This window comes from Chryseobacterium viscerum (assembly GCF_002899945.2).
GTDB lineage: Bacteria > Bacteroidota > Bacteroidia > Flavobacteriales > Weeksellaceae > Chryseobacterium > Chryseobacterium viscerum.
Window position 1 is genome coordinate 346,028 of the sequence record NZ_PPEG02000006.1, and the last position, 57,671, is coordinate 403,698.

Here is a 57,671-nt window from a genome sequence, read left to right on the forward strand (position 1 = left end):
ATTAAAGATAACTTAGCCATTGTTTTAGGGATTGACCACATGAAATATGTGATGGATCAAAATCAAACGGTTAACTTTAATGGACATATTTCAGATCCTGAATATGCAGGAATGGTACAAAACGGACAGGTAAACCTGGCAGATGAGAAGTTCCTTACTTTTGAACATACAGACGGATTAAATTATGAAAATTTAGGTCTTGAGAAATACAAAAATCTTATTCATAAGAAAAATATAGATTTAGTATGGTCTTACGGAGCCGGGATCGGGTTTATGTTTCCGAAAAGTAATGTAAAACTTTTTGGAAATGAAAGAAGTGACCGTTTTCATGTTGCAGGGATGGGAACCGATATCAGATCCAGTCTTAACTTAGTTTTCTGGAAAAACTGGATGCTTAGAGTAGAAGGAAAAGCTGGTTATATTAATATGTGGGATATTAAAACTACATTAAATAACAAACCTGATAAAGCCCGCCAGGATTTTGTTTTCGGACAAGTTCTAGCAGGAATTGGATATACATTTAATACTAAGAAATATAAATAACAAAGCCTATTGCTTAACGCATAAAGCTTAAAGCATACGATATGAGCGAAGAAGTTAAAAAATTCAAAATAACGATAGACGGACAGACTACTGAAGTTTTGCCTGGTACTTCTATTTTGGAAGCTGCAAGACAAATCGGTGGTAAATCTGTACCTCCTGCTATGTGCTACTACAGCAAATTGGAGACCAGTGGAGGAAGATGTAGAACTTGTCTTGTAGAAGTTTCTAAAGGATCTGAAGCTGATCCGCGTCCTATGCCAAAATTAGTTGCCAGCTGCAGAACTAATGTAATGGACGGTATGGAGGTAAAAAACCTTAGTTCTGAGAAAGCTCAGGAAGGAAGAAAAGCCGTTACCGAGTTCTTATTGGTAAATCACCCGCTGGACTGCCCTGTTTGTGATCAGGCTGGAGAATGTCATCTTCAGGATCTGGGTTATGAGCACGGAAATCTTCAGACAAGAACTGAATTTGAAAGAAATACTTACGAAGCTGATGATCTTGGACCGAACATCAAATTGAATATGAACCGTTGTATTCTTTGTGCAAGATGTGTATTGACAGCTAATCAACTTACAGAAACAAGAGAACACGGTATTCTTTTCAGAGGAGACCACGCGGAAATTTCTACTTATTTAAATAAAGCTTTAGATAATGACTTCATCGGAAACGTTATTGACGTGTGTCCTGTAGGAGCATTAACAGACAGAACAGCACGTTTTACAAGCAGAGTTTGGTTCACAAAACCGATGAATGCTACTTGTAAATGTGATAAGTGTTCTGGAAAAGCTGTAGTATGGATGAAAGGAGATGAAGTGGTAAGAGTAACTGCTAGAAAAGACCAGTGGGGTGAAGTAGAAGAATTCATCTGTGATACATGCCGTTTCGAAAGAAAAGAATTATCAGACTGGAACATCGAAGGTCCTAGACATATCGACAGACACTCTGTAATTTCATTGAACCACTATGAAAAGCCTAAAGATGAGCTAAGAGTTTTAGACAATCCGATGGCTAAAGAAATCAGTGAAAAAGACGAAAAATAATTTTAATAAGATTTCAGATTTTAGATATTAGATGACAGACTTTCTTCATTCTAATATCTAACTTCTAATATCTAACATCTATAAAAATAAAAATGGATTTACTTACATTTAAACTTATACTTGTACTAGCACTTTTCCTGCTATCGTTAACGATTGCAGCCTACTCTACTTGGGCAGAAAGAAAAGTTGCCTCTATCATGCAGGATAGAATTGGTCCTAACAGAGCTGGACCTTTCGGATTGCTGCAGCCTCTTGCTGATGGTGGAAAGTTTTTCTTCAAAGAAGACTTTACGCCGGCCAATGCAGAAAGATTCCTATTCGTATTAGGACCTGCTTTGGTAATGTTTATTTCATTGATTACAGGAGCTGTTATTCCTTGGGGTAAAAGTTTAAATATCGCAGGTACTTCTTTTGATCTTCAGGTTGCTAACATTGACGTTGGTGTACTTTTCATCATCGGAATGGCTTCCATCGGGGTTTACGGAATTATGATTGGAGGTTGGGCTTCGAACAACAAATATTCATTACTAGGTGCTATCCGTGCTTCTTCTCAGATGATTTCTTATGAATTGGCAATGGGATTAGCACTTCTTTCTATCATTATGATGTCTGGAAGTTTAGATTTAAAAGAAATCACCGAAAGTCAGACGACTGGAAAATTATGGGGAGTGATTCCTTGGGTTTCCGGGATGAACTGGAATATTTTCTACCAGCCGATCGCTTTCCTTGTTTTCTTTGTAGCTGCTTTAGCAGAAACCAACAGACACCCTTTCGATTTACCTGAGTGTGAATCTGAATTGGTAACAGGATACTCTACAGAATACTCTTCCATGAAATTAGGTTTATATATGTTCGGGGAATACGTGAACATGTTTATCTCTAATGCTTTCATGGTCGTTCTTTTCTTTGGAGGGTATAACTATCCTGGTATTGAATGGGTAACTCAGAACTGGGGCGAAAACGCTGCAGGGATCTTGAGTGTTGTAGCATTCTTAACGAAGACTGTAATCGGAATTTTGATCTTCATGTGGATCAGATGGACGCTTCCAAGATTCAGATACGATCAGTTAATGCATTTGGGATGGAAAACATTAATTCCAATGGCATTGGTAAACCTATTAATTACAGGAGCTGTAATTTTAGCATTTGCAAACTAAGAAAATTTGAAAATGAGCTGATTTGAAAATTTGATAATGAAATCAAAGCTTTATCTTTAGCCTATCATATTCAATCATCAATATTAAATAATTAAGATAACAGACAAGATTAGTCTAAAATCTGGTGTCTAACATCTAATATCTATAATTAAATGAAACTTACAAACAGATCAAAAGTTGTTTCCAATAAAGAAATGACCCTTGCTGAAAAAATCTACCTGCCTGCGATCTTTACAGGGATGGGGATTACATTTAAGCATGCTGTAAGAACCGTGATAAAGGGTGCTCCCGCAGTATATTCGTATCCGGAAGTACAGAAACAGAGAACGACCATCTGGAGAGGCCAGCACGTTTTGAAAAGAGACGAAGAAGGCAGAGAAAGATGTACAGCTTGTGGACTTTGTGCGGTAGCTTGTCCTGCAGAAGCCATTACGATGACTGCTGCTGAAAGAACTAAAGAGGAAAAAGGTCTTTACAGAGAAGAAAAATACGCTTCAGTATATGAAATCAATATGCTAAGATGTATTTTCTGCGGAATGTGTGAAGAAGCTTGTCCTAAATCTGCGATCTATCTTACTGATAGATTGGTAGATGTAGAAACCAACAGAGGTTCTTTCATTTACGGAAAAGATAAATTAGTTGAAAAAATAAATGAAAGGATTGATATCACGACAAGACAATCCGAGAAACAAAAAAATGCGGTAAAATAATGGATCAGATTTTATTTTTCTTGGTGGCGTTTTTAGCAGTGGCAAGTGCGGTTTACTTCGTATTTGCAAGAAATCCTTTATATGCTATTCTGTCATTAATTGTTACGATGTTTTCAATTGCAGGAATGTACATTCTTTTGAATGCACAGTTCTTGGCAATTATCCAGATTATAGTGTACGCAGGTGCCATCATGGTACTTTTCCTTTACATCTTAATGATGCTTAACCTTAATAAAGGAGACGAAAGTAAGAAGAACAATACTTTAAAATTTGTTGGAGTTTTTACTGCAGGTATTCTTTTAGTAGGAGTATTAGGTGTTTTCAGAGGAGTACAAGACAACCATATTGTAGTTGAAAATGTAGACAGAGGTGTTGGTCTTACGAAAAATCTGGGTAGACTTTTGTTTAATGAATATGTTTTACCGTTTGAGCTTGCTTCCATCCTAATTCTGGCAGGTATTGTAGGCGCGGTATTAATCGGTAAAAAAGATTTATAAAATTATGGGAGAAGTAAATACTTTTATACAAAGCGTCCCTTTGGAATACTTCATCATTCTTTCATCAGTATTGTTCTGTCTGGGAGTAATGGGAGTATTGCTTAGAAAAAATGCTATTGTGATTCTGGGCTGTGTAGAGCTTATGCTGAATTCTGTAAACCTTTTATTGGCAGCTTTTTCAGCGTACAAAGGCAACGGCGACGGACAACTTTTAGTTTTCTTCATTATGGTGGTAGCAGCTGCTGAAGTAGCGGTAGGTCTGGCAATTATTGCGATGCTATATAGAAACACCCGTTCTGTAGATGTGAGTATATTTAATAAATTAAGAGGATAGGAATGGAGAATCTAGTATATGCAATAGTACTCTTACCACTTTTAGGGTTTCTTATTAACGGTTTATTCGGGAAAAATCTTCCAAAAATATTGGTGGGATCTTTGGCTACAGCAATGGTTTTCGGATCTTTCTGTATCGCTGTAAGTCTTTTTATGAATTTCAATTCTGAAAGCCAGCCTGTAATCGTAAAAGCTTTTGAATGGTTTAGAGTAAATGGTATTCAAATCAATTTTGGATTCCAGATCGATCAGCTTTCTTTAATGATGGTGATGATCATTACGGGTATCGGTTCACTGATCCACTTATACTCTATCGGATATATGAGTCATGATAAAGGGTTCTATAAGTTCTTTACTTATCTGAATCTTTTCATCTTCTCTATGTTACTTTTAGTGATGGGAAGCAACTACCTAATCTTATTCATTGGATGGGAAGGGGTAGGTCTTTGTTCTTACCTGTTGATCGGATTCTGGTATACTAACGAAGAATACGGTAAAGCAGCAAGAAAAGCTTTCATCATGAACAGAATTGGTGACCTTGCTTTGTTGATCGGTATCTTTATGATTGCCTCTCAGACAAACGCTGTAGATTATCTTTCTGTAGCAGAAAATGCTTCAAAATTTGAATTAGACGGAACAGTGATCATCTTTATCACAGCGAGTTTATTCATCGGTGCTACCGGTAAATCTGCTCAGGTTCCTTTATATACATGGTTACCGGATGCGATGGCCGGGCCTACTCCTGTATCAGCGTTGATCCACGCGGCAACGATGGTTACTGCAGGGATCTATTTGGTAGTAAGATCAAACTTCTTATTTACTTTAGCACCTACAGTACAGGGAGGAATTTTACTGATAGGATTCCTGACTGCTGCTTTAGCAGGATTCTATGCACTTCGTCAGAACGACATCAAAAAAGTATTGGCATACTCTACAGTTTCACAACTTGGATTTATGTTCATTGCCTTAGGTCTTGGAGCATATACAACAGCCATGTTCCACGTAATGACACATGCATTCTTCAAGGCTTTATTATTCTTGGGTGCAGGTTCAGTAATCCATGCAATGAGCAACGAACAGGATATGCGTTTCATGGGAGGTCTTAAGAAATATATTCCTCTTACCCACGCTACATTCCTGATCGGAACATTAGCCATCTCAGGGTTCCCTTTATTATCAGGGATGATCTCTAAAGACGAAATTTTAGTAGCAGCTTTCGCTAAAAATCCAATCTATTGGGTAATCTTGTTTGTATTAGCGGCAATGACTGCAACCTATATGTTCAGACTATACTATCTGACATTCCATGGAGAATTCAGAGGTACTGAAGAACAAAAACACCACTTACACGAAAGTCCATCAAATATGACATTACCATTGATCGTATTGGCTATTCTTTCTGTAATCGGAGGTTTTATCAACCTGCCACACTTCATCGGGCACGGGCACTATGCCAAACTGATGGAATGGTTAAAGCCTGTTCTTACGGAACAAAGCTACAGCCAGATGGAAGCTACTCTTTCCGGAGTACCTTTCAATACTGAAATGATCTTATTAGCAGCTACAGTGCTTATGTTCTTTACCGTATGGTTCATCGTTAGAAATACTTATGTAAGTAAGAAAAAGATGGCTATCGCAGAAGAGAACTACACCGGATGGGAAAAGCTTTCTGCTAAGAAATTATATATTGACGAACTTTACAACGCATTGATTGTAAAAACTGTTGAAGGATTAGGACGCGGAGGAAAAATGTTTGATAAGGGTATCTTAGACCGTTTTGTAAACTTTGTAGGTGATGGTGCTGAAGACAGCGGTAAAGCTATGAAGCGTGTACAGAACGGAAATGTAGAGACATATATCCTTATCATGTCTTTAGCGGTGGGAATTATATTAATTGTTAACTTTTTATTACAATAATAATGTCTTGTTTATTATTAACATTATTACTATTACCCCTAGTAGGTTCGGGATTAGTTTTTGCATGGAAGAGTAATTCCAGCAAATATTTGGCGCTTGGAATTGCATTGATACAAATGCTTGTAACATTCTATATACTTTCGGATTTCGATTTTACTCCGACAGTAGACAGTGTATTGCAGCATGAGATCAATTATCCATGGTCACAATTTATGAAGAGCTCTCTTCACTTCGGTATCGATGGAATGAGCATGCTTCTTTTATTATTGACCAATATTCTGGCTCCAATCATTATTTTATCTTCTTTCAATGAAAGTGTAAACTACAGAAATACATTCTACGGATTGATTCTGTTGATGCAGTTTGGTCTTATAGGAGTGTTCACTTCTTTAGACGGATTGTTGTTCTACATTTTCTGGGAAGTAACATTGATTCCAATTTGGTTTATCGCCGGACTTTGGGGACAAGAAAATAAAAGGTTTGAATTCACTACGAAATTCTTCGTATATACATTCGTTGGATCTTTATTTATGTTAATCGGATTGATCTATGTGTACAACCACTCTGCATCATTCGCTTTAACGGATCTATACAATGCACAACTGAACGAAACACAGCAGACTGTGGTATTCTGGTTTATCTTCTTTGCATTTGCAGTGAAATTACCTGTATTCCCTTTCCATACCTGGCAGCCTGATACCTATACCTACTCTCCTACTCAAGGATCGATGTTGTTATCCGGGATCATGCTTAAGATGGCAATCTATGGTGTAATGCGTTATTTACTACCCATCACTCCTATTCCGATTGCGGGAATTTCAGGACAGATCGTGATCATCCTTGCTATCGTAGGAATTGTTCACGGAGCTTTGATTGCTATTATCCAGACGGATATGAAGAGAATCATTGCTTATTCATCTTTCTCTCACGTAGGACTGATGGTAGCTGGGATCTTCGCTTCTGCAGTAGTTACTCTTAGAGGAACTTTCAATGTAGAAGGAGCAGAAGGAGCTTTGGTACAAACTTTCGCTCACGGGATCAACGTTGTAGGATTATTCTACTGTTGTGATATTTTATACAAGAGATTTAAATCAAGAGACATCAGACAAATGGGTGGTTTAGCTAAAGTAGCTCCTAAATTTGCTGTATTGTTCTTGATCATTATATTAGGTTCAATGGGAGTTCCATTAACTAATGGATTCATCGGGGAATTTATTCTATTAAAGTCTGTATATGATTTTAACGGAACAGCAGCAGTAATTGCTGGTCTTACGATAATTCTTTGTGCGGTGTATTTATTGAGATTCTACGGAAAAGCAATGTTCGGAGAAGGAGATGCAGCCGTTTTAAGCACAGCAAAAGATTTATCCGGTGTAGAATTTTCTGTATTGGCAAGTTTAGCGGTTTTTGTGATTTTACTTGGTATTTTCCCACAACCGATAATCGACATGGTGGGTAGTTCGGTGAAGTTTATCTACACAGCAATGGCTAATTAAGAATTTAAAGATTTAAAAATTAAAAAATTAAGAGATTTAGAAGCGTAAAAGAAGAGGGACAGGAGACTATTGATTCTGGAACTTGAAACCTTAAACGTTGAACTTTAAACTTCTGATCTCACATCTCAAATCTATATTATGAGTGTTTTAATTATTGTTTTCCTAACGGCAGTTATTGCGTTATTTTCAGGAGTTTTCGAACAAGGAAAATTCGCAAGATACATTGGGATTTTAGGATTAATCATCGCATTGTACGTAAGTTTTATGCCTGAATGTGCGTTCTTCGACCATTACAAGCATATGTATGAGTACAGTGACAATACGGCGTTATTCACTAAAATTTCCATCGTAACAACATTATTATTATTCTTCCTGGGAGGTTTTGCATTCAGCAACCACAGAAGCCACCAGTCAGAATTATATGCATTGATGCTATTTGCATTATGTGGAGGGATTATCCTTTTCGGATACCAGAATCTGGTAACGATGTTCCTGGGTATTGAAATCCTTTCTATTCCATTATATGTAATGGCTGGAGCTAACAAAACTGATCTGAGATCAAATGAAGCTTCTATCAAATATTTCCTAATGGGTGCATTTGCAACAGGTTTCTTACTGTTTGGGATTGCGTTCATCTACGGAAGTGCTGGAAGTTTTGATCTTTATAAGATCCATGATTTCGGAGTAGCCAACTCAGGGAATGTAATGTTCATCTTAGGAGTATTACTGATTCTTTGTGCATTGGCATTCAAAGTAGCTTTAGCACCTTTCCACATGTGGAGTCCTGATGTATATGCAGGTTCTCCATCATTGATTACCGCTTTCATGGCAAGTGTGGTAAAGATCTCTGGATTCTTTGCGCTCTTCAGATTGATGACTCTTGGTTTCGCCGGAGTTACTCATGAATGGATCAATGTTTTAGGCGTATTCTTAATCATTACCTTATTATTGGCAAACGTTATGGGTCTTGCTCAGACGAATGCAAAAAGAATGTTAGCTTACTCTTCAGTTTCTCACGCAGGATATATCGGATTGGTATTCTTTGGAATGACAAGCCTTTCTACCTATAACCTTGCCTTTTACTTATTTGCCTATTCTTTATCTACAGTAGGAGTTTTTATGTGTCTGATCTGGGTAGAGAAATTAAAAAGAGAAACATCTTTTGGAGCATTCAAAGGATTGGCAAAAACTGAACCTTTATTAGCAACAGCATCAGCGATCTCTATGCTTTCAATGGCGGGAGTTCCTTTAACAGCTGGGTTTATGGGGAAATTTGCTTTATTCTCCCAAGCGATGAACGGTGCTGCTTTCTTAGTACTGGTAGCCGTATTAGGTTCTGCCCTATCTATCGCTTACTATTTAAGACTGATCATTTCAATGTTCTTCTTTAAAGAATCTACATTCAAGTCATCAGAAAAAGTAACGCTTACTTACAACATTGTTGCGGTAGTTATCATTGCAGCAATTATCATTCTGGGAATCTTCCCTGACCTTTTTGCAAGAATGTTCGGATTGTAAGATCTGAACTTTAAGATAATAAAAAGCACAACTTTCCAGTTGTGCTTTTTTATTGTAAACAGGGGGTCATATATGGATAAAAACAAAAGCTTATATTTGAAAAAACAAAACCACGAAACTCCGCATATATTTAACTTTTGTCTCTGTTAAATTTGTACACCACCCTCTTTTAATTGAATATGAAAAACATTTTCTACCTCATATTTTTTACGCTGCTATCCATCTCTTGCCACTCTCAAAATAGTAAAGATTATAATTTCGGGTTTGAATCAAAAACAGGAAATAATCTATTACCTGATGGCTGGTTCAGCTGGGGAAACAACAAGGTAAAAATAGAATCAACCCAATCTCATTCAGGGAAAAAATCGGTAAGTCTTCAATCTGATACGGCAGACCGTACAGGAGGCATTGCCTATATTCTTATCAACAGTTACCGGGGAAAAGAAATAACAATGGAAGGTTATATAAAAACAGAAAATGTGGAAAATTCCGCAGGCTTGTTTATAACTTTTGAAGATCAACAGGAAATTCAAATTGAATCAAAAGATATCAAAACCGAAAACCTCAACGGAACTACAGATTGGAAAAAATACACGATTACCGTTAATATACCTGAAGCCTCCAATAAAATTATGATGGGTGGATTTTTGAAAGGAAAAGAAAAAGTCTTGTTTGATCAATTTAAACTTTATATAGACGGAAAAAATATTGAAGAACTTTCACCTCAAGACTTATCCCAATCTCCCGATGAATTCTTTCTCGATTCTCAATTCAGGATGAACGGACTCAATAAAAAACAAATCGATAACCTATATCAGCTGGGAAAAACGTGGGGATATCTGAAGTATCACAGCCCGGAAAATTCAAAAGGAAATCTCAATTGGGATTATGAGCTATTCCGTTTTTTACCCAATATAAATTCTAAAAACTTTGATTACTTATTATACAGCTGGTGCAAATCTTTCAGTACTGCCCTAAAAACAGATATCAAAGAAAATTATTATATTGATTGGGTTCCCAATGAAGGAAATCCGATATTTAAAAATGAAGAATCCTATCTACGGATGAAATGGGACGATGACGGGATGAAACTTCTTGCATTATTCCGTTACTGGAATAGCATCAATTATTTTTTCCCTTATAAAGACCTCATAGGAAAAAACTGGGATCTCGTTTTGAAAGATTACATTCCGAAAATAGTTCATACCGATGATGAACTCAGTTACAAACTGGTATTACTGGAACTTACTAAAGAGATCAATGATACCCATGCCGGCATTTACGATTTCGGAAGTATTATTGATGAATTTTACGGCATCAATGAAGCCCCTTTGAAAACCCGATTTATCGGTGATCAGCTGGTCATCACAGACATCAGTAAACAAAATACAGCGTCGGGATTTGCCGTCGGAGATATTATAACAGAGATCAATCATAAAAAAGTAAATGATCTTCTGGCTGAAAAAGCAAAATATATACCTGCTTCCAACAAAGCAGCGCTTCTCAGAGATATCAGCAGTATCATTCTCAAAACAAATGAAAATGATATCGTCATAACCCTACAACACAATAATGGAAAATTGTCGGATATCAGTTTACAAACAATTCCCGGTCAGGATCTAATCCTGGAAAAAAGTATTCCGACACACAAAGAATTGGATCATAATATCGGGTATATCTATCCTGCTGTCATCACAAAAGAGGAAATTCATACGGTGATGAAAAAATTCATGAATAAAAAAGGAATTATCATTGATCTCCGATGTTATCCTAAAGAGTTTTCAACCTCCATCCTTTCTGATTATTTTTTTCCTACCTCCAAAGAATTTGCTCAATTTAAAACAACATCATTACAACATCCCGGAAAATTTGAGGTGAGTGGAAATGCAAAAATTGGGAAAACAAACCGTAATTATTACAAAGGTAAAGTAGCCATTCTAGTGGATGAAACGACGCAAAGCGCTTCAGAATTCATTGTGATGGCCTTACGCACAGTTCCCCAATCTGTCGTGATAGGTTCTCAAACAGCAGGTGCAGACGGAGATGTTTCCAAAATACTTCTTCCTGGCGGAGTAAGCACTTCAATAAGTGGACTAGGAGTATATTACCCCAATGGAAAAGGAACCCAAAGAACAGGTATTTCTATTGATATTCAGGTCAAACAGAACTTACAATCCATACGAAATGGTGAGGATCCTCTAATTGAAAAAGCAATAGAATTTATTAATCAATAACCCAGTAATCTGTCTTTCCAAAAAACAGCAAAGAATTACAAAATACATTGCAATCTTTTTGAAAGTATCTGTAAATTATGTACAATAAAATAAAATTTCCATCCTACCCATATTCTGCTTTTTTCATAACTTTACTCTAAATTTCAGCTCTTGGCTAATCTCTACAAAAAAGACTCTCCTTTTCAGGTTTATATATCATTCAAAAAATATTTGGATGTTCTGGAGCATATCCGATATAACGATAGATTGGAATATAGAGTCAATTATGCAGAATCCCTGATCGAGAGTACCAAAAATTTTAAAGAGCTTCGGGAAGGATTCGAGGATACGGCTCTTCTCGAAAAATATGAAGACCTCATCCGATTGCTGCTTGCCGATCTTTTCCCAACCGGTCTTACCAAAAATGAGATCAAAGCGGCAAGTATTCCTCTTTCTAACATCACATTCAATTATACCGAAAGGTTTAAGGATATTCTTAAAGATGCCGGAAAAGACTTCGAAATAGAACTCAGAAATATTTCAGATAATGAATTTTATGTGTTCTGCTGTTGTCTGATTCTTCAGAGCTATTTCAAAAAAGATATTAAAAGCACGATTCCGTTTTATTATGATATCCCCAACAAACAGGGAATCATGAAACATTATAAGATTACCGTCAACTCAGACTTTACGGAAATCACTCCCACAGAAGATGCCAAGATCCCATCTGATGATATTTTGGAGATGCTTCTGGAAAACCTGGATGATTTTAAATTGTGGAAAAAATATTTCCCTTCTCAATCATGGATATTGAAAGGATTCACCATCATTTCACTGGTAGACTGCACCTCTGAAGTTGCACTTTCTGACCTGAAATCAAGCATGATCGAGATTGATCCTGAAGATTTGAATCCTAATGAAAACCTGACTGAAATTTTCAAATCCTATTTTGATGTCCCGGAACTCAGCTTTGGGCTTATGACCTTCAACAAAAAAGAACAGAAGCTTGATAAACTTCCTATTTACGACAGTCTTCTTACCAATCATATTCTTGATTTCTGGATCAACACTTTTGATGAAGAGACCCGTAAGAATACGTTTAATAATTTAAATCATAATTCAAAACCAGTAGTTGTTTCCAATGTAAACAAACTCGATGAAAATGTAAAACAGCTTCCTTCCTTTAGTATTTTAAAGGACAATAACGTCAACAGCTTCATGGTAATTCCTATCATGAAAGATGGAGAGCTCCTTGCAATCATGGAGTTTACCTCTCCTATTGCCGGAAGTTTCAATGGGTTAAAACTTAAAAAACTGGAATTTTTCACGGATATGGTTCTTTTCTCTCTGAACAGATTCTACTTTGAGAAAAACTACCAGATAGAAGCCATTATCCAACGTGAATATACTACGATCCATGACAGTGTAGTCTGGAAGTTCAGAAATGAAGCTGAAAAATACTTCACGGCATCACTTGGAAAAAAAATATACACCTTAAAACAGATTTCATTTAAAACCCTTACTCCGCTATTTGGTGTTTCGGATATTCGTTCTTCTTCGGAAAAGCGATATAACCTGATGCTGCAGGACCTCAATCAGCAGATTGAATGGCTTAACGAGATTTTTCTACTCACCAATTCCGATTCGGAAAAATTCCTGCTGGCACTGGATATTTTCGAAAATGAACTGAATAATGAGATCAAAGCTGATACAGAACAACGCTTCCAGAGATTATTAAGGGAAGAAATTCATCCTTTTCTACAGGGAAAACTTGAAGTAAGGACTTCCAGAGAAATAAAGGCAAAGATCAAAGATTATTTTTCACATATCTTTGCTCCAACAGACCTGTTTTACAACCATCGAAAAAAGCTGGATGACTCTATTACTCTGGTCAATAGAAAGCTTGCTGATATGCTGGATGAAAGCCAGGTAAAAGCGCAGGAAATTTTCCCCCATTACTATGAAAGATTTAAGTCTGATGGTGTGGAACATAACCTGTATATTGGTCCAACGATTGCTCCCGAGCTTCACTATAACTCAAAAATTGTTCACAAACTGAGATATTGGCAGCTGAAGACCATCTGTAAAATGGAGCTCGACTTCCAGTCTTTCAAAAAAGATCTTCCTATACAGCTGGATATTGCCTCGCTGATTTTTGTGTATAATGAAAAAATAGACATCCGTTTCAGAATGGATGAAAAACGCTTCGATGTAGACGGAGCCTACAATTCTTATTACGAGATCATCAAAAAGCGGCTGGATAAAGCCCATGTCAAAGATTCTTCGGAACGTATCACCGCTCCCGGAAAAATTACCATCGTCTATTTCGGAATGGAAAACCAAAAGGAATACCTGGACTACATCTCTAAGCTCCAGAAAAAAGACGTCTTACAGCATGATGTGGAGTTTCTGAAGGTAGAAGATCTTCAGGGAATTACGGGATTGCTGGCGCTGAGGGTGTCATTGGTATAAAAATTAAATCGCAGTATGTTCTGCGATTTCTATCTTATTACTTAATAATATTCAATTTTTCGAATCCACTTATACAAATCCTTCCCATCTACATTTTTGACCACTTCTGTCCAGTTTTTTTGCTTATCAAACTTATATTTAAAGTTTACTACTGTTGGTACTATTTCTTTATTCCCTTTTCCTGTTTTATCTAAATAAAACAATTTGGTTATGTAGTTTCCTCTAAATTCAAATCTTATGTCATTCCAGATATTATCATTGTAATATATTGTTTCTCTTTGTAACTTTTGATCTTTAGTGTAAGTATAAACAGTCGAGATGATTCTTCCACCATCAATATCTTCTTTTTTTACTTTTTTCCCATTCTCAAATATAATGAATGAAGATATTTTTCCGTTTTTGAAACTCGTTTGTTTTATTAAATTTCCTAGCTCATCATATTCGTACTTAAGATGCGCACCCAAAGATGTTTTCTTGTTGGGATAGTCACTTTTATAATCAAAAAATTTTTCTTCAATTACTTTATATTGATTATTATAAATCTTTACATTGCTTAATTTTTTATGGAAAATAGAATCTTGATCTCGGATATAAGCACTATCATTCATCTTTTTCCAAATATCATTTGTAATTACAAAAAGACTATCTGTTCTTGTTAAAATATCAAATTTTGAAACAAATAAAGGTTTGGAAAGTTCAAAATTACCTCCATATTTTTCTGCAGTATTTTCACGGTTGTAATAATACTCTCCAAATTTTGGAGTTTTACTATCTTTTTCATAAAAATAATTATGAGAGGTTTCGGAATACTTATTTTTAGATTTTTTAATAACTAATCTGTTTAAATGATCATACGCATACGTATAATCATCAACAATTTCTCCTGATTTATAATACCATGTTTCTTTTACGATGTTCCGATTTCTATCATAATATGTTTCGTTGTTTATATATCTGCAAAAATATGTTTCAAACCATGTATCTCTCATACTTTTCCTTAAATTATTGGGAGTCATTTTTGTTGCATGGCCATACTCATTATCACCATTCATAAAAGTATATGGACCTGCATTATTTAGAAAAATAACTGATTCTTTCACAAACTTGGGTTTTCCCAAAATTGAATCTTTGATAATTTGAGAAGGAGAAAAAGCAGCAAAAAATAGTAAAAGAAAAAATAAATATTTCATAATAGGTTTTTGGAAACAAAACCATCAAGATTGGAGGTTTTGTTTATTGTTTTGTTAATACAATTTCTTTCGGTAATGGCTGAGGAATTTCAGTATTATAATAAGGACAATCTACGGTTACAACCTCATTACGATAGAAATATTTCCAATCCAGTTTTGTTTTACTAGAATCCATAAAATTGATATTAATTGTACCAGAAGTATGACATAAATCCGGGTCACTATAAATGAGAGAATACTTATCATCTATTTTTTTAAAACCTCCTCCATATATTTTAGCTTTATCATCAGCCAAATTTGTATTGTCAAATAAAATATTTCCGTTATTATCTATTACTTTAAATTTTACGATTAAATAATCTCTATAATATTTAAATACATTATCATATTGATTAGTAATCTTTTTAAAAGTTAGAAAAATGGTTTTATTATTCCAAGTCCCTTTCCAAATTCCCACATAATCTTTAAACTCATTATTGGTGTCTTTTTCATAAGCATTTTCAGGAATATCTGTAAATGTTCTCAATGGATAAATCTGTGCCATGCAAGAAACAGAGATATTAAGTAGTATAATTAAGAATATATTTTTCATATAATAATTTAATTGTTTTATGGGCAAGGTATTAATTTTACAGGATTGTCTTTTCCATCATACTCTAATCTACTCGTATTACCGGTAGTTTTGTCAGACTTGTATATTTCTAATCCGATAATATTTACTTGTTCTTTCAAAAATTGTGCAAATACTTTTTCTACATTTTCCTGAGTTAATTCATCAGCAGTATATAACTTTGAATACTGTTTATCATACCATGTTTGCCAACTTTCTAATTGGCCATAAGTAATGGCAAAATTACCATCTCCTGAATATTTTAGAATATAGTTTCCCTGTGAGGTTATTACCATTGCATACGTATCCAACATATTTCCTGTTAATTTAGCATTTGTAACACAACTGGTTAAAAAAGTGGTAATATCATATGGGGAAAATATTTTTACTACTCCATCCAAATTTAAATGAACATGCATAAATCCAAAATACTTATTTCCGTCCGGTAATTTTACATTTCCATTAGGAGTATTAAGCATCTGCTCATAGGAAACTGTTCCATACGCTGCAGCAAAACCTGTCTCTTGTTCTTTGTCGAACATTTCTTTTTTATCCAATTCAGTAACTTTAGCTTTGAAATCTGCATTTTGATTTTGAGTTTTCAACCTTCCACAGGGTGTATTTCTCGGATGTATAAAGTTAGGTATTGTAGGCGTACCATTATTATTTCCACCTGGTCCTCCAAAAGGTCCACCACCGCCACCAGTTCCATCATCTCCCAATGCTGTAGAAGCTGGGAGCACTTTACATCTATGAATAACTACAGTCACCATTTTTGAAGGCTGGTCTGCTTTACAAGGACCTCCTTGTGATTGGGAAGCTTCTCCATTGAAGTGTTGACCTTCACTACAGGAAGTAAAATAAGATTCTTCTATCCATTGACACGAAATATCAGATTTGTTTACTAATCCTCCCCCATTGTAGGTCCCTGGGTTTAACTCTTCTACATTGAGTTTCCCTTTTGTATCAACAGAACCATCATTCATCAGGATTTGTTTTTCCTGTGATGTAAAATCATAAGTAATTAAGAGCTCTTTGTAAGTACCATCCGGAAGAATACTCAGAACAAGGTTTTCCAAAGGTGCATTTTCAGGTTCATTGTCCCTTGTTATATGAAAAGTATAACTGTGAACATTAGGGCCTCGTTCTATATAGATCACATCATCTGTATTCACAGAAACTCCGTTGCTGTATTTCACAGCTTTTCCTGAAGCATAAGCTTCGCGGGTTTTCAGTTTCTCATTGACTTTTTTTAGCTCAGGAATAAGGTTGATTTTGTGCTTGCTTTCTTCTAAAGAAATCCTTTTGTAAGTATATCGGAAAGCATTGTAGTCATTTTCCTGCTGATCGGGGAGATAATCATTCCTGCAGGACCATAAAGTGGCAAATAAGGCTATCAATAAAGACAACCTGAGACTCATTTTTTTTCTCATGTGTTTTTAATTTTTGTGTGCCTAAATATATAAATTTTTCACAAACGTAGAAATTAAAAGCAGGCAAATTTGCTCACTCTTAATTAATTACAAAATCCGAACTTTAATCTGTGAAAGATTTGGATTTCATAAGATTGTATAAAATTGGAAAAAGAGTCCAAGGATTGCGTCTGTAAAAATAGCTTGTCTTTATGGTAGATGTAGAAAGTTCACAGATGACAAGGATATAAAGAGGGGGTTCAATACATCTGTTCTCAGCCTTATGAGAATTAGTGATGTTCTTGAAATTTCAATAAGCGATTTTTTGAAAGATATAGAAAGGCTCTAGTCTATAAAATAAGTATCCGGTTTCTTCAATTCTCCCTGAGGAATTGCTGCCTGTTCAAAAATAGAAAATTCTATGGTACGGCAAATGCTGTTCAGGGCAAGATCATTTTCTTCCTCACCAAAAGGTTCACCAATCTCCTGGATAATGGCATCGAGGGCAATAAAGGTATAGCTTATCAACAGAACGATCAAAGGCATCATCCATCCTAAAGAATCTACCAATCCAAAGGGAAGCCAGAAACAATACAGATATACGGTGCGATGCAGCAAAACACTGTAAGCAAACGGCAACGGAGTATTGTAAATTCTCTCACATCCCCCGGAAATATTAGAAAACTGATTCAACTGATGATCCATAGAGGTCATCACGATGGTATCTATATTTCCTTTTTTATTCTGCTCGTTGAGCCAGTCGGCAATAAACCCCAGAATAATACTTGGAATAAACTTTTTATCCTTTACTTGCGCCAGTTGTTCCGGAGAAAGCAGTCTCTCAAGATGCTCTGTACCGGTTTTATCTCTCAATTGAAAGTTCAGCGACCAGGAAAATGCCGAGATCAGCTTAATGATTTTCTGTTTTTCTTCTTTGGATTCGGGAGAAGAGTCGTTTACTAATGATAAAATCTGCCTTGTCAAAGACCTGGTTTCAATCACAAGTGACCCCCAAAGTTTTCTGCCTTCCCAGAAACGGTCATAGCTCGCAGAATTACAGAATCCCATAAAAATGGCAAGTGCCAATCCTATCAGCGTAAAAATGGTAGGATTAAGATGCACTTTATAATCAAAGATTCTCCCTTTAAAAAAATAGATAGCCAAAGAAAATAGCGTAATCATAGTGAGCTGAACTACAATTTTCTTCAACACAGATCCTCTCCATATAAATAGCATTTTCAGCCAATTCGTTCGCTGTCTGACTATCATTTGTGTATATTTATTTTAAATTAAAGACTAAGGAATGCGATCCCAAAAGACAGAACGGAAATAATAATCCCGGCCATAAAGATCTTATAGGTAATGGATAAAAGCTTGTATTTCCTGTCAAGAACTTTTCCCAGATAGTATAAATCTTTTACCATAGAATCATAAATATAATCTCTGTCTTTGATCAGGTCTTTCATCGCATTGTGATAATCATCAAACAACATCTGCTGAAAGTTTCCGAAGAACAGCAGGTTTACTTTTCTATTCGCAATATCCTGATTGGTAAACGTAGTTTTTGTCACATTCGGCTTGGTAGACAAGATCGCAAATATAATCGTCAGTACGCTTGACAAGAGCAATATGAAACTTGGAAGAATCAAATGTGAATTTTTAGGAGCATCCAGCTTCGGAACCAGTACAGAAAGACAAACCGAAATAATAATCGCATTTACTGATAAAAGAATATTGGCTTTACTATCTGCAATATCGCTCAGTCTCGTATGATTGTTAAGGGTTACTCTGAATAAAGTATCTACACTTCTGTCTGATTTTTCTTTTTCCTTTTTTCCCTCTGAAACCTCCTTCTTACTCTCTTTTTTATCTTCTTCTTTTTCCAGCTTCTTTTCGATCTTTTTAATGTTCTTCTTTTTCAGGGGTTCCCAGTTTTCTTTGGCATAATCTGTATAAAAAGTATGCTTATTCTTTAGCATATCAAGATTACCGGCATTCCATTCTTCATTGGAAAAACATCTTACATTGGTCAATTCCCATTCTTTTCTCAAAGCATCGGAAATATCACTGTAATCATGACCTGCAAAATGACTGAAATCGGCATCTTTTACAATTTTTTCCAGTAAATTCTGAGGTTCATACTGTATTTTCGTAGCCAGAATCAGTTTTTCAACATCTGCAATATAGCTTTCCGGATAATTTTCCTGATGTAAAAAGGCTTTCATAACCTCTACGCTCCTTTCCTCGTGGTTCAGAGCACATTCTATATACCCGGTATCATGAAACCATAATGCGACGAGTACCTTCTCCTGATCCTCTTCAGAGACAGGAGTATTTTTCATGATTTCCTCTGCCTTATTGACTGTATAGGCAGTATGGATAAAATTATGATAAAAATATACTGAAGATAACTTATCTTTGAATAAGATTTCAACATAATTTTTAGCTTTGTGTAGAATGCTCATTCCTGAATTTTTGTTAATGTAAATTTATGAATTTATCCTTTAAAACTCATCTAAAAAATACTTCTATTGTTCTTCGAACAGTAATGTCCGCAGGAGCCCTTTATTCCTGTGCTACCTATAACGTGCAAAAGGGCAAAAACTTATTTGAAGTAAAAGATTCTGAAATAAAATCTGAAAATGATTTTAAAGTTTTTCTGATTGGAGATGCTGGAAATGCAGATGAACCTCAGGCACAAAAGACTCTGAATTTACTAAAAAGTAAGCTGGACTCTGCCGACAGCAACTCTATGCTGATCTTTCTGGGAGATAATATCTATCCTAACGGGATGCCCAAAGAAACCGATAAAGAGTATGCTTCAGCTAAAGAAAAACTGGAAAATCAGCTTGCCATCACTAAAAACTTCAAAGGGAAAACATTAGTAATTCCCGGAAATCACGACTGGTACAACGGGCTGGAAGGATTGAATACCCAGGAAGGGCTGGTAAAAAAATATCTGGACGATAAAAAGGCATTCCTCCCTAAAAACGGATGCCCAATTGACGATATCAACCTATCCAAAGACATCAAGCTTATCGCTATTGATTCGGAATGGGTGATTGCCAACTGGGACAATTATCCGGGGATCAACAAAAACTGTAATATCAAAACCCGCGAGGATTTCTTTACCGAATTTAAAGATCTTATCATTAAAAATCAGGGTAAAAAAATCATTGTAGCTTTACACCATCCTATTATCAGCAGTGGAACGCATGCAGGCTTTAATTCTGCGAAATCTCATCTTTTCCCTTTAAAAAGTAAGGTTCCAGTTCCTGTAGTTGCAAGTGTCATCAATATAGTAAGGAGTTCCTCCGGAGCGAGTCCTGAAGATATTAATAACCAACATTATGCAGATCTGGCGAACAGACTGAAAAGTATCGTCCAGGATAAAGAAAACATTATTTTCGTTTCCGGACATGATCATAATCTTCAATATCACGAAGATGGAAACTTCAGACAGATCATCAGTGGTGCAGGCTCTAAAACAGATCCTTCTACCATTGTCGAAAAAACGGACTTCTCTTATGGGGGAAGCGGTTTTGCGGTTTTAAATTTCAGAAAAAATGAAAGTACGGATGTTGAGTATTTTTCAACAAAAGACGCACAGCTTAAAAAACTGACTCATATTTCAGTCATTTCCAAACCGGATGCATTTGTTAATAATTTTCCAAATTCTTTTCCGGCGACCTTCTCTTCAACCATTTATCCGGTACAGCTTACCGAAAAAAGGAAGTTTTATCGCTGGCTTTGGGGAGACCATTACAGAAGATATTATGGAATTCCGATTGAAGCTCCAACGGCCAACCTTTCAGAATTGAACGGAGGATATATTCCTTTCAGAGAAGGAGGAGGAAACCAATCCAACAGTTTACGATTAAAATCAACAGACGGACAGGAGTTTGTGATGCGCGGTGTGAAAAAAAGTGCCATTCGTTTCCTTAATAATATGGCTTTCCAAAAAAGTACATTAGGAGAAGAGCTTGCAGATACTTTCCCTGAAAAATTCCTGCTTGATTTTTATACGACCAACCATCCTTTTACTCCATTTACCATTGGGAATATGTCAGAAAAACTGAATATTCTGCACAGTAATCCCAAATTGTATTATATCCCAAAACAACATGCTTTGGGAAGATATAACGAGAACTATGGAGATGAAATGTACATGATTGAAGAACGTTTTTCTTCTGATCCTAAAACATTGGCCTATCTTGACAATGCAAAAGATATCGTTTCTACAGATGATGTATTGAAAAACCTCAACAAAAGCAATAAATATTCTGTTGACAGAGAATCTTACATCAGAGCAAGATTATTTGATATGCTTATCGGTGACTGGGACAGACACTCGGATCAGTGGAAATGGGCAGAATATGAAGTGGGCGACAAAGTTGTCTATAAACCTATTCCTAAAGACAGGGATCAGGCCTTCAGTAGATATGACGGGGCTGCATTTAAAGTGATTATGAATGTTCCGGCCATCCGCCATATGAAAACCTTTACAGAAGACATCAGCAGTGTAAAATGGCTGGCTATGGAACCCTATCCTATGGATTTGGTTTTCTTAAAAGGTGCTGACCAGCAAGAGTGGGAAACGCAGGCAAAATATATCCAGGAGCATCTTACCGATGCGGATATTGATGATGCTTTCCATAATCTTCCGAAAGAAGTACAGGATGATACCATCGCTGAAATCCAGCGAAAACTGAAAATAAGAAAGACAAAACTCCAGAGCTATGCGACTCAGTATTATGATGTATTGCAGAAAAAAGTGCCTCTGGCAGGTACTGTAAGTCCTGATAAATTTGTCATCACCAAAAACGGACATTCCGTTCTTGTACAGCAATACAAACTGGGTAAGAATAAGGATAAGAATGAGCTTGTTTTTGAAAAGACCTATCACGATTCAAAAACAAAAGAACTGTGGATCTACGGATTGGAAGATGATGATATCTATGAAGTAAACGGAACCGGAAGTCCTAAAATGACGATCAGACTGATCGGTGGATATAATCATGATACGTATACTATTGGTGATGGAAGAAAAGTAAAGATTTATGATTTTAAATCTCAGAAGAATACTTATAATGCCAGCAATGCAACCAAAAATATTACTGACGACTACGACATCAACAGTTATAATTATAAGCATCCGAAATACAATTCATTTGCCGGTTATCCAAATTTAGACTACAACCCCGATGATGGTGTTATTGTAGGAGTTTTGGCTAATTATACCGTTAATAATTTTATCCGCGATCCTTTTACTCAAAGACACAGCTTAAAAGCTAATTTTTATACAGCTACAGCAGGATTCAGTCTTACGTATAAAGGAGTGTTCAAAAAAGCAATCTCAGGATGGGATATCAATCTGGATGCATTTTATACGACACCAAGGTTTTCTCAAAACTTCTTTGGGCTTTCCAATGAAAGTGAGTACGACAAAGAAGATACGGAAAGAGAATACAACAGAGCCAGAATTTCTAAGTTCAACTTTGCTCCTTCCATCTCTCAGAAGAGCTGGATGAATCTCAGTCATCAGTTTCAGCTGACTTTTGAGGATAATAAAGTACAGAAAAAAGCAGATCGATTCATCAACCAGTCACCAGACGTAAGACCGGGGGTATTTAACAGCCAGCAGTTTGTAGGAGCTAATTATACTTTTGGCTATAAAAATGCTGATAATGTAGCCTTCCCTACTCTTGGGCTGGAATTCATGGTTAATGCCGACTGGAAAGCAACTCTTTCCGATTTTAATAAAAATTTCGTGACTGTAAAAGGAAAGCTTGCTGTTGATCATAGAATTGATAAAAAAGGAAAATTTGTATTTGCAAACTCCAGCAACGTCATGTGGATCAATAATAATAATTTTGAATTTTATCAGGCCGCAACCATTGGTGGTAATAACGGTATGAGGGCTTTCAGAAACGAAAGATTCTCCGGAAGATCATACTTTATCAATAACTCTGAAATTCGATGGGATTTCGGAAGGGTAAGAAATAATATTGCTCCGGCAAACATGGGAATCCTTATTGGATATGATATCGGTCGTGTATGGAATGACGGTGAAAATTCCAGAAAATGGCATCAATCGGCTGGGGCTGGGGTTTGGCTGAGTATCGTAGAAATGGTGTCTGCAAGGCTGAATTATTTCTATGGTTCAGATGGCGGAAGGGTTTCTGCAGGGGTAGGAATGAAATTTTAAATCCTATCGTGAAATAAGAAAATAAGTCTAATTTCTTCAGATCAAAATACCATTTAAAAACAATCACAAAATACTGATAAACAAAAAATTAAATCAACAAAAATTGTATATCTAAAAAAATATCAATTTAAATTAAATTTAATAATTCTAATTTTCAGCTCACATTTTTCATCAATAAAACAAATATGGCCTTTATCTAAAGGCCATATTTTCAGCTATATAGTCAAAACCTATAAATAGCACAATATGTTTATTAATTCTTTAAAAAACAGACATTTTAAAAACATTTTATATTTGTCCCAACTAAACAAAAAAACCAACAATTGAATGAAAAACAAGCTATTATATATGGTGTTACTAGTCATGTCCATAGGTCTGAATGCACAGATAGGGATAAAGACTTCTACACCACAAAATACTTTACATGTCAACGGTTCCCTTCAGGTAGTAAAAGACCTGAATGTGGGTGGCGATGATAGGACAAGGGGAAATTCAGGAAACAAAGGAGAGTTTTTAATGTCAAACGGGACAGGAAATACTCCAGTTTGGAAAACTATTGAATCTGAAAACTTCTTAAAGGTAGTGTATGTTGGAAATAAAACGGATATCAATCCAGCAAGTGGAAGTTACACAGGCACTCACTCTACTCCTGTCAACACTCATGAAAGTTATTCACAAACCTATATCTTTAATGTAAGCAATAAGATTGACACTGCTTATTTGACTTATAACTCTACAACAGGTCTTTTCACGGTCGTAAAACCTGGGTTTTATAATATTGTTCCCTATGCTACCTATGACCTTAATCTGAATCCTTCAGGACAGACTGCAGGAACAGCTAATTCTTACATTCAGAAAGTTTCTCCAACCGTCACAACGCTTGCCGGTATCTCTACAGGACATGGAGAACGCACTACGGGATTGAATCATAATCTTTCATCCATCAATTTCTTCAATACCGGGGAGACGTTCAGAATACGCTGCCGTTATACCCAGAATTTCCGATTATCCAGCGGCAATATTCACATATCATATCTTACGCCGTAATAAACATTTCAATCACTTCAATTACATTCATATATTTAAAAAATCCACAGAGTAAATCTGTGGATTTTGTATTTAGTATATTTATGGGTAGGGAAAGTATAATAATACCTGTCCGTTTGTATCATATTTGTAACTCCATTGACTACTTGAATGCCCTGGCGGGTACGTCATATTGCCATTAGCAGGGTTCGGTAGATATTGACTAATCGTTTCTTTTGCTCTGAAATTATTGGTAGATAAACTTTTTTCGTAAAAATCATCATTGATCAAATACAGTTTTTTGAATGGATTTGCAGCATTATCAAAATCAGAATAGGTAGTCGTCGTTATTTTATTATCTACACCTCCCGTTTTTTCTAACACTTCACTCTTAATAAGATTTTTTTTGCTATCAAAATAATAGGATGTATAAAGTTCCCAACCTCCGTTTTTTTGATAGGTTACTATTTTATCTTGATCATATGTATAGCTTTTTGATGTCTCCAAGTAGGAAGGATAGCCGGCGGTATTGTTCACATACTTTTCAGCTTTTATGGGTCTGTTATTTTCCATTAAATAGATGACCGTTCCATAAGTGACAAATCCCTCTGGTCCGAAATGATCCACTTGCACTTTATTACTAGTATATGTCAGCTGGGTAAGTACATTAGAATTGAAAAAACCACCAATACCTGTAGAATAATAATATTTTCCAAGCATACTTTTTAAGCGATTATTTTCATAGGTAAACTGGTAATACTTTTCAGGACTAGGCATCGTAGAAAAACGATAATCCATCTCAAAAATATACCCTTTATCAGGTTCTAACTCCGCTTGCGTACGCTCTATTGCATCATCATTGGTACTGCACGAAAATAAACTTAGTGCCAATAAAATATAGAATAAATTCTTCATATCCATCTAATCAGCCGCAAAAATAGGGATAAGCTATTTAAAAAGAAAATGTATACACATTTCCACCCTCTTCTTTCCCTTTCTCATCAGCGATCATTACTGTTTTATCATCAAGAAAAACAATGGCTTCCTTCTGAGAATTATGGTGTAAAGGAATTTTCTGAATTTTTGCAGCACTGAAATTATCGGCAGTAAATCCGGTAAGAACATGTACATTTTTATGCGTCAGTAAAACAATTTTATCTTTCGTACTATTGATAGTTGCTGATGTAATCGCTGCATCATTATAGCCGCCTTCAAGTTTTAAGGTTCCTATTAACTTTGCTTCAAAATTTCCTTCTTTATTAGGCACCTGGAATACCAGAAAAGTACCATCAAAACCTTTGCTTCTGTTTTTGGTGAATAAGTAAAAGTTTCCATTCATTTCTACAAAAGCTTCACAGTCATACAACAGGTTTGATTTTTTAGGTGGAAACTCCGTCTGTCCCTGATAATGGAATTTTGTAGTCTGAACAACTTTTGTAACTGTTTGTTTACTATCTTTCAAATCTGTTTTTAAAATGGCAAGGTCCTGTCTGTCATTATCATTATTCCCGAAATCTCCGATATAAACATTTCCTTCAGAATCAGATATAATATCTTCCCAATCTGTATTTTCAGCATTTTCTACCGGTATTTTTGCCAGCATCTCTCCTTTATCGTTCAGTCCGTATATTGCATTTTTATTCCCCCTATCTTCTATCATCCAAATAGTCTTCTTATCTTTTGACAAAGTAATTCCGGAAACTTCCTTCAACTTTTTGGGTAAGGAAAACTGTATTTTTAGTTCGTCCCCATTAGTAGGGGAATTCTGAGCTTTTGGATTGCAGCTCAATAAAAACAAAGCAGGTAGAATAAGCAAGCGTAACATATTTTTTTATTTTTTTTAACTGAACATAAGAAGCATTAATTGTTCCAATCAGGACTTACGAAAGTTTTTTTGCCTTTTCCCAAAGGACATCCATTTCTTCCAAAGACATATCTGCAAGCTTTAAATCCTCTTCCTCAGCAAGTCCTTCCATCTTTTGAAATCTTGAAATAAACTTTAGATTGGTTCTCTCCAAAGCAGAATCCGGATTGATTCCTGAAATTCTTGCATAATTGATCAGCGAGAAAAACACATCACCCAATTCCAGCTCTTTCTTATCAAGATCGGTCTCCGCATGAAACTCCTGAATTTCTTCATCTACTTTTTTCCAGGCATCTTCCGCATCGTGAAATTCAAAGCCTATTCCTTTCACTTTATCCTGAATTCTGTAAGCTTTTACAAGACTCGGCAAACTTTTGGGAACTCCTCCTAAGATCGATTTATTACCTTCTTTTAGTTTTAATTTCTCCCAGTTCTGTTTCACCTCTTCCTCATCTTTCACGACAGTATCTCCGTAGATGTGAGGGTGGCGGAAGATCAGCTTTTCATTAAGAGAATTGATAACATCTGCAATGTCAAAACTTTCTTTTTCTGAACCGATTTTAGCATAAAAAACCAAGTGAAGAAGGACATCACCCAGCTCTTTCTTTATTTCATGTAAATCGTCCTGCAAAATAGCATCTGAAAGCTCATAGGTTTCTTCAAGGGTAAGATGGCGCAGTGACTGCAGGGTCTGTTTCTGGTCCCACGGGCATTTTTCACGCAGATCATCCATAATGTCCAGTAATCTGCTAAAGGCCTCTAGTTTCTCTTGTTTCGTATTCATAAGTAATGGGAAATTCAATCTTATACAAATGTAAGGGATATTTTGGGTCTGTGGTAGAGGTTGAGAGTGAAAGTTGGGAGTTTCAGAGTGTGGGATGCAAGATACGGGATACGGGTTTGATGAGATACGAGGTGCGGGGGTTGATGTTTAAAGATACAGACGAAATTTGAACTTAGCAGAAAATTCCCCAATCCCTGCACCCTAATATTTGCCACCTAATCCCTGCTCCCTTCTACCTAATAGAAAAACAAAAAGCCTTGTCCGGAACTTCCAGACAAGGCTTTATATTTTTAATTCAAATTGAATGAATTATCCTTGTTTTCTGTGTGTACTTTTAGGAGCTGATTTTGCAGCTGAAGTAGCTTTCACTTTCGGAGCAGCTGGTTTGTCTGCTTTAGGAGCAGCTTTCTTAGCTTCTTTTTCAATGCTTACTTCTTCAGCAGGCTCTCCGTCCAACGTTTCAGGCTCTGCTTTTACAAAGCTATCAGGAGTGATATATCCAGCTTTATGAAGGATATTGTACCATTGAGCCAGTTTCTTAATATCAGAAGAATATACTCTTTCTGTATCATAGTTTGGAAGAGATACCAACATAAAGTCTTTCAACTCTGCATCAGAAGATTTGTGAGAGATCGTTTCCTTATAGTCGTTGTTTTTAGCAATATTTTCAAATACTTCAAACAAAGGAACTTCTTTCTCAAATGTAAACATGGCAATATTGTCCAATAAACTTACCTGGCTTGAGTTTCCAATGCTTACTTTTTTCTTGTTGGTAACATCTTCAATGATGAATCCGTTTCTTAATTGAGAAACTAATTTGAAAAGTCCTGGTTTTCCAGAAATTGAAATTATTTTTTCTAACAGCATAATTTTATTTTTTGTAAATTCTGCAATCAGCACTAGCTTTTTGCTTTATATTATTTTTTAATCCTTGTTTAAATTATTTTGGAAATCTCATTTTGTAACCGATGCTTACTTCGCCTTGAGAGATTTTTGTCAGCTTACCTTTTACCAGTTTTTTCTTCAAAGCACTCAGGTGGTCGGTAAACAGAACGCCTTCAATATGGTCATATTCATGTTGAATTACGCGGGCTCTAATATCGGAAAAAGTTTCTGTATGTTTCACAAAATTTTCGTCATAATATTCGATAACGATTGTCCCTTTTCTTTTCACATCTTCTCTTACATCCGGAATAGAAAGACAACCTTCATTGAACTTCCATTCTTCCCCTGATTCTTCAAGAATCTGTGCATTGATGAACACTTTTCTGAAGTCTGCCAACTCATCTTTAATATCTTCATAATCCTCATCATCTGCAAGAGGCGTTACATCTATTACAAACAGACGGAGATCCAAACCGATCTGAGGCGCTGCAAGACCTATGCCATTTGCGCTGTACATCGTTTCGAACATGTTATCTATCAATTCCTGTAATTCGGGATAGTCTTTGTCTATATCTTTTCCCACTTTTCTCAAAACAGGATCCCCAAAAGCTCTTATCGGTAAAATCATCTTAATCTTTGTTCTAAAAAATTCTGCAATATGATCGTTGCACTTACTTTATCTATTAATCCTTTTTCCTGCCTCTTTTTTTTGCTTTTTCCACTTTGGGAAATAAAAAACGAAGCCATTTTGGATGTAAATCTTTCATCAAAACGGTGAACCGCAATATCCGAAAATTCTTTTTTAAATTCTTCTATGAATTTTAAAATATCAGTTTCTACTTCTGAAACGTTTCCTTTCAAATCTATGGGAAGCCCAACTACTACTTCATCTACCTTGTTTTCATTGAAATATTTTTTCAAAAATTCCATTAAAGAACGGTTCTCTACAGTCTCCAGCCCACTGGCTATAATCTGCATATCATCTGTTGCAGCGATGCCACAACGAGCCTTTCCGTAATCTATTGCAAGGATTTGTCCCATAAGTCTGCAAATTTAGTAAAATTTACTGATTTTATTCATAACGCAGTTTTTTTATATAAATCATGTTTTATTCCATTATTTTTTTTATAATTTTAATCTTCCAAAAAACAATTATATGAAGAAACTCATCCTCGTAAGACATGCAAAAAGCGACTGGCCGGAGGAAACAGAGGACTTTGACAGACCTTTAGCAGACAAAGGTTTGGAGGATGCTATGCACATGTCCAGATTCCTGAAAAGCAATAATATTTCCATTGATCATTTTGTGTCCAGCCCCGCGGTACGTGCACTGAATACCTGTAAAATTTTTAATCAAGCCTATCAGCTGAACTGTTCTACTGATGAAAAATTGTATAATCCTTCGGAAAGAAGCTTTGAATCTGTAATTTATGATCTGGATGACAACCTGAATTCGGTTGCTTTCTTCTCTCACAACAATGGAATTTCCAATTTTGCCAATTCCATCTCTGAAGATATTTTCCATTTTCCCACCTGTGGAGTGGCCGGTTTTGAAGTAGACTGTGAATCCTGGTCCGAATTTGATGGCGCCAAAAAGAAACTGCTATTCTTTTATGAGCCTGGGAAAATATAACTTTACTTCCTTATTTTTTTATGTCACAATCATTATCCTTCTTTTCTCGTGTCAGAAACAGAAGAAGACTTATTATGAATCAAAAGATTCTTTGAAAATTAATACAAAGCTTACTTTAATAAACCAGGATCTTAATCTTTTACAGTAAACCATCATTTCTTTTACATGCTTCATATTCCCCTCCTCTGGAGGGGTGGCAAAAAATTTATTTTTTGACGGGGTGGTTAAGTTTCGGCTAAAGCCATTATCCCTGTAAACATGAAAAAAAACGGGCTAAAGCACGTTCCTATTGAATTCTATCAGTTCTAATTTTCAATCATTATTAAAATGAGTGGTATTTGTGAATAAATTAACTGCATTTGTGGTTAACAAACAAAAAAGAACGGACTAAAGCCCGTTCCCATTGAATATTATTCTACGATTTTATCTTTTATTTTCTCTTCAAATCCAGATCATCAAAATCAAAACTGAAATCTGTCACATCAGAAATTGCTTTCAGCTTTGCAGACTCTGCTTTTCCGTTTTCATCATAGCTGAAAATAATGTAAGCATCTGCATCATAGCTTCTGTCATCCCATTTGATAATGAAAGAATTGTTAGAATATGGCAGCAATTCTCCTTTTAATCTAGGAGAGTTTTTACATGAAATTCTATACGTATTTCCCTGTTGTGCAATTTCTACATCCCCAAACCAAACATCATTGTATATTCCTGTAAACTGTTCTGCTTTTGGCTGAAGAGATTTTTCTTTTTTAAATGCTTCAGATTTTGCAAAAGCATCTTTCTTTTGTTTGTCGAATTCAGTCTCCATTTTAGACATTCTGTCACCATATGTTTTCAGCCAGTTTCTGTCTGCTACTCCAAGGTAAGAATCTTTCACGGTATTGGTAATAGTATTGAAAGCCGCCCCAGACTGTTGATTCGTCAATACAACAATTCCCAGTTTCATATCCGGAATTAAAGTAAACTGTGTAACCGTTCCGATCAGTCCTCCCGTATGCTGTACCTGCTTGTGCCCTTTAACATCGCTTAGGAACCATCCTAAACCATATCCATAAAAACTTGTATCATATGGATTCTTCGCCGCTACCCTATCTGGAATCTGCAGGCTCCAAAGCTGTTGAACATTTTTATCTGAAACCAGTTTTTTGCCATCTTTTGTAGTAAAATTATTTAAAAGACATTCTGCCCAGATCGTCATATCTTTAATGTTACTCATAATTCCACCTGCAGCATTGGCTGTTTCGTTCCAGTCGTGGGGAACAGCAATTGCTTTTCCATCTACAGGAGCATGCGCATCAATTTTGTTGACTGTTGCTTTTGCTCTGTTGTAGCTTCCAAAGCTTGAAGTCATTCCTACTGGTTTCATAATTCTCTGTTCAATAAATTCTGCCCAGCTTAATCCTGAAACTCTGTGAATCACTTCTCCGGCAACAATAAACATAACATTGTTATAATCTAATTTTGTTCTGAACGGGTTTTCCGGTTTTAGGTATCGTACATTACGAACAATATCATTAACCGTTAAGTTTCCTCCTTCCGGAAAAAACATAAGATCTCCCTGCCCAAGACCCAATCCGGCTCTGTGTGTGATAAGATCTTTTATCGTTACATTTTGGGAAACATACGGATCATACATTTGAAACTCAGGAATATATTTTGAAACTTTATCATCCCAGTTCAGTTTTCCTTCATCTGCTAAGATTGCTAATGCCGTACATGTAAAACCTTTAGAATTGGAAGCAATCCCCACCAGTGTATTGTCATCCATAGGCTGTTTGGAGGTAAGAGAACGTACTCCAAAACCTTTGGAATAGATCATTTTACCATCTTTTACAATTCCTACGGACATTCCTGGTACATCAAAGGTTTTCAGGGTGTTTTGGATCAGTTCATCCATCTTTTTTTCTTCAACCTGCGCATTGGCTAATCCTACGGTCAAGAGAAAAATGAAAAAAGAAAATTTCTGTTTCATTGTTTATTTTAATTTTCTCAAATTTACTAAATATTAAGCGACGCTCATTTTAGCAGTGCTAAAACTTTACTTATTTTACCGATAAATCAGTTGTATTCATGAAAAAGCCTATTTGTATCTGTATTTTCTCTCTTTTCGCAGTCAGTGGTATCAAAGCCCAGGACAGAACTTCCAATCCTTTGCTTCTACAAACCTGGAATCTCAGTAAAATGGACACTTATATCTATACGTATGAAAAGCAGGATGGCTTTGAAGCAAGAAGAGAAGGGATCAGGTTTCAGAAAAATGGAAAAATCACGGGAAATCTGATTAAATCTACCTTAAGATATGATACTTTGGAGGAGCCTGTTAACAAAAAAAGTGAAAAGCCAGACCGTTACATCGGAAGCTGGAGAAAAGCTTCAGATTCTACTGTGACTTTAGTATTTCCTTCCAATACCAATATGACCGGTACTTTTGTGATTTCAAAGCTTACAGAAAATCAACTGAAATTAAAAAAGGTTTTTAGTGAAGCTATAGAAAAGAAACTGGACTCTATCAGGAAAACAAAAAATATTACTGACTAAGATCCCGACTCAGTTTATGAAAGCTTGTTTATATTTGCAGTCTTAAAAAAATAGTAAAAATGGCAGTAAACAGATTATTGGCTTTCTTCTTATTGATGATAAGTTGTAATTTATATTTTTCTCAGGACGTCACCATCAAAGATGATAAAGTTTTGCTGGATGGAAAACAGATCCTGAAAGCTGAAAAGATCAATGTAGCCCAATATTCATTTTTTTCCATGAAAGATGACGAGGAAGTTCTTCTTTACCGATATATGGACAATGAAACGCCAAGATATGTAAGTGATGATTATTTTATTCTGAACTTTCTAACCGAAAAAACAAAAGTAGAATCTACTGATATAGCCAAAATTGCCAATTTTATGAATTCCAAAAAAGGAATGGAAAAGCTGATAAAATGGTTATTGAAAGAAAGAGTGATCAATCATGATGGAGAAATTAATCCTGACCGTGTAGCGGTATTCAAAGATAAGTACCACGAAAATATTACTGAAAGAACCCTTAGATAATGACAAAAATCCTTCTCCTTTCCGATTCCCACTCTTATATTGATGACCGGATCTTAGAATATGCTTCTCAGGCTGATGAAGTCTGGCACTGTGGAGATTTCGGAAGTCTAGAGGTGATTGAACAACTGGAAAAGATAAAACCTCTAAGAGGAGTTTATGGAAACATAGATAACGCTCAAATCCAGGCTGAATTTCCGGAAGTGAACCGTTTTTTTTGTGAAAATCTGGAAGTGTTGATGATTCATATCGGAGGTTATCCCGGAAAATACACTCCACTCACCAAGAAAGAAATAGCCGAGAAAGCTCCGAAATTATTTATTTCAGGGCATTCACACATTTTGAAAGCGATGTATGATCAGAAGAACAGCCTGCTGCACCTTAACCCCGGAGCTTGTGGAAAACAGGGATGGCATAAGGTAAGAACAATGATGCGCTTTGTGGTGGACGGTGAAGAGATCAAAGATCTTGAAATTATAGAACTTGGACCGAGAGTGTGATGAGTGAGAGCGTACGAGGGTTTGAGGATAAAGGAGTTTGTTTTCAATACATTTTACTTTTTACCTTTGCACAATAATAGATTCAGACAAGTCATAAAAAATTATGAAGATTGGCGATAAGGTTTCGGTGGTAGATGAAAATCTAAGCGGAGTTGTAACTTCCGTGAAGGGAAATATTGTAGTTTTTAAAGACGAATATGGCTTCACCCACCAGTATGCAAAAGAAAAATTAGTGCCGAAAGATGCTGATCTTTATGAAAATATCAGAGTGGTGAAAAAACCTGAGCCCAAAAAGGTTATTTCTAAAAAACATCAGAAAAATCATTTGGTTTTAGACCTGCATTTTCATAATTTGGTAAAGAATCCAAATGACTATGACAGCTTTGAAAGATTGTTTATTCAAAAGGAAAAACTGATTGAAGTAATTCAGTTTTGCAGGAAAAATAACCTGAAAAGACTGGAAATTATTCATGGCATAGGTGACGGGACTTTGCAGAGGATGGTTCGCGATGTATTGGAAAGCCAGGTCAATATTGATTTTTATAATAAGGAAATACTTCACCATCAATCGGGTGCGGTAATGGTAGAATTTCACTAAATTTGCAGGAATTGAAATATGAACGTACTTAATTTACTTTTTACCAAAGACGGATTGATCTACCAGATTGCTAAAAACAAAAACATTCTGGAGGAAAAGTCTTATTTCGTTACTGAAGAGACACCAGCCAATCTTATTGAGCAAAAGCTGGACGAAGTTCTTATTAAGCAGCGCTATGACGAAATCCATATCATTTCGGCATTTAATCATTTTACGTTGATGCCGGAAGGTTTTTCCGAGCATGATGCAGGATTTGATCTGATTGCCTTCAATGCTCCTACTGACAGAGAGAAAGAAGAACTGATGCTTTCTATCAACAAAAAATTCAACATTCAGTTTTATTATACTTTCCCGAAAAACTATTATAAGAAAATAAAGGAGTTGGCAATACCTGTCCATTTCAATTTCTCCGGAGAAAAGTTTCTAAGTTCGATCAATAATAAAACCAATAAGGAAATCCACATTAACCTTTATCATAACCAATGTGAGTTTTTTGCCATTGACAATAAAAAGATCATTCTTTATAATAATCTGGATGTGAACTCAGAAGTAGATTTTCTTTACTTCATCATGTTTACATTAAGCAAAATAGGCTTCGGGATCAATGAAACCAGCTTTTATGCTTATGGAGAAACTACGGAAAATGAAACATTTATTTCCGAACTTCAGAAATTTGTTAAGAACCTTAAAATCGTTTTTGACAATATTCCAAACAAGAATTTTATACTTAATTAGGTTGCAGACAGCAGGTAACAATGATTAGAACATAATCACCTGCCACCTATGATCTATTACCTAAAACCTAAACAACAATATGTTCAGAATAATATCAGGAAAATGGAAAGCTAAAAAAATTGCAGCTCCTAAAAACTTTGACGTTAGGCCTACAACTGATTTTGCTAAAGAAGCTTTATTCAGTATCCTGGAAAATAAATATGACATGCAGTCTATTGCTGTCCTTGATCTTTTTGCAGGAATTGGCTCTATTACCTTCGAATTCGGTTCCAGAGGCTGCCAGAGTGTAACTTCCGTAGAAATGAATCCGAAACACACCTCTTTTATCAATTCTACCGCTTCTGAACTTGGTATGTCACTTCAGATCAACGTACAAAGAGATGATGTGTTTGACTGGCTTAAAAAATTCAGAAATAAAAAATCATTTGAGATTGTCTTCTCCGATGCTCCTTTTGAAATGGAAGAGAAAAAGTACTATGAACTGATTTCTCTTGTTTTAAACAATAAATATTTAAAAGAAAACGGAGTTCTTATTGTAGAGCATCAAAGCCGTATGAAAATGGAACATCCCAATTTAGTAGATACCCGAAAATACGGAAACGTGAGTTTCAGTTTTTTTGAACCTAATAAAGAAAATAATCAGGAACTTTAATTCCTGATTATTTTTTTTGAGATAGCAGGAGCTTCTATCCCCCATTTCGTAATCGCTTCCAAAACAGGAAGTAGTGTTTTTCCAAAATCTGTCAATTCATATTCAACAACCAAAGGAGGTTTTTCTGTAAAAACTTTCCTGTCTACAATTCCATCTTCTTCTAATTGTTTTAGTTGTAAGCTTAACGTTCTTTCCGTAATGGTAGGAATAGACTTCCTTATTTCATTGTATCTTTTTGCCCCATCAATTAAGTGGTGTAAAATTACCGCTTTCCACTTACCGCCTATGAACCTCATGGTGACACTGGTACAGCAAGGGTAGGATTTATTATCTACTGTATACATTTATACTATCATTTTTTACCGTTATTGCAAAGTTAGTAAACTTAAATTACTTTTGTAACTATAAAAATGATAGTATAAAATTATGAATTTTTTAGACAAAATGAAAAACAGGTATACTGTAAAAAAGTATAACCCACAGGGAAAAGTCAGTGAGGAACAAATTACAGCTTTAAAAGAGATTTTAAACCTCAGTCCTTCATCTATTAACAGCCAGCCATGGAATTTTATTTTTGTGAATGATCCGGAACTAAAGAAGCAGCTGGCAGACAAATCTTATTTTAATAAAGAAAAAATTCTGGACAGCAGTCATTTAATTGTTTTCCAGGCCCTTAAAAATCCGGAAGATTTTGAAAAACAGATTGAAGGAGTACTTCCTGAAGGATCTGTGGCCTATTACAATAATTTTGTAAAGCCAAAAGGAGAAACCGAAATAAAATCCTGGCTAAAACATCAGGTATACTTATCGTTGGGTGTCTTACTTTCTGCCTGTGCTGATATGGAAATAGATTCTACTCCAATGGAAGGAATTCAACCTGAAGAATATGATGCTATTCTGAATAATGAAAAATATGAAACTCTTTTTGCTGTAACTATTGGTGAAAGAGATGAAGCAGATTCCAATCAGCCGAAGTTCAATCCAAAGACAAGATTGAAAGCTGAAAAGGTAATTTTGGAAGCATAATTATTAATCTGCGAGAAACTATAGTTAAAAACAATAAAAAAGCTGTTTCATCTGAAACAGCTTTTTTATTTATAATACTTTTAATTCTAAATCGATTGTTTTTCCGAAGAACTTCTTGGAGATCTTTTCAAAGTTTTTGGTAAGATCTGAAAGGTAGAAATGATAATTCGGTTTGGGATTATTATCATTTAAAAGATGATATTTATCCAGGATAATATTCAGATGATTGGCTACAATATTCGGGGAATCAATCACACGGACTCTATTTCCGTAATACTGTTTGATCTCATCAATCAAAAGAGGATAATGGGTACATCCCAGAATGAGCGTTTCAATATTTTTTAATTTGCTATTACTTAAATAATTATAAATAATAGCATGGGTAATCGGATGGTTTTTAAATCCTTCTTCAATAGCAGGAACAAGCAATGGTGTTGCCAGTTCATCCACTTTGATCCATTTATTATGCTTTCGGATACTCTTTTTATACAGTCCGGAATTCACCGTAGCTTTGGTCGCAATAACCCCTACATTATTGTGGATTTCGTAAGATACCTTTTCAGCAACAGGATTGATAACGTCTATCACTGGAACTTTTCCTGCAACGGATTGCATTACTTCATTCAAAGCATTAGCAGTCGCCGTATTACAGGCAATTACAATCGCTTTACAGTTCTGCGCCAGCAGAAAATTGGTAATTTTTGTAGAATATTCAATAATAGCTTCCTTGGATTTTTCTCCGTAAGGAAGGTGTTTTGTATCTCCAAAATAGATCAGGTCTTCGTTAGGAAGAAGCCTTTTGATTTCTTTGGCAACGGTAAGACCTCCCACCCCACTATCGAAAATACCGATAGGCTGGCTTGGTGAAAGATGTGAATAATCTTGTTTTTTAGTTTTCAAATGACCCGAAATTTTATACAAAAATAGTGAATTTTATGGCATATTGTACACCTGTAAGCATTATACAATAAACAAATCAGAAGCAATTCCGTCAGCCATAAACCAATGCTTTTCAGGAATTTTTAAATGGTCATTTTCAATGATTAAAATACCTTCTTCTATTTTAGATTTGATTTCTCTCTGAAAGTGCTCCAGCATCCTCTCTGAAAACTTGTCTTTTAAACTGATAAGATCGACTCCCCAAATGGTACGCAGACCAATCATAATCATTTCGTTGAACTGATCTTCCTGGGAAAGAAGTTCTTCTTCTTTGGCCAGCAGTTTATCATTAAGCTTTTTGATATATTGTTGGTTATTGGCTACATTCCAGCTTCTGACATCAAACCCGTTATAAGAGTGTGCCGAAGGTCCTATCCCCAAATATTCCTGATATTTCCAATAAGAAGAATTGTGACGGGAATAAAATCCGGGTTTTGCAAAATTTGACACTTCATAATGTTCAAAACCATTATCTTTTAAAAAGTCTGATAAGTAGTAAAACTCTCTGTTTTGCTCTTCTTCTTTGGGACTTTTTACTTTTCCTTTTGAAATCCAGTTTTCCAAAGCTGTTTTGGGTTCTACCGTCAAAGCATATGAAGAAATATGCGGAACTTCCAGCGCTATTGTTTTATGTAAATTTTCTTTCCAGATCTCCAGGTTGGAAGTAGGAGAACCGTAGATCAGATCAATACTCAGATTTTCAAATCCAAAGTCCTGAGCACGTTTGATAGAACTCTCCGCCTCTGATGCATTGTGAGCTCTATTCATTAATTTCAAATCCTCTTCAAAAAAACTTTGAGTACCAATAGACAGTCTGTTCACAGGAGTTCCGGCTAATTGTTTTAAAAAACTTTTATCCAGATCATCGGGATTGGCTTCCAGCGTGATTTCTATATCTTTTTCAAAACTGAAATGTCGTAAAACTTCATCTATTAAAGAACTGATCTCATCCACTGAAAGAATAGACGGAGTTCCCCCTCCAAAATATAAGGATTTCAGGTTTCTGTTCTGTAACTCATCTTTTCTCAGTAATATTTCAGTTTTCATCGCACGAAGCATCTCATCCTTGAAATTCAGGGATGTTGAAAAATGAAAATTACAATAACTGCATTTTTGTTTACAGAACGGAATGTGAATATATATCATAAAAAAAGCTCTGAAATTTTTCAGAGCTCAAATTTATTTAAATTAAATTGATTAGTATCTAAATCCTCTAACATTAATAAAGTTGTCAAAGTTATAACCCAGACCAATCATGAAGCTGTTTCCACCATAGCTCTGGATATCAGATAATCCAAGGTTATAAGTAGCTCCGATCATGAATTTGTTGAATCTTACTTTTACAATGGGAGAGATACTCAGGTTCTGATTATCAAATCTGTTCTGAACCGTTCTGTAGCTTACCCCGAAAGAGAATGCGTTGATCTCGTTAGAGAACGTCGCCATAAGGTTCCAGTCGATCATTCTCGTTGAGTTTGTATTAAGGTTGATCAATGCTGATGGTGCTAGTGTAATGTTATCAGCAATGTTCCAGTTATATCCTAAGTTTAAGAAGAATTTAATTGGAGAAGGCTCGTAGTTGTTTACGATAGAAGCATCATTACTCAATGCAATATCATTTACGGAAACACCCCCGAATAGACCTCTATAGGTAGCAGCCAAACCAAAGTTGGCATACACCATAAAGATATTACTTTCTTCACCTCTCAATAATGGGTCACCTCCTTCTTCAGTATTGATTTTTGAATAATCAAAATTCATGTTATAGAAGTTAACACTTGTACCGAAAGAGAACTGGTCTTTTCTGTCTCCCTCGCTGCTCAGCGGAATAAAATATGAAGCACCAGCCGTGATACCACCAGCAGAAATAGGCCCGTTACTGTCTCTAAACACGGAAATACCAGCACCTACTCTATCAAAGATATTCGCATTAATCCCAATAGACTGAACATTCGGAGAATTACTAAATTTTGAAAATTGTTGTTGATAATTGGCGTTGAGCTGTACGTAATCTGTTTTTCCGTATTGAGCTGGGTTGAACAGGAACTCACCATCCAGAAGATATTGCTGATAGTATGGTAGTGATTCTTGTGCTTTGTATGCATTTGACAAAAGAGCTAAACATACGATAGCATATAGTTTTCTCATAACAAATCTTGATTTCAATTCAACAAATATAAAAAAATTCTCAATATATTTTTAGTTTTCCAAATAATTTCTCCATTTTTTTACAGCATCCGCCATATCTTTGGGCATTGGGCTCTCAAAATATAATTCCTTTTTAGTCGTTGGGTGTATAAATCCGAGGGTATGGGCATGAAGGGCATGTCTTGGCAAAATCTCAAAAACATTTTTAATAAATTGCTTGTATTTGGGAAGATTGACTCCTCTCAAAGGGGTATGCCCCTCATATCTTTCATCATTAAACAAAGTATGGCCTACATGTCTGAAATGCGCCCTGATCTGATGGGTTCTTCCCGTCTCAAGTTTACATTCCACCCAAGTCATGTATTTGAACCTTTCAAGGACCTTATAGTGGGTCACTGCGTGTTTTCCATGGCTGCCATCTTCATAGACAGACATCTGCATCCTGTTTTTAGGATGTCTTCCGATATGTCCCTTGATAGTGCCTTCCTCATCCTGAAGATTGCCCCAGACAAAAGCCCAATACAATCTTTTCGTAGTCCTGTTAAAGAATTGTTTCGCCAGAAAGCTCAATGCATACTCATTCTTGGCAATTACCAGCAGTCCTGAGGTATCCTTATCAATTCTGTGAACAAGTCCTACTCTGTCCAGATCAGACTTCTGACCATTCTTTTCAAAGTGATATGCCAGCGCATTCACCAGCGTTCCGTCCCAGTTTCCGAATCCCGGGTGTACCACCATTCCAGGCTCCTTATCCACTACAACAAGGTCGTCATCTTCATAGATGATATTCACTGGGATATCCTGCGGAGTAATGACATTCTCCCTTGGAGGGTGGGTAAGCAATACTGAGATCTGATCTCCTGGCTTCACGCGGTAATTCTGTTTTACCGGAGCTCCGTTTACAATAACATTTCCGGCTCTGCAGGTTTGTGAAATTTTATTCCTTGAAGAATTCTGTCTGTGTATTAAAAGGAACTTATCAATTCTTAATGGCTCCTGTTTGTTGTCAACAGTGATATTAAGATGTTCATACAATCCTTTATTTTCCTCGTCAATATCGATGTTTTCAATACTGTTGGAATCTAATAATTCTTCATCTAAAAAATCTTCGTTATCTTCTGACATTCTTTTATATTTTTTACAGAAAAGGCCTCAACATTTTATAGTTGAAGCCTGTATTTTTGATATTAATCTGATCTTATTCTACGACTACCTTCTTAGCTTTCGGCTTTTGAGCAGGTTGTTGTGTAGTTGTGGAAGCAGCTGGTTTGGCTGTACTTCCTGTGGTATGATTACCGTTTCCCACAGCCGTTTTAGGTTTTTCCGTTGCGGAAACAACAGGTTTAGAAGTTGTCGTCTGAGTCTTAGGAGTCTCAGTTTTCGGAACCTCCGGTTTTGGAATTTCTTTTTTAGGTGCCGGAGCAGGTACTATGGGAGCTTCATAGCTTGGTTCGTTATGAACTTCTTCATATCGTACCGGAGGCAGTGATGTATCTACTTTCATACGATAGATAGAATTCAGCTGCTCTACTTTTGCTCTTAGCTCTGCCGGAGTTTTCTTACTTGCCCAAAGGTCAATCTGCATTCCCTGGTCACGAACATCTCCTGAACCAGGATCCTGATAATAAATAATATCAGATTCGTCTTTGCTACCATCTTCATGTTCTACCAATCCAACTTCAAACATACTTTTTGCAATAACTACTCTTGCTTCTTTTACAGAAAGTCCTACCACATTAGGAATAGAAATATTTCTCATAGGACCAGAACCTACCACTACATCGATTACAGAGAATCTTGGTAAACGTGCACCTGGATTTACAGCATTTCCTTTATATAAAATACGTAAAAGTGCATCTTTCTGGATACTTGGTTCATAAATGGTATCTCCAATCTTAAGACCTACCTGATCTAATCTCTGGAATGCCAGCCCTGAATATTTATTGATAACATCTGGAACAGCAATCTGAGCCCAAGTTCTAGGATTCACTCTAAGACGTACCGTTCTTCCATCCTTTACACGGGAACCCGGTGCAGGATAGATCTGAAGAACCTGGAATGGTCTGTATTTAGGATCATACTTAGCACTATCTACGTCATACTCCAATCCTGTATCGTCCAATATTTTAACAGCATCATGAATAGATTTATTAACAACATTGGGAACAGGTATTTCCTGACCGTGATTTGTATGGTATTCCAACCAGCGAAATGTGAGCCATATCAACCCTACAAAAATGCCGATGGCTATTACTAAATTCAGTAAAACTTTCCAATTGAAAAGTGATTTAAGCATACTTAAAAATACTTTAATTATAACCGCAAATATAGCTAATAATTTTAGAATGGACTTTTTATTTAACACAATTCATTTTTGATGGTAAAATTTGCCAATTTCCCATATTGCATTACAGAAAATGATTAAATTTGCCTTAATTGATACTATATGGTTATGAACAAAAAAAGTGTTGCCGTAGTAATGGGAGGCTATTCTGATGAATATGTCGTTTCTTTAAAAAGCGGACAATTGATTTATGATTCTTTAGACAGAAATCTCTATGACGTATATAAAGTAGTAGTCCTTAAAGATGAATGGTATTTTTTAGGAGAAAATGATAAAAAATACGAGATCAACAGAGGTGATTTTTCTGTAACTTTAGATAATGGAGAAACCTTAAAATTTGATGCCTGCTTCAATATCATCCATGGAACTCCTGGTGAGAACGGGATTCTTCAGGCATACTGGGATGCGATTGGTCAAAAATATACAGGTTGTGATTTTTACCAGAGCGCTCTTACTTTCAATAAAAAAGATACACTTGCCGTATTATCAAAGTACGGAATACCTTCCGCGAAAAGCATTTATTTAAGAAAGGGTGAAGACATCAATGTGGATGAGATCGTATCAGAATTAAATCTTCCTGTATTTGTAAAACCCAACCAATCCGGATCTTCTCTGGGAATTTCTAAAGTAAAAGAAAAATCTGAACTGATTGCCGCTACTGAAATTGCATTCAAGGAAGATGATGAAATCCTGATTGAAAGTTTCCTGGATGGTATGGAAGTTTCCGTAGGAGTTATCGATTTTAAAGGAGAAACTATCGTTCTGGGAATTACAGAAATTGTTCCTACCAATGAGTTTTTCGATTATGAAGCAAAATATGAAGGGGCTTCTGAAGAAATTACCCCAGCAAGAATCGACGAAGAAACCACAAAAAGAGTAGAAGAAATTTCTAAAAGAGCCTACAACTCACTAGGAATGAGCGGTTTTTCAAGAAGTGAATTCATTCTGATGGACGGAATTCCTTATATGCTTGAAATGAATACCAATCCGGGATTCTCTCCTGCAAGTATTCTTCCACAACAGGCAAGACATTATGGAATTTCCATTATGGATCTTTGTGGAAATGAAGTTGAAAAAGCTTTAAATAAAAGAAAATAGATAACTGAAGTAAGAAATTATAACTCGTACAACATGAAAATTGCTGTTTTCCCTGGGTCATTTGACCCTATTACACTAGGACATTACGACATTATAGAAAGAGCGGCACCGCTATTTGATAAATTAATTATCGCCATTGGACAGAATTCTCAGAAGAAATATATGTTTCCTCTTGAAAAAAGAATGGAATTTATCCAGAATTCCGTAGCAGAATTCCCCAATGTGGAAGTAGATTCATTCGAAGGCTTAACGGTAGATTACTGTTTTGAAAAAAATGCTCAATACATTATCAGAGGATTGAGAAACCCTGCCGATTTTGAATTTGAAAAAGCGATTGCTCATACCAACAGAACTTTAGCCCACAAAAAACTGGAAACGGTATTCTTACTGACCTCTTCAGGAAAATCTTTTATCAGCAGCAGTATCGTAAGGGAAATCATCACCCACGGCGGCGAATATGAACTGATGGTTCCGGATTCGGTAAGAGTGGAGAAATAAACAAAACAATAATTGATAAGCGATAAATGATAATTGATATAATGGCCAAGAATTTGCTTAAGCAAAAAATCATTCATCAATTATCATTTACCATTTATAATAGATATGCACGAACAGTTCAATTTTGCTATAGAAGTCCTGGGGACCATTGCCTTTTCCATGTCGGGAAGTTTTGCAGCCATGCAAAAACGGCTTGATCCGTTTGGGGTACTTATTATTGCATTTGTAACTTCTGTGGGAGGAGGAACTGTAAGAGATCTATTGCTTGATATCCCGGTATTCTGGATGCATGATCTTCTGATGTGTGCCCTGATCCTGGTGACCAGCATTTTTTCCATGGTATTCAAATCTCTTGAAAAGAATTTTAAAGTCACCTTATTTATCTTCGACAGCTTTGGTCTTGGATTATTTACGATTATTGGGGTTCAGAAAGGACTGAATGCAGGAATCCATCCTATGATTTGTATTGCATTAGGAACTATAACAGGTTGTTTCGGAGGTATTATCCGGGATATATTACTCAACAGAATTCCATTGATTTTTAGAAAGGAAATTTATGCTACAGCATGTATATTAGGAGGTTCAGCATTTTTATTGATGACCAGATATACTACACTTTCCTATACTTTTATACAAATATTCACTATTATACTGATTGTGGCGATTCGAACATTTGCTGTAAAATACCATTGGCAGATGCCTAAATTTTATGGTTATGATCAGAATTCGGAAATGTAGCTTCGTGAAAAAAACACTTTTTATTATTTTATCATTTTCTTTATTCTCCTGCAAGCATGAGAGTAAATTTGATTTGAATAAAGACCTTTATCATTTTTCAGAAAAGATGGAAAACGGAGATACGGTCAAAATAATAACTGATCTTTCAGCCTGTATGTTCTTTGCATTTGAAACATATACTTTTACCAAACAGAATGACACTCTATTTCTTGAGAAATATTCTGAAGCAGCATCTTATGATAAAAAAACTCAAACATTACCTAAAAGAATCTACAAAGTAAAAGCAAGCGATCCTCTGTCTTTTGAAAATTATCTTAAATTCCTGAATAAAAAAGATAAACCGCATGAGAAAGGAGATTTCCCTTTGGTTACTGTAACCTATAAAAAGCAAAGTCGTAAATTTTATGATGATGGACTCCGAGATAAATTTATGAAGCATGATAGTTTGTTTCTCGTAAAGGAAAACATTTACCCAAAAGATACTTTTTTTAAACAGGAAGCACCGCCATCACCTCCAACAATAAAAAACAAAAAGTCCTGAAAAATTCAGGACTTTTACTTTTATATAGATATCGGAGATTCTTAGAATCTTCCTCTCTGTCTCATATTAGGATTATGCATGTGCTTCTGCATAGTTGGCATTTTCAACTGATCTTTCATCATTTTGATTTGATCGGTCATCATTCCTGCACTGTCTAATCTTTTTGCTTCTTCCAGTAACTTCTGCCCTTCCTGTTTTCTTCCTTTAGAAATAGCTGCCGCTGCAAGATTTAAAGTAGCCATTGCTCTGTCATGCTTCATATTCAAACCATATTCCAATGCTTTTTTCATAAAAGGTTCTACTTTTGCAGGGTGATCCTGAGCTTGAGTAAGTCCTAATAAATAGTGGAAATATCCGTATTGAGTCTTGTGAAGTTGTCCTTTATAATCTGTTATTTTGGTTAGCCATTCACCAGCTTTCTCCATATTTTGTTTTCTCAATTGCCAGAATGCCAAAAGAATATATTCATTTTTAAAGAATAATAAGATCGGAAATGCAGCCAAAAGAAAAACAACAATACCCCATCCGATATTTCTTGTGAAAATCATCAAACAAAGTCCCGCAAGGATAAGAAGTGCTGCTATTACAATTTTTATGTATTTATTCATTATTAAATTTTAGAAGTGCAAAGATAAAAAATTTACAGGTTAGAAGCTAGAGGTTAGAGGTGAGAATTCTGTAATTACTCACTCTTGATTTTTTCAAAGGTCTGGAAACAGAAATCATAAGTATTTTTCTCATCCTTCTCATGGCAGATTTCGGCAGTTTTTTTCCAGATCTTTTCATTTATTTTCGGGAAAAATGTGTCTGCTTTAAGGTCTGCTTTCACTAAAGTAACCTCAAGTCTGTCTACCAAATCCATTGTCTGCTCATAAATGTTTCCACCACCAATAACGAAGACTTCTTCATCAATTTTTTTAGCAAATTTCAATGCTTCTTTGATGCTTCCCACGATAAGGATTCCTTCTTCAAACCAGTTCTTCTTTCTTGACACAACAATATTGGTACGGTTCGGAAGGGGCTTTCCAATACTTTCGTATGTTTTTCTTCCCATAATGATGGGATGTCCTGAAGTTATATCTTTAAAATGTTTTAGATCTTTAGGAAGATGCCAAAGTAATTGATTTTCAAAACCAATTTCATTTTTCTCTCCCATTGCCACCACTATTGTTGTCATTCAAATAATTTTTTACAAAATTAGCACATAATTTGTATATTTGGTTAGCACAAAAAATTTAAAAAAAATAAACTATGAAAAATAAAGGATGTTTGGGTGCCGGAACGATTGGTATTGCCCTCCTTATTATTGTTGCTGTTCTATTCTTCTGGGGAAAAAGCGGATATAACAGCTTTGTCGACAAAGAACAGAGTGTCAACGCAAAATGGTCTAATGTAGAGACTGTATATCAAAAAAGGGCAAACCTTATTCCTAACCTGGAAAGAACGGTAAAATCCTATTCAAAATTTGAGCAGGAAACTTTAACTCAAGTTGTGGAGGCACGTTCCAAAGCTACTTCTATCAACATTGATCCTAGTAATATGACTGAAGCTGACCTTGCTAAATTCCAGGCTGCTCAGGGAGAATTATCAGGAGCTTTGAGCCGATTGATGGCTGTAGTGGAGGCTTATCCTAACTTAAAAGCAGACCAGCAGTATATCAACTTCCAAAGAGAATACACTGCTATTGAAAACAGTATCAGAACTGAAACTGTTTATTATAATGATGCTGCAAAGGATTACAACACTTCCATCAAGACTTTCCCGAATAATATTTTGGCGAATTTCACCAACTTTAAAGAAAAACCTTATTTCAAAGCTGAAGCAGGTGCTCAAAAAGCCCCTGAAGTATTCAAATAATAATGGGTAATTTCCTAACAAATCAACAGATCGCTTCCCTTGTGGAAGCGATTCAGTCTGCGGAAGATCATTCTACGGGAGAGATCAGGGTGCATATTGATTCCAATACAGAAAATCGTGATGCCAAGACGGCATTTGACGTTTTCAAAAAACTCGATATGGATAAAACTGCTGACAGGAATGCTGTTCTTTTTCATGTCAATTTTGAAAAAAAATACCTGACCATCATCGGAGATATCGGAATCCATGAAAAGGTAAGACAGTCTTACTGGGATCATCTGCACGACTATATCACTGCGGAATTTGCCAAAGGAAATTATCATAAGGCGCTGAAAAGTGCCATCCTGGAAACAGGACTTGAACTCAAAAAATATTTTCCTGTAGAAGGAGAAAATCCAAACCAACTGTCAAATGAAATTACGTTCTCTTAAAATAGTATTTTCATTTGTATTGCTATGCTTTTACACTTTTGTATCAGCACAATACACCATTCCCGAAAAACCCGCAGTTCTTTACCCTGTCTTTGATGAAGCCGGTTTGCTTTCTCAACAGGAAAAAGATGCTCTTAATAATAAGCTGATCAAATTTGCAGATTCTACCTCAACAGAAATTGAAGTAGTGATCATCCGCTCCACCAAAGGAGAAGATGTCAACTTTCTGGCAACCATGTTCGGTGAGAAATGGAAGATCGGAAAAAAAGGCGTGGATAACGGAGTGGTTTTCCTTGTTGCCACAGAAGACAGAACGATGTCTATCCAGCAGGGACGTGCCGTAGAACAATATCTTACCGCTTCAGTAGCAGGACAGATCTTAGATTATATTGTTACCCCAAACTTCAAGAAAGGACTTTGGTATGACGGCATCAATGGCGGAACCTCAGCCATTATGGAGGCTGTTGAAGGGAAATTCAAACCTGTTGCAACGACAGCTCCTTCCGGCAACGGAAGCGCTTTTAAAGTCCTGATTATTGCTTTTGTTATTTTCATCATTATTGCCATACTTTTTGGTAACAGAGGCGGTGGCCGTGGTGGAAATAATGACGACGATGATGACGTCATTATCACCAGAAAAGGACGCAGAAACTATCCTGGCGGATTCTTCCCATTCCCTGGCAGTTTTGGCGGCGGTGGCGGTGGCTTTGGCGGCGGAAGCTCCGGCGGCGGAGGTGGCGGATTTGGAGGTTTCGGCGGCGGCGGAAGCTTTGGAGGCGGTGGTGCTTCCGGAGGTTGGTAAATCAGTAAATCACTTTTAGAATATATAAACAGATCAGGTCATCACGGCCTGATTTTTTTATTTAAAAACCTAAAATAGCATGTTTTTTTTAGCTTTTCTTAATGATAAATTGATCTTTACGTATTGAAAAATTAATAAAACCTCACAAAAGCCACCTTTTATTCAATATTTTTTTATTATATTTACTGAAAACAGGATTATGAAGAAGACGCTGGTAGTATTTGCACACCCTTATCTGGAGCACTCCAATTCGAATGTAGAGCTCATCAATTTCTACGTTCGCCACCAGCATTATACCTTAAGAGATCTTTACGAAGAATATCCTGATTTTCATATTGCCGCTTTCAGAGAAAGAAAACGTCTTAAAAACTATGACCGCTTTGTTTTTCAGTTTCCCTTGATATGGTTTGGAATGCCTCCTCTTCTCAGATTATGGATCGATGAAGTTTTCGACAGAGACTGGCTAAAAGAGGGTGAGCACAATCCCCTGGAAGGAAAAGAGGTTTATATCCTCGTCACCACCGGCGGAAAAGAAAGATCTTTCACAAAAACCGGCACCTATCAATATACGATTGATGAACTGATCAGCGGACTAATTGTTTCTCTAAAAGTTTTCAAAGCAGACATCAAGCGCATCAAAATCGTATACGAAGCCAATAAACTGTCTAAAAAAGAAATTATTCTACATAAAAAGGAATTTACAGAACTACTCAATCAATAGCCTATGGAATCCAGCTTAGCGATGAACACATTAATTTTTCTGGGGGTAGCCATTATCATGGTTCCATTAGCCAGAAAATTAGGGTTGAGTTCTGTGATCGGTTATATTTTAGGAGGAATCATCATAGGACCTTATGTACTTCGGCTTACAGGAAATAATGTAAATGATATTATGCATGCCAGTGAGTTTGGGGTCATTATGCTTTTATTTCTGGTAGGCCTGGAACTGGAACCCCGGAAATTCTGGGAAATGCGAAAGAAGATAATGGGTCTGGGACTGTCCCAGATGGCACTCACTATTTTGTTACTTTTCTTAGTCTTCACAAGTGTAGGCTGGAGAGTAGATAAGGCAATTACGATTGCGATGTGTTTTGCTTTATCTTCTACAGCAATTGTTCTGCAAACCTTACAGGAAAAGAATAATCTTAAAACAACAGCCGGGGAAGCTTCATTTTCTACACTATTGTTTCAGGATATCTCGGTGATTCCTATTTTGGCAATACTCCCTATTGTAGCAAACTATAAAGCCAAGCATCACGATAATGAAATTCAGATTCTGATCCAAAAACTTCCGGAATGGCTTCAGGCCGGAACAGTAATTTTAGGAGTAGTCCTGCTTATTTTATTAGGTAGATATGTCTTTGTTCCTTTCTTGCGATATGTTTCAAAATCGGGAATGACAGAGCTATTGACGGCTTCTTCCCTATTTCTGGTTATTGGTGTTTCTGAGCTGATGATTGTTATTGGCCTTTCTCCGGCATTAGGAGCTTTCCTTGCAGGAGTAATGCTGGCCAACAGTGAATTTCGTCATGAATTGGAAGCTCAAATTGATCCTTTCAAAGGGCTTTTATTAGCTGTGTTTTTCGTTAGTGTAGGATCAACAATCAATTTTAATATTATTCAGAAAGATCCACTCTTTATTTTCAGTACTGTTTTTGCGGTGCTGGCAGTAAAGTTTATGGTTTTATATACCATCGGAAAGTTTTTCAGGATAGAAACTTCTCAAAGTCTTTTTTATGCATTTGCTCTTTCTCAGGTGGGAGAATTTGCATTCGTACTGCTTAACTATGCATCGGATCTTTATCTGCTGGGACCTGAGATGAATGCACAGATGATGGCGGTTACAGCAATTACCATGTGTATCACTCCCATTCTTCTTATTATCAATGATAAGTTTATCACGCCGAAATTCATCAAAGAAATTCCTGAAGAAGAGAATGATTTTAATATTCTTGACAACGATATTATTCAAAAGAAGATCATCATTGTAGGTTTCGGGCACTTTGGAAGTACGGTGGGACGTCTTTTAAAAGCCAGTAAAATATCGGCTACTGTCTTGGACCGCGACTCTGATCGTGTAAAACTGCTCAGAAGCTATGGTTTTAAAGTATATTATGGCGATGCCACAAGAATTCCTATTTTAAGGGCTGCAGGAATTGAAGATGCTGAGATCTTGGTTTTATGTCTGGATGATCCGGATGATAATAAATTCATCGCAGAACTGGTTCGTGAACATTATCCTGAAGTGAAAATTTTTGTACGGGCTAAAAATAGGATTGATGCCTATGAATATCTTAACAGTGGAGTCAATCATATTTACCGTGAAACTTTAGGAACAGCTGTTGATATGGCTGTTGACGTGCTTCATGAAACAGGGATGAGAAAATATGCAGCAAGACGTCTCGGACAAAGATTTATGGCTATTGATAAGGCATCGATCAGGAAGCTGGCAAAAATGAAGGAAAATGATGATGATATTACCTTATTCACCACAAAAGAAATCCTCCAGCGAGAGGAGGACTTATTAGCGTACGATAATCTTAATTTTGATAATAAAAATTGGGAAGGCTCCTCATCCACCGATGGAGAAGATGAGGACGAATCCCAGGATTGATTTATTGGATGTTTACACTTCCACCACTGCTTTCTTCTTTGCTCACATTCTTAAGTTCTCCTTTTTTAGAAATATCCACACTTCCGCCAGATGAAGCACCAGCCTTCACACTGGAAACAGCACTTATCTGAACACTTGCCCCACTGGAAGCGTCTGCTTCTACATCATCAGCAATAACACCTTTCGCTGAAACACTACTGCCTGAAGAAGCACTGATGTCCACCTTTTTTGCTTTTCCGGAAATATCAAGAGTAGATCCTGATGAAGATTCAATATCAAGGTTTACAGCCCAAATTTTACCGTTGAAACTGCTGCTGCTGCTTATGTTGATATCCATATCATTCGCTTCCAGATCTCCGGAAATACTTCCTGCACTTGATACTTCAAGATCTGTTTTCTCCTGAGTAAATTTATCTTTTATGATAATTCTCGCTGCTGAATCGGCAAGAAGTTTATTAAAATCTTTTGTGTAAATTCTGGCCGTTACTTTACTAATATTCATCACTCTGATTCCAGGTTTATAATGAATATGAAGTCTTCCGCCCTCATTGTCTACAAGAATTTCATTGATGATACTTTGAGGGGCAGAAATCACCACTTTTTCTGTTTCCGATTTTATGATTTCTGCTTCTATGGCTTGAGAAATCTGAATTTCATCAAAATCTCCGTTAAATTCTTTATGCTGTATCGGGCCGCTTTCTTTGCTTACTACTTTCTCTACCCAATTACTCGTGTCTCCATTTCTATCTCTGTTTCTGTTCTCATGCTTGTCATTACATGAGGCCAATGCCGCTAAGGCTGAAAAAATAAATAAAGTCCTTGTTTTCATGCTTATTTCTTTTGTTAATTATTTTTGTTGATTTCTTTACTTAAATAACAACTAATTTATAAAAAATATTACATTACAATTAAAAATACTATAATAGTATGCTATACAGGTTTTCAAAATGGCAGTATCCGTCCCCCAGCATTCTCTTATTCATCTAAAAACACCTACTGAACGGGTTTAATAAATACATTTTCCAAAATAGATTCTATGATACAAGTTTTTAATATCTTTATGCTTTAATAACAACTATATTTATGAAGAATATTTCATCGGTATTATTAATTTCTGCCTTGGCGTTCAATCAATCTTGTACTACAATGAAACAGACCGATATTCAACAGGAGCTTCCTGCACCTGATTCCTCTTTATCTTCAAATCCTTTTATGAAGAAAAGCAAGCTTCAGTACGAAGCTCCGGAATTTGATAAAATCAAAAATGAGCACTTCAAACCTGCTTTTAACTATGGTTTAAAGCTGCATGAAGCTGAGATTATAAAAATTGCCAACAATCCGGCTTCTCCAACTTTTGAAAATACAATTGTTGCATTGGAAAAAAGTGGTGAAATATTGAGAAGAGCACAAATTGTATTCTCCAATCTTACAAGCGCAAATACCAATCCTACTTTACAGGCTTTGGATGAAGAATATGCCCCTATTTTTGCGGCACATTCTGATAAATTGTACCTGAATGAAAATCTTTATAAAAGAATACAATCCATCAAAGAAGACGGTCTTGATCCTGAAAGCAAAAGACTGGTACAATATTATAAACAAAACTTTGAAATTGCAGGAGCTAATCTTTCTGCAGCTGACAAAGAAAAATTAAAGCAACTCAACCAGGAGCTGGCCTCTCTTTCTACTCAATATTCTAATAAATTATTGGAAGCAAGAAAGCAAGGCGGAGTATTTTTCTCCGATGCAAAAGAACTGGACGGACTTTCTGCTGATGAAATTGCAGCCGCTGCGGCTGATGCCAAAACAGCAGGACAGCCTGGAAAATACCTTCTGGCTTTACAGAATACTACACAACAGCCTCTTTTACAAAACTTAAAAAACAGAGCTACCAGAGAGAAGCTATTCAAAGCTTCATGGACAAGAGCTGAAAAAGGTGATGCTACTGATACAAGATCAACGATCGAAAAACTGGCTAAACTGAGACTGAGTAAAGCTCAGATTTTAGGAAAGAAAAACTTCGCAGAATGGAAACTTCAGGATCAGATGGCAAAAACACCTGAAGCAGCTACCAATCTGATGAATCAAATTGCTACTCCGGCCGTGGAAACAGCCAGACGTGAGGCAAAAGACATCCAGGATCTTATCGATCAGCAAAAAGGAGGGTTCAAAGTAGAACCTTGGGACTGGAATTTCTATGCTGAACAGGTAAGAAAAGCTAAGTTTGATCTTGACGAAAGTGAAATAAAGCCCTATTTTGAAATCACAACGGTTCTTGAAAAAGGAGTTTTCTTCGCTGCTGAAAAATTCTACGGACTGACATTCAAAAAGAGAACAGATCTTCCTGTTTACCATCCTGATGTAGTAACGTATGAAGTTTTCGATCATGATGGAAAATCTATCGCGATATATTACCTGGATTTCTATACAAGAGATTCTAAAAACGGTGGTGCATGGATGAGTAATTTTGTTGAGCAGTCTTATTTATTAGGAACAAAGCCTGTCATTGTTAACTGCTACAACTATCAGAAACCTGCTCCTGGAAAACCTTCATTAATCAGTTATGATGATGTTTCAACCATCTTCCATGAATTTGGACACTCTATTCACGGAATGTTTGCCAGCCAGAAATACCCTTCACTTTCAGGAACAAATGTACCAAGAGACTTTGTAGAATTCCCGTCTCAGATCAATGAGCACTGGGCTTTAGATCCTGTTGTTCTGAAGAACTACGCGGTTCATTATGAAACAAAGCAGCCTATTCCACAGACATTAGTAGAAAAAATTAAAAAAGCTTCTACATTCAATCAGGGATATATGACTACAGAATTGGTTTCTGCTGCTGAATTGGATATGGATTGGCATACCGTAAGCAACGACAGTCAGTTTATTCCAGTTTTAGACTTTGAAAAGCAATCTTTAGCCAGCCATGGATTCAATCTGGCAACAGTTCCACCAAGATACCATACTCCTTATTTTGCACACATCTGGGGAGGTGGATATTCAGCAGGATATTATGCTTATTTATGGTCTGAAACATTGGATAACGATGCATGGGAATGGATTAGTAAGAATGGCGGATTAACCAGAGAAAATGGTGACCGTTTCAGAAAATATATTCTTTCTGTAGGAAACTCTGTAGACTTGAATCAAGCATTCAGAGACTTTACAGGACATGATCCGGATATCAAACCTTTATTAAGAAACAGAGGTTTTATTAAATAAATCAATAGGAAGCATTCTTTTAAGAGTGCTTCTTTTTTTGTTTTGGCTAAAGCCGATGGATATTTCTTTGTTTATTTTTTAACGGGCTAAAGCCCGTTCCTATTGAATTTCATTATTTTTGCAGTTCACATTTTAAAATATAATATATGGACTGTCCCTGCTGTTCAGGAAAATCCTACGAAGACTGCTGCAAACCTTATCATACTGGAGAAAAGCATGCTCCCACCGCTGAAGCTTTGATGCGCTCAAGGTTTTCTGCTTTTGCGATTCCGAATGGTGACTACCTGATGGAAACCACACTTCCGGGAAAAAGAAAATACCACAATACAAAAGATCTTCAGGAATGGGGAGAAATCAACCAATGGACAAAACTGGAAATCATCCGAACTCCTACTTTAAATCATGTAGAGTTTAAAGCTTATTATACAGACGAGGATGGTCATTCGCAGCTCCATCATGAACTTTCACTTTTCCAAAAAATGCATGAACGCTGGTATTATGTTTCAGGGGAATTTTTAGATTAGAACTCCTCCCGAAGAGAGGAATACCAAGCATTCAATAACTATTGTAACCTTATAAATAAGAATACCCCACAGAATTGATCTGTGGGGTATTCTTTATCTTTTATCTAAAAAATGTCCAAAAAATCGGACATTTTTATTTTTTAGTGAGCTTCATTTCCGTCAACTCCATGAGCATGTCCATGTGACAATTCCTCTTCAGTTGCTGGACGAGTATTTAAAATTTCTACCTGGAAATCTAAAACTTTCCCTGCCATTGGATGGTTAAGGTCTGCTACTACAACTTCAGGAGTCACTTCTACTACAAATGCCTGGAAATTGTTCCCTTCATTATCAGATAAAGGTAAAATAGCTCCAATAGGTGGAGTTCCTGATTCTTTAAACATATCAATTGGCAATTGTGCGATAGCATCAGGCTGTCTGTCACCATAAGCTTCTTCAGGCTGAATTGTAAAATCTGCTTTATCACCAGCTTTTAAGCCCAGGATATTTTGTTCAAATTTTGGAATCATCATTCCCATACCGTACAAAAATGTAAGCGGATTTTCTGTTGTTGTCTCTTCTACAAGAATCTTACTTCCATCTGGTTCGATAGTGTGAAGTATGTACTTTACAGCTACAACATGATTGTTTTCAATTGTCATATTTCTTATTTTTTTCGTGCGCTTTTTCACGATTAATTTTACAAATATACTATTTTTTGAAATGATTGTTCGAAGGAGAAAATCAAATGAAAAATCTAAAAGTGAGATCCTGCTTTCTATTTTCTGCCCTTAGTTTCGTCACGCTTTTTCTGTCTCAGCATAAAGAGGTAAAGACTTTCTACTTTTGTTCTGGCCCAGGGTGTTTTCCGTAAAAATTTCAGGGAAGAAGTGATGCTCGGGTTGTCTGTAAAACATTTGATATTGATCTGCTCGCCCAATTTTTCAAATCCTTCGTAGTATTCTACCAATTCTTCAAGAATAGCATCAAGCCTTTTTCCGTGTAAAGGATCTTTTGATTTTTCTTCCATAACACAGCAAAATTAAAACATTTTATCAGACTTAACGACTAAAATTGTTTAAACTCTCAATCTTTAGTATTTTTGAAGAAGCTATTGCTTACCAATAAAAATCATTCGTTACAAACCAATATGAGCAAAAACAACGAAGCCAACAGGAAAAAAAATAAAAAGAAAATTGATCAGAAAAAACGGAAAATGCAAGATGCGGAAACAGAAAGGAAAGCGCGTTTAAAACAAATTCTGGAAGATTTCAAAGTAAAAGAAACTGATAATCAAGAATGAAAATCGTTCATTACTCAATCTATTTACGTTAAACAATGATAAACTTTTTATGAAAATTCTGCACACCGCCGACTGGCATTTGGGAAAAAGACTGGACCGCTTTTCACGACTGGAAGAGCAAATTCTGGTAATGGAAGAGATCATAGGCATTGCTGATGAAGAGCATGCAGATCTTATCCTTGTTGCCGGTGATCTTTTTGACAATTTTAATCCGAGTGTAGAAGCCGTTGAGCTTTTTTATAAGACATTGAAACGTCTATCTTTGAATGGGAAGCGTCCTGTAATTGCAATTTCAGGAAATCACGACTCTCCCAATCTGATCGATGCTCCGGATCCTCTGGCCCGGGAATGTGGGATTATTTTAATAGGCCATCCTAAAGCTGAAGTGAAGCCCTTCAGTACTGAATATTTCAGTATTTCAAATTCTAAAGAAGGTTTTGTGGAACTGAAAATTGAAGGGATAGATTTCCCTGTAAGAATTCTACACACTCCTTTCGCGAATGAGATCCGTTTAAAAGAATATTTTGGGGAAAATAAAGAGGAGGAAATCAACAAAGTCCTTTCACAAACATGGAAAGACCTTGCTGATCAGTTTTGTGATGATTCCGGGGTGAATCTTCTGACCGCTCATTTGTATATGAATAAAAGAGGAGCGGAAGTTTTGGAAGAACCTGAAGGAGAAAAACCTATTAAAATTGGAAATGCAGACCTTATTTTTTCGGATACTATTCCTGAGCAGATTCAATATACGGCATTGGGGCACCTCCACGGTTTTCAGAATATCGGGACAAAGGAAAAGCCAGTTATTTATTCATCTTCTCCCCTATGCTACAGTTTCAGTGAAGCCGGACAGACAAAATATGTGTCCATTATTGATGCAGAACCTGGAAAGCCAGTTAATTATGAAAAAAAGGCTTTAAAAAACGGAAGAGCTTTAGTCCGAAAAACATTTACTTCTATAGAAGATACCGTTCAGTGGCTGAGTGAAAATCCCTATACATTTATTGAACTTACGCTGGAAAGTGAGACTTTTCTAACGGCTGATGAAAGAAGATTAATCTATCAGTCTCATAACGGAATTGTTCACCTCATCCCAAAAGTCAAAAATAAAGAGCTAGCTGAAAATCTAAGCCAGGACATCAATTTAAGTCAGGATATTGACATATTATTCAAGGATTATTTTAAATCTAAAAACGGCGGACAGGAAGCCAATGAAGAACTGATGAATTTGTTTAACGAAATTTTAAATGCATAAGCCATGATCCCTGTTCAATTAACTATCGAAGGACTTTATTCCTACCAGGAACGCCAAACGATTGATTTCAGAAACCTTACCGAAGCTGGATTGTTTGGTATTTTCGGGGCGGTGGGTTCTGGAAAATCATCGGTTCTTGAAGCCATTTCGTTTGCTTTATATGGAGAAACGGAACGTCTGAACATGCGTGATAAAAGGGCTTACAATATGATGAATTTAAAATCAAACAGTTCTTATATCGAGTTTGATTTTGTGAATTATGAGAATAAGCTTTTCCGTGCTGCCCGTGATTTTAAAAGAAATCTGAAAAAATTCGAGGAAGTAAAACCTAATGCGGTTACTTTTTATGAGAATATCAACGGCAAGTGGATTCCTTTGGATCACTCGAATGCAGAGACGATCATTGGTTTAAGCTACTCCAACTTCAAAAGAACCATCATTATTCCGCAGGGACAGTTCAAAGAATTCCTTGAATTGGGTGCTGCAGAAAGAACGAATATGATGAAGGAGATTTTTAGCCTTCAAAAATTCGATCTTCAGAACAATGTTTCTGCACTTAATGTAAAAAACAGGTCTGAGCTGGATCAACTTGAAGGGCAGCTAAAAGGTTTTGAAGAAATCAATGAGGAGAAAATCCAGATTCAGAAAGAACAGCTGACAGAGGAACAGAAAAAACTCTCTGAATCGAATGAAAAACTGGAAAGGGTTTCCTATACCTATCAACAACTGAAAAACTTAAAAAGCGATTTTGAAAGTTTACAGCAGAATAAGGAAAAATTCAGCAAGCTCTCTGAAGAAAAACCTCAGATGGATGCTCTGGAAGCACAGACTGAATTATACGACCATACTTTCAGGCTTTTCAACCCGTTGATTATTGAGAAGAATAAGCTTTCAAAAGAAATTACCGATAAACGGAACGAAAGAGAACAGCAGATCAAAAGCCTGCAGGAGACTGAGAAGGCTTTCAATACAATCAAAGAACAACTCACAGTACTTGAACCACAATTTAAAGCTTTAGAGCAATCCAGAATTCAGGAAAACGATTTGAGTCTCATCATCCAGATTCTGAAGTTTTCTGAAGAAATCAAAGTTCTGAATGAAAGAACTCAAAAGGGTTCTGAAAAAGTAAAAGAAGTAAATCTTAATAAAGAGAAAATTCAAAAGAAGATTGATGAACTTTCTGCACAAATTAAAACCTTAAAGGAGCAAAAATTGGATTCCGCTTTGCTTTCTGAAGTGGGAAATTGGTTTATTCAACAAAAAAACTTAAAAAAATCACAGCAGGAACAAGCTGAAAAAATTGAGAAAC

General features: G+C 36.1%; 58 protein-coding genes (2 of these 58 running past the window's edge). 35 read left to right on the plus strand and 23 right to left on the minus strand.

The features are described from left to right. The 11 genes from C1634_RS16125 to C1634_RS16175 all read left to right on the plus strand — a co-directional run. On the plus strand, window positions 1–543 hold the 3' portion of the coding sequence (locus tag C1634_RS16125; protein ID WP_103234092.1) for a hypothetical protein. 369 nt of this gene lie to the left of the window's left edge; only the last 543 of its 912 coding nucleotides appear in the window; the start codon falls outside the window, past its left edge; its stop codon occupies window positions 541–543. Window positions 544–584: 41 nt separating this feature from the next. Continuing rightward, on the plus strand, window positions 585–1,583 hold the full coding sequence (locus C1634_RS16130) for a 2Fe-2S iron-sulfur cluster-binding protein (protein ID WP_109738744.1): 999 nt from the start codon (window positions 585–587) through the stop codon (window positions 1,581–1,583). A 92-nt stretch (window positions 1,584–1,675) separates the two neighbouring features. Continuing rightward, window positions 1,676–2,740: an NADH-quinone oxidoreductase subunit NuoH gene (gene nuoH / locus C1634_RS16135; RefSeq protein WP_109738745.1), complete on the plus strand. Its 1,065-nt coding sequence runs from the start codon at window positions 1,676–1,678 to the stop codon at window positions 2,738–2,740. Window positions 2,741–2,892: 152 nt separating this feature from the next. Next, on the plus strand, window positions 2,893–3,450 hold the full coding sequence (locus tag C1634_RS16140; protein WP_103232054.1) for a NuoI/complex I 23 kDa subunit family protein: 558 nt from the start codon (window positions 2,893–2,895) through the stop codon (window positions 3,448–3,450). Continuing rightward, window positions 3,450–3,947, plus strand: coding sequence for an NADH-quinone oxidoreductase subunit J family protein (locus C1634_RS16145; protein ID WP_103232053.1), 498 nt, complete (start codon window positions 3,450–3,452; stop codon window positions 3,945–3,947). Before C1634_RS16140 ends, C1634_RS16145 begins: the two co-directional genes overlap by 1 nt. A gap of 4 nt (window positions 3,948–3,951) precedes the next feature. Next, on the plus strand, window positions 3,952–4,281 hold the full coding sequence (nuoK, locus tag C1634_RS16150) for an NADH-quinone oxidoreductase subunit NuoK (RefSeq protein WP_089696983.1): 330 nt from the start codon (window positions 3,952–3,954) through the stop codon (window positions 4,279–4,281). A 2-nt stretch (window positions 4,282–4,283) separates the two neighbouring features. Then, window positions 4,284–6,197, plus strand: coding sequence for an NADH-quinone oxidoreductase subunit L (gene nuoL, locus C1634_RS16155; RefSeq protein WP_103232052.1), 1,914 nt, complete (start codon window positions 4,284–4,286; stop codon window positions 6,195–6,197). 2 nt (window positions 6,198–6,199) lie between these two features. Next, a complete protein-coding gene (locus C1634_RS16160) occupies window positions 6,200–7,693 on the plus strand; it encodes a complex I subunit 4 family protein (RefSeq protein ID WP_103232051.1) in 1,494 nt (497 codons plus the stop codon). Between the two features lie 138 nt (window positions 7,694–7,831). Next, the gene (locus C1634_RS16165; RefSeq protein WP_109738746.1) at window positions 7,832–9,211 is read left to right on the plus strand and encodes an NADH-quinone oxidoreductase subunit N; all 1,380 of its coding nucleotides are present in this window, start codon (window positions 7,832–7,834) and stop codon (window positions 9,209–9,211) included. A gap of 179 nt (window positions 9,212–9,390) precedes the next feature. After that, window positions 9,391–11,445: a S41 family peptidase gene (locus C1634_RS16170; RefSeq protein ID WP_103232050.1), complete on the plus strand. Its 2,055-nt coding sequence runs from the start codon at window positions 9,391–9,393 to the stop codon at window positions 11,443–11,445. Window positions 11,446–11,595: 150 nt separating this feature from the next. Then, window positions 11,596–13,896 (plus strand): GAF domain-containing protein, encoded by a 2,301-nt coding sequence (locus C1634_RS16175; protein WP_103232049.1) that lies wholly within the window; start codon window positions 11,596–11,598, stop codon window positions 13,894–13,896. Between the two features lie 41 nt (window positions 13,897–13,937). Here the strand turns inward: C1634_RS16175 and C1634_RS16180 are convergent, their stop codons facing one another. The 5 genes from C1634_RS16180 to C1634_RS16200 all read right to left on the minus strand — a co-directional run bounded on the left by C1634_RS16180 (window position 13,938) and on the right by C1634_RS16200 (window position 19,573). Continuing rightward, the gene (locus C1634_RS16180; RefSeq protein WP_109738747.1) at window positions 13,938–15,086 is read right to left on the minus strand and encodes a hypothetical protein; all 1,149 of its coding nucleotides are present in this window, start codon (window positions 15,084–15,086) and stop codon (window positions 13,938–13,940) included. Between the two features lie 43 nt (window positions 15,087–15,129). Further along, entirely contained in the window at window positions 15,130–15,678 is a 549-nt protein-coding gene (locus tag C1634_RS16185) for a DUF6705 family protein (RefSeq protein WP_123921482.1), read from the minus strand. Between the two features lie 17 nt (window positions 15,679–15,695). Continuing rightward, window positions 15,696–17,129 carry a hypothetical protein gene (locus tag C1634_RS16190; RefSeq protein WP_109738748.1) on the minus strand — a complete coding sequence of 478 codons (1,434 nt, stop codon included), beginning with the start codon at window positions 17,127–17,129 and terminating at the stop codon, window positions 15,696–15,698. Between the two features lie 324 nt (window positions 17,130–17,453). Next, a complete protein-coding gene (locus tag C1634_RS16195) occupies window positions 17,454–18,377 on the minus strand; it encodes a bestrophin family protein (RefSeq protein ID WP_103232045.1) in 924 nt (307 codons plus the stop codon). Between the two features lie 20 nt (window positions 18,378–18,397). Then, the gene (locus C1634_RS16200) at window positions 18,398–19,573 is read right to left on the minus strand and encodes a Pycsar system effector family protein (protein ID WP_109738749.1); all 1,176 of its coding nucleotides are present in this window, start codon (window positions 19,571–19,573) and stop codon (window positions 18,398–18,400) included. A 26-nt stretch (window positions 19,574–19,599) separates the two neighbouring features. Between C1634_RS16200 and C1634_RS16205 the strand changes: the two genes are divergently transcribed. Further along, the gene (locus C1634_RS16205; RefSeq protein ID WP_103232043.1) at window positions 19,600–23,316 is read left to right on the plus strand and encodes a metallophosphoesterase; all 3,717 of its coding nucleotides are present in this window, start codon (window positions 19,600–19,602) and stop codon (window positions 23,314–23,316) included. 327 nt (window positions 23,317–23,643) lie between these two features. Then, window positions 23,644–24,363: a hypothetical protein gene (locus C1634_RS16210; protein WP_109738750.1), complete on the plus strand. Its 720-nt coding sequence runs from the start codon at window positions 23,644–23,646 to the stop codon at window positions 24,361–24,363. 81 nt (window positions 24,364–24,444) lie between these two features. Here C1634_RS16210 and C1634_RS16215 read toward each other — a convergent pair whose 3' ends face one another. The 6 genes from C1634_RS16215 to ruvX all read right to left on the minus strand — a co-directional run bounded on the left by C1634_RS16215 (window position 24,445) and on the right by ruvX (window position 28,916). Then, complete coding sequence (locus C1634_RS16215; RefSeq protein ID WP_123921484.1) at window positions 24,445–25,257, minus strand: hypothetical protein; 813 nt, start codon at window positions 25,255–25,257, stop codon at window positions 24,445–24,447. 37 nt (window positions 25,258–25,294) lie between these two features. Next, window positions 25,295–26,167, minus strand: a complete 873-nt coding sequence (locus C1634_RS16220) for an SdiA-regulated domain-containing protein (RefSeq protein ID WP_109738751.1) — start codon at window positions 26,165–26,167, stop codon at window positions 25,295–25,297. A gap of 55 nt (window positions 26,168–26,222) precedes the next feature. Beyond that, window positions 26,223–26,990 (minus strand): nucleoside triphosphate pyrophosphohydrolase, encoded by a 768-nt coding sequence (gene mazG, locus C1634_RS16225; protein ID WP_103232039.1) that lies wholly within the window; start codon window positions 26,988–26,990, stop codon window positions 26,223–26,225. 309 nt (window positions 26,991–27,299) lie between these two features. Continuing rightward, the gene (locus C1634_RS16230) at window positions 27,300–27,857 is read right to left on the minus strand and encodes a DUF5606 family protein (protein WP_109738752.1); all 558 of its coding nucleotides are present in this window, start codon (window positions 27,855–27,857) and stop codon (window positions 27,300–27,302) included. A 73-nt stretch (window positions 27,858–27,930) separates the two neighbouring features. Beyond that, window positions 27,931–28,503, minus strand: a complete 573-nt coding sequence (gene def / locus C1634_RS16235) for a peptide deformylase (protein WP_103234335.1) — start codon at window positions 28,501–28,503, stop codon at window positions 27,931–27,933. Continuing rightward, the gene (gene ruvX, locus C1634_RS16240; RefSeq protein ID WP_103234334.1) at window positions 28,500–28,916 is read right to left on the minus strand and encodes a Holliday junction resolvase RuvX; all 417 of its coding nucleotides are present in this window, start codon (window positions 28,914–28,916) and stop codon (window positions 28,500–28,502) included. Before ruvX ends, def begins: the two co-directional genes overlap by 4 nt. A gap of 115 nt (window positions 28,917–29,031) precedes the next feature. Between ruvX and C1634_RS16245 the strand changes: the two genes are divergently transcribed. After that, the gene (locus C1634_RS16245; protein WP_103234333.1) at window positions 29,032–29,508 is read left to right on the plus strand and encodes a SixA phosphatase family protein; all 477 of its coding nucleotides are present in this window, start codon (window positions 29,032–29,034) and stop codon (window positions 29,506–29,508) included. 430 nt (window positions 29,509–29,938) lie between these two features. Here C1634_RS16245 and C1634_RS16250 read toward each other — a convergent pair whose 3' ends face one another. After that, on the minus strand, window positions 29,939–31,483 hold the full coding sequence (locus C1634_RS16250) for a serine hydrolase (protein WP_103234332.1): 1,545 nt from the start codon (window positions 31,481–31,483) through the stop codon (window positions 29,939–29,941). A gap of 98 nt (window positions 31,484–31,581) precedes the next feature. Here C1634_RS16250 and C1634_RS16255 point away from each other — a divergent pair, with 98 nt between their 5' ends. The 6 genes from C1634_RS16255 to rsmD all read left to right on the plus strand — a co-directional run bounded on the left by C1634_RS16255 (window position 31,582) and on the right by rsmD (window position 35,040). Continuing rightward, entirely contained in the window at window positions 31,582–32,049 is a 468-nt protein-coding gene (locus C1634_RS16255; RefSeq protein WP_109738753.1) for a hypothetical protein, read from the plus strand. A 59-nt stretch (window positions 32,050–32,108) separates the two neighbouring features. After that, complete coding sequence (locus C1634_RS16260) at window positions 32,109–32,558, plus strand: hypothetical protein (RefSeq protein WP_103234330.1); 450 nt, start codon at window positions 32,109–32,111, stop codon at window positions 32,556–32,558. Then, a complete protein-coding gene (locus C1634_RS16265) occupies window positions 32,558–33,055 on the plus strand; it encodes a metallophosphoesterase family protein (protein ID WP_103234329.1) in 498 nt (165 codons plus the stop codon). The genes C1634_RS16260 and C1634_RS16265 overlap by 1 nt, the downstream gene beginning before the upstream one ends. A 103-nt stretch (window positions 33,056–33,158) precedes the next feature. Continuing rightward, window positions 33,159–33,653 (plus strand): Smr/MutS family protein, encoded by a 495-nt coding sequence (locus C1634_RS16270; protein ID WP_103234328.1) that lies wholly within the window; start codon window positions 33,159–33,161, stop codon window positions 33,651–33,653. A gap of 18 nt (window positions 33,654–33,671) precedes the next feature. Continuing rightward, a complete protein-coding gene (locus C1634_RS16275; protein ID WP_109738754.1) occupies window positions 33,672–34,388 on the plus strand; it encodes a DUF3822 family protein in 717 nt (238 codons plus the stop codon). 79 nt (window positions 34,389–34,467) lie between these two features. Beyond that, window positions 34,468–35,040, plus strand: coding sequence for a 16S rRNA (guanine(966)-N(2))-methyltransferase RsmD (gene rsmD, locus C1634_RS16280; RefSeq protein ID WP_103234326.1), 573 nt, complete (start codon window positions 34,468–34,470; stop codon window positions 35,038–35,040). Here the strand turns inward: rsmD and C1634_RS16285 are convergent. Beyond that, window positions 35,037–35,384, minus strand: a complete 348-nt coding sequence (locus C1634_RS16285) for a winged helix-turn-helix transcriptional regulator (RefSeq protein WP_109738755.1) — start codon at window positions 35,382–35,384, stop codon at window positions 35,037–35,039. The two genes, rsmD and C1634_RS16285, sit on opposite strands and share 4 nt — an antisense overlap. A gap of 82 nt (window positions 35,385–35,466) precedes the next feature. On the opposite strand from C1634_RS16285, the gene C1634_RS16290 reads away from it, so the two are divergent. Then, window positions 35,467–36,066 carry an NAD(P)H-dependent oxidoreductase gene (locus C1634_RS16290; protein ID WP_103234325.1) on the plus strand — a complete coding sequence of 200 codons (600 nt, stop codon included), beginning with the start codon at window positions 35,467–35,469 and terminating at the stop codon, window positions 36,064–36,066. A gap of 69 nt (window positions 36,067–36,135) precedes the next feature. Here the strand turns inward: C1634_RS16290 and murI are convergent, their stop codons facing one another. The 5 genes from murI to C1634_RS16315 all read right to left on the minus strand — a co-directional run bounded on the left by murI (window position 36,136) and on the right by C1634_RS16315 (window position 41,449). Next, window positions 36,136–36,966, minus strand: a complete 831-nt coding sequence (murI, locus tag C1634_RS16295) for a glutamate racemase (protein ID WP_103234324.1) — start codon at window positions 36,964–36,966, stop codon at window positions 36,136–36,138. A gap of 60 nt (window positions 36,967–37,026) precedes the next feature. Further along, entirely contained in the window at window positions 37,027–38,151 is a 1,125-nt protein-coding gene (gene hemW / locus C1634_RS16300; protein ID WP_109738756.1) for a radical SAM family heme chaperone HemW, read from the minus strand. Window positions 38,152–38,202: 51 nt separating this feature from the next. Next, complete coding sequence (locus C1634_RS16305; RefSeq protein WP_103233007.1) at window positions 38,203–39,153, minus strand: PorP/SprF family type IX secretion system membrane protein; 951 nt, start codon at window positions 39,151–39,153, stop codon at window positions 38,203–38,205. Window positions 39,154–39,204: 51 nt separating this feature from the next. Then, window positions 39,205–40,278 carry an RluA family pseudouridine synthase gene (locus tag C1634_RS16310; RefSeq protein WP_185145141.1) on the minus strand — a complete coding sequence of 358 codons (1,074 nt, stop codon included), beginning with the start codon at window positions 40,276–40,278 and terminating at the stop codon, window positions 39,205–39,207. A gap of 73 nt (window positions 40,279–40,351) precedes the next feature. Next, a complete protein-coding gene (locus C1634_RS16315; RefSeq protein WP_103233006.1) occupies window positions 40,352–41,449 on the minus strand; it encodes a PASTA domain-containing protein in 1,098 nt (365 codons plus the stop codon). 156 nt (window positions 41,450–41,605) lie between these two features. On the opposite strand from C1634_RS16315, the gene C1634_RS16320 reads away from it, so the two are divergent. From C1634_RS16320 to C1634_RS16335, 4 genes are all read left to right on the plus strand, one after another. Further along, window positions 41,606–42,595, plus strand: a complete 990-nt coding sequence (locus C1634_RS16320; protein ID WP_103233009.1) for a D-alanine--D-alanine ligase — start codon at window positions 41,606–41,608, stop codon at window positions 42,593–42,595. 33 nt (window positions 42,596–42,628) lie between these two features. Then, window positions 42,629–43,093, plus strand: a complete 465-nt coding sequence (coaD, locus tag C1634_RS16325) for a pantetheine-phosphate adenylyltransferase (RefSeq protein WP_076356137.1) — start codon at window positions 42,629–42,631, stop codon at window positions 43,091–43,093. Window positions 43,094–43,198: 105 nt separating this feature from the next. Continuing rightward, the gene (locus C1634_RS16330) at window positions 43,199–43,831 is read left to right on the plus strand and encodes a trimeric intracellular cation channel family protein (protein ID WP_103233004.1); all 633 of its coding nucleotides are present in this window, start codon (window positions 43,199–43,201) and stop codon (window positions 43,829–43,831) included. Between the two features lie 4 nt (window positions 43,832–43,835). Next, window positions 43,836–44,372: a hypothetical protein gene (locus tag C1634_RS16335; protein ID WP_123921486.1), complete on the plus strand. Its 537-nt coding sequence runs from the start codon at window positions 43,836–43,838 to the stop codon at window positions 44,370–44,372. 41 nt (window positions 44,373–44,413) lie between these two features. On the opposite strand, the gene C1634_RS16340 is transcribed toward C1634_RS16335, so the two are convergent. Both C1634_RS16340 and C1634_RS16345 read right to left on the minus strand, forming a co-directional pair. Further along, window positions 44,414–44,980, minus strand: coding sequence for a hypothetical protein (locus tag C1634_RS16340; RefSeq protein WP_109738757.1), 567 nt, complete (start codon window positions 44,978–44,980; stop codon window positions 44,414–44,416). Between the two features lie 74 nt (window positions 44,981–45,054). Beyond that, window positions 45,055–45,549, minus strand: coding sequence for a dihydrofolate reductase (locus tag C1634_RS16345; RefSeq protein WP_103233001.1), 495 nt, complete (start codon window positions 45,547–45,549; stop codon window positions 45,055–45,057). A 74-nt stretch (window positions 45,550–45,623) separates the two neighbouring features. Here C1634_RS16345 and C1634_RS16350 point away from each other — a divergent pair, with 74 nt between their 5' ends. The 5 genes from C1634_RS16350 (at window position 45,624) to C1634_RS16370 (ending at window position 50,076) form a co-directional block, all read left to right on the plus strand. Beyond that, window positions 45,624–46,229: a LemA family protein gene (locus tag C1634_RS16350; protein WP_103233000.1), complete on the plus strand. Its 606-nt coding sequence runs from the start codon at window positions 45,624–45,626 to the stop codon at window positions 46,227–46,229. 2 nt (window positions 46,230–46,231) lie between these two features. Beyond that, window positions 46,232–46,660 (plus strand): TPM domain-containing protein, encoded by a 429-nt coding sequence (locus tag C1634_RS16355; protein ID WP_185145142.1) that lies wholly within the window; start codon window positions 46,232–46,234, stop codon window positions 46,658–46,660. Continuing rightward, window positions 46,641–47,462, plus strand: coding sequence for a TPM domain-containing protein (locus C1634_RS16360; RefSeq protein ID WP_109738758.1), 822 nt, complete (start codon window positions 46,641–46,643; stop codon window positions 47,460–47,462). The genes C1634_RS16355 and C1634_RS16360 overlap by 20 nt, the downstream gene beginning before the upstream one ends. 199 nt (window positions 47,463–47,661) lie before the next feature. Beyond that, a complete protein-coding gene (locus C1634_RS16365; protein WP_103232997.1) occupies window positions 47,662–48,183 on the plus strand; it encodes an NAD(P)H-dependent oxidoreductase in 522 nt (173 codons plus the stop codon). 3 nt (window positions 48,184–48,186) lie between these two features. Further along, on the plus strand, window positions 48,187–50,076 hold the full coding sequence (locus C1634_RS16370) for a monovalent cation:proton antiporter-2 (CPA2) family protein (protein ID WP_103232996.1): 1,890 nt from the start codon (window positions 48,187–48,189) through the stop codon (window positions 50,074–50,076). A 1-nt stretch (window position 50,077) separates the two neighbouring features. On the opposite strand, the gene C1634_RS16375 is transcribed toward C1634_RS16370, so the two are convergent. After that, window positions 50,078–50,905, minus strand: a complete 828-nt coding sequence (locus C1634_RS16375) for a GIN domain-containing protein (RefSeq protein ID WP_109738759.1) — start codon at window positions 50,903–50,905, stop codon at window positions 50,078–50,080. Between the two features lie 254 nt (window positions 50,906–51,159). Here C1634_RS16375 and C1634_RS16380 point away from each other — a divergent pair, with 254 nt between their 5' ends. Both C1634_RS16380 and C1634_RS16385 read left to right on the plus strand, forming a co-directional pair. Then, a complete protein-coding gene (locus tag C1634_RS16380) occupies window positions 51,160–53,301 on the plus strand; it encodes a M3 family metallopeptidase (protein WP_109738760.1) in 2,142 nt (713 codons plus the stop codon). A gap of 146 nt (window positions 53,302–53,447) precedes the next feature. Beyond that, the gene (locus C1634_RS16385) at window positions 53,448–53,825 is read left to right on the plus strand and encodes a YchJ family protein (RefSeq protein WP_103232993.1); all 378 of its coding nucleotides are present in this window, start codon (window positions 53,448–53,450) and stop codon (window positions 53,823–53,825) included. Between the two features lie 140 nt (window positions 53,826–53,965). Here the strand turns inward: C1634_RS16385 and C1634_RS16390 are convergent, their stop codons facing one another. Both C1634_RS16390 and C1634_RS16395 read right to left on the minus strand, forming a co-directional pair. Beyond that, window positions 53,966–54,466, minus strand: coding sequence for an FKBP-type peptidyl-prolyl cis-trans isomerase (locus tag C1634_RS16390; protein WP_103233008.1), 501 nt, complete (start codon window positions 54,464–54,466; stop codon window positions 53,966–53,968). A gap of 116 nt (window positions 54,467–54,582) precedes the next feature. Next, window positions 54,583–54,834 (minus strand): VF530 family protein, encoded by a 252-nt coding sequence (locus tag C1634_RS16395; RefSeq protein ID WP_109738761.1) that lies wholly within the window; start codon window positions 54,832–54,834, stop codon window positions 54,583–54,585. A gap of 72 nt (window positions 54,835–54,906) precedes the next feature. Between C1634_RS16395 and C1634_RS25820 the strand changes: the two genes are divergently transcribed. The 3 genes in view from C1634_RS25820 to C1634_RS16405 are tightly spaced (at most 49 nt apart) and all read left to right on the plus strand, a layout consistent with a single transcriptional unit that may run on beyond the window. After that, window positions 54,907–55,107, plus strand: a complete 201-nt coding sequence (locus C1634_RS25820; protein ID WP_123921488.1) for a hypothetical protein — start codon at window positions 54,907–54,909, stop codon at window positions 55,105–55,107. A gap of 49 nt (window positions 55,108–55,156) precedes the next feature. Next, entirely contained in the window at window positions 55,157–56,362 is a 1,206-nt protein-coding gene (locus tag C1634_RS16400; RefSeq protein ID WP_103232614.1) for a metallophosphoesterase family protein, read from the plus strand. Between the two features lie 3 nt (window positions 56,363–56,365). Then, window positions 56,366–57,671: the start of an AAA family ATPase gene (locus C1634_RS16405; RefSeq protein WP_109738762.1), read on the plus strand. It continues 1,730 nt past the right edge of the window; only the first 1,306 of its 3,036 coding nucleotides appear in the window; the start codon lies at window positions 56,366–56,368; its stop codon lies off the right edge, out of view.

Excerpts from the sequence above, each read along its gene's own strand:
- C1634_RS16130 (WP_109738744.1), top strand. The coding sequence starts at position 585 with ATGAGCGAAGAAGTTAAAAAATTCAAAATAACGATAGACGGACAGACT.
- nuoH (WP_109738745.1), top strand. The coding sequence starts at position 1,676 with ATGGATTTACTTACATTTAAACTTATACTTGTACTAGCACTTTTCCTG.
- C1634_RS16140 (WP_103232054.1), top strand. The coding sequence starts at position 2,893 with ATGAAACTTACAAACAGATCAAAAGTTGTTTCCAATAAAGAAATGACC.
- C1634_RS16145 (WP_103232053.1), top strand. The coding sequence starts at position 3,450 with ATGGATCAGATTTTATTTTTCTTGGTGGCGTTTTTAGCAGTGGCAAGT.
- nuoK (WP_089696983.1), top strand. The coding sequence starts at position 3,952 with ATGGGAGAAGTAAATACTTTTATACAAAGCGTCCCTTTGGAATACTTC.
- nuoL (WP_103232052.1), top strand. The coding sequence starts at position 4,284 with ATGGAGAATCTAGTATATGCAATAGTACTCTTACCACTTTTAGGGTTT.
- C1634_RS16160 (WP_103232051.1), top strand. The coding sequence starts at position 6,200 with ATGTCTTGTTTATTATTAACATTATTACTATTACCCCTAGTAGGTTCG.
- C1634_RS16165 (WP_109738746.1), top strand. The coding sequence starts at position 7,832 with ATGAGTGTTTTAATTATTGTTTTCCTAACGGCAGTTATTGCGTTATTT.
- C1634_RS16170 (WP_103232050.1), top strand. The coding sequence starts at position 9,391 with ATGAAAAACATTTTCTACCTCATATTTTTTACGCTGCTATCCATCTCT.
- C1634_RS16180 (WP_109738747.1), bottom strand. The coding sequence starts at position 15,086 with ATGAAATATTTATTTTTTCTTTTACTATTTTTTGCTGCTTTTTCTCCT.
- C1634_RS16185 (WP_123921482.1), bottom strand. The coding sequence starts at position 15,678 with ATGAAAAATATATTCTTAATTATACTACTTAATATCTCTGTTTCTTGC.
- C1634_RS16190 (WP_109738748.1), bottom strand. The coding sequence starts at position 17,129 with ATGAGAAAAAAAATGAGTCTCAGGTTGTCTTTATTGATAGCCTTATTT.
- C1634_RS16195 (WP_103232045.1), bottom strand. The coding sequence starts at position 18,377 with ATGATAGTCAGACAGCGAACGAATTGGCTGAAAATGCTATTTATATGG.
- C1634_RS16200 (WP_109738749.1), bottom strand. The coding sequence starts at position 19,573 with ATGAGCATTCTACACAAAGCTAAAAATTATGTTGAAATCTTATTCAAA.
- C1634_RS16205 (WP_103232043.1), top strand. The coding sequence starts at position 19,600 with ATGAATTTATCCTTTAAAACTCATCTAAAAAATACTTCTATTGTTCTT.
- C1634_RS16210 (WP_109738750.1), top strand. The coding sequence starts at position 23,644 with ATGAAAAACAAGCTATTATATATGGTGTTACTAGTCATGTCCATAGGT.
- C1634_RS16215 (WP_123921484.1), bottom strand. The coding sequence starts at position 25,257 with ATGAAGAATTTATTCTATATTTTATTGGCACTAAGTTTATTTTCGTGC.
- C1634_RS16220 (WP_109738751.1), bottom strand. The coding sequence starts at position 26,167 with ATGTTACGCTTGCTTATTCTACCTGCTTTGTTTTTATTGAGCTGCAAT.
- mazG (WP_103232039.1), bottom strand. The coding sequence starts at position 26,990 with ATGAATACGAAACAAGAGAAACTAGAGGCCTTTAGCAGATTACTGGAC.
- C1634_RS16230 (WP_109738752.1), bottom strand. The coding sequence starts at position 27,857 with ATGCTGTTAGAAAAAATAATTTCAATTTCTGGAAAACCAGGACTTTTC.
- def (WP_103234335.1), bottom strand. The coding sequence starts at position 28,503 with ATGATTTTACCGATAAGAGCTTTTGGGGATCCTGTTTTGAGAAAAGTG.
- ruvX (WP_103234334.1), bottom strand. The coding sequence starts at position 28,916 with ATGGGACAAATCCTTGCAATAGATTACGGAAAGGCTCGTTGTGGCATC.
- C1634_RS16245 (WP_103234333.1), top strand. The coding sequence starts at position 29,032 with ATGAAGAAACTCATCCTCGTAAGACATGCAAAAAGCGACTGGCCGGAG.
- C1634_RS16250 (WP_103234332.1), bottom strand. The coding sequence starts at position 31,483 with ATGAAACAGAAATTTTCTTTTTTCATTTTTCTCTTGACCGTAGGATTA.
- C1634_RS16255 (WP_109738753.1), top strand. The coding sequence starts at position 31,582 with ATGAAAAAGCCTATTTGTATCTGTATTTTCTCTCTTTTCGCAGTCAGT.
- C1634_RS16260 (WP_103234330.1), top strand. The coding sequence starts at position 32,109 with ATGGCAGTAAACAGATTATTGGCTTTCTTCTTATTGATGATAAGTTGT.
- C1634_RS16265 (WP_103234329.1), top strand. The coding sequence starts at position 32,558 with ATGACAAAAATCCTTCTCCTTTCCGATTCCCACTCTTATATTGATGAC.
- C1634_RS16270 (WP_103234328.1), top strand. The coding sequence starts at position 33,159 with ATGAAGATTGGCGATAAGGTTTCGGTGGTAGATGAAAATCTAAGCGGA.
- C1634_RS16275 (WP_109738754.1), top strand. The coding sequence starts at position 33,672 with ATGAACGTACTTAATTTACTTTTTACCAAAGACGGATTGATCTACCAG.
- rsmD (WP_103234326.1), top strand. The coding sequence starts at position 34,468 with ATGTTCAGAATAATATCAGGAAAATGGAAAGCTAAAAAAATTGCAGCT.
- C1634_RS16285 (WP_109738755.1), bottom strand. The coding sequence starts at position 35,384 with ATGTATACAGTAGATAATAAATCCTACCCTTGCTGTACCAGTGTCACC.
- C1634_RS16290 (WP_103234325.1), top strand. The coding sequence starts at position 35,467 with ATGAATTTTTTAGACAAAATGAAAAACAGGTATACTGTAAAAAAGTAT.
- hemW (WP_109738756.1), bottom strand. The coding sequence starts at position 38,151 with ATGATATATATTCACATTCCGTTCTGTAAACAAAAATGCAGTTATTGT.
- C1634_RS16305 (WP_103233007.1), bottom strand. The coding sequence starts at position 39,153 with ATGAGAAAACTATATGCTATCGTATGTTTAGCTCTTTTGTCAAATGCA.
- C1634_RS16310 (WP_185145141.1), bottom strand. The coding sequence starts at position 40,278 with ATGTCAGAAGATAACGAAGATTTTTTAGATGAAGAATTATTAGATTCC.
- C1634_RS16315 (WP_103233006.1), bottom strand. The coding sequence starts at position 41,449 with ATGCTTAAATCACTTTTCAATTGGAAAGTTTTACTGAATTTAGTAATA.
- C1634_RS16320 (WP_103233009.1), top strand. The coding sequence starts at position 41,606 with ATGAACAAAAAAAGTGTTGCCGTAGTAATGGGAGGCTATTCTGATGAA.
- coaD (WP_076356137.1), top strand. The coding sequence starts at position 42,629 with ATGAAAATTGCTGTTTTCCCTGGGTCATTTGACCCTATTACACTAGGA.
- C1634_RS16330 (WP_103233004.1), top strand. The coding sequence starts at position 43,199 with ATGCACGAACAGTTCAATTTTGCTATAGAAGTCCTGGGGACCATTGCC.
- C1634_RS16340 (WP_109738757.1), bottom strand. The coding sequence starts at position 44,980 with ATGAATAAATACATAAAAATTGTAATAGCAGCACTTCTTATCCTTGCG.
- C1634_RS16345 (WP_103233001.1), bottom strand. The coding sequence starts at position 45,549 with ATGACAACAATAGTGGTGGCAATGGGAGAGAAAAATGAAATTGGTTTT.
- C1634_RS16350 (WP_103233000.1), top strand. The coding sequence starts at position 45,624 with ATGAAAAATAAAGGATGTTTGGGTGCCGGAACGATTGGTATTGCCCTC.
- C1634_RS16355 (WP_185145142.1), top strand. The coding sequence starts at position 46,232 with ATGGGTAATTTCCTAACAAATCAACAGATCGCTTCCCTTGTGGAAGCG.
- C1634_RS16360 (WP_109738758.1), top strand. The coding sequence starts at position 46,641 with ATGAAATTACGTTCTCTTAAAATAGTATTTTCATTTGTATTGCTATGC.
- C1634_RS16365 (WP_103232997.1), top strand. The coding sequence starts at position 47,662 with ATGAAGAAGACGCTGGTAGTATTTGCACACCCTTATCTGGAGCACTCC.
- C1634_RS16370 (WP_103232996.1), top strand. The coding sequence starts at position 48,187 with ATGGAATCCAGCTTAGCGATGAACACATTAATTTTTCTGGGGGTAGCC.
- C1634_RS16375 (WP_109738759.1), bottom strand. The coding sequence starts at position 50,905 with ATGAAAACAAGGACTTTATTTATTTTTTCAGCCTTAGCGGCATTGGCC.
- C1634_RS16380 (WP_109738760.1), top strand. The coding sequence starts at position 51,160 with ATGAAGAATATTTCATCGGTATTATTAATTTCTGCCTTGGCGTTCAAT.
- C1634_RS16385 (WP_103232993.1), top strand. The coding sequence starts at position 53,448 with ATGGACTGTCCCTGCTGTTCAGGAAAATCCTACGAAGACTGCTGCAAA.
- C1634_RS16390 (WP_103233008.1), bottom strand. The coding sequence starts at position 54,466 with ATGACAATTGAAAACAATCATGTTGTAGCTGTAAAGTACATACTTCAC.
- C1634_RS16395 (WP_109738761.1), bottom strand. The coding sequence starts at position 54,834 with ATGGAAGAAAAATCAAAAGATCCTTTACACGGAAAAAGGCTTGATGCT.
- C1634_RS16400 (WP_103232614.1), top strand. The coding sequence starts at position 55,157 with ATGAAAATTCTGCACACCGCCGACTGGCATTTGGGAAAAAGACTGGAC.